The sequence below is a fragment of the Pseudomonas sp. PDM05 genome, from assembly GCF_014851685.1.
Classification (GTDB): domain Bacteria; phylum Pseudomonadota; class Gammaproteobacteria; order Pseudomonadales; family Pseudomonadaceae; genus Aquipseudomonas.
Window position 1 is genome coordinate 1 of the sequence record NZ_JACVAC010000021.1, and the last position, 54,931, is coordinate 54,931.

The window sequence follows — 54,931 nt, forward strand, 5'->3', positions numbered from 1 at the left end:
TGTTTGGGATCTGTACCTGTGTGACTATCCCCTAGGGAGGCTTGGACGAGGCATGGGCCGCGTCCAAGCCTAAAATGTGTAAACGATGTCCCCGGTTTCAGATGTAAAGGATGTCTACGGTTCTACAATCCCCTCACCGAATAAGTGGCGGCTGACGCTGTGAGAGTTCCTCGTGGGGTTTGCGCTAACCATGAAAAAGCCCGGCAATTCAGGCTGTGTGAAAACCTAGCAATCTGCCGCCCGGTTCCTGCTTCGCCAACTCGACGGTACACGAACGGAAATGGCGCTAGCGATGCAGGTGTACAACCTGAAAAGAGCCATAAACGTTTCGGGGGTGCGAAAAATGATGGAGTTGATGGGCTGAAAAGCCCTTTTTTGCTATCCGAAACCGCAAAAGCAAATGCCCCGACAAGTCGGGGCATTTGCTTTAGACCGGCGTGGGCTGCGTTTTCACACAGCCTGCATTGCCGGGCTTTTTTTACTGCAAGTGTTGCTTAGGCAGTGAAGGTCTTGCCTTCGAACTGCTCAGCCACGAACTTCCAGTTGACCAGGTTCCAGAACGCTTCCACATACTTTGGACGCGCGTTGCGGTAGTCGATGTAGTAGGCGTGTTCCCACACGTCGCAGGTCAGCAGCGGGGTGTCGCCGCTGGTCAGCGGGTTGCCGGCGCCGATGGTGCTGGCCAGGGCCAGGGAACCGTCAGCCTTTTTCACCAGCCAGCCCCAACCGGAACCGAAGGTGCCGACGGAGGTCTTGGTGAACTCTTCCTTGAACTTGTCGAACGAACCGAACGCAGCGTTGATGGCTTCAGCCAGCGCGCCGGTTGGTTGACCGCCGGCGTTTGGCGCCAGGCAGTTCCAGTAGAAGGTGTGGTTCCAGACCTGGGCAGCGTTGTTGAAGATGCCGCCCGAAGAGGACTTGACGATCTCTTCCAGGGTCTTGCCTTCGAACTCGGTGCCTGGCACCAGGTTGTTCAGGTTCACGACATAGGTGTTGTGGTGCTTGTCGTGGTGGAATTCCAAGGTTTCCTTGGAGATGTGCGGCTGCAGGGCATCGTGTGCGTAGGGCAGCGGCGGCAATTCGAAAGCCATGATGATTCTCCTAATCAGGTCAGTTGCGGTGAGCGCAAGGCCGATCACGGGCGGCCAAACAAGCGCCGGGGAGTTTGTACTCTTTGCGGCGCAGGGTCCGGATCATAGCACCGGGGGTGCGGCAAAACCACGCAACAACTGTGTGGGATAGAGGTTCCAGAGCGTTTTGGAATATTCGTCAGGCGGCGATCAATTGATAGGCCACGCTGAACATCATCACCGCCACCAACAGGTCCAGCAGGCGCCAGGTGGCCGGGCGTGCCAGCCACGGCGCCAACCATGCCGCACCGAGGGCCAGGGTGGCGAACCACAGGAAGGACGCACTGGCCGCCCCAGCCACGTAGGCACCGGGTTCGGTTTGTTGCGCGCCCAGTGAGCCGATCAGCAATACCGTGTCCAGATACACATGGGGATTGAGCAGCGTCACCGCCAAGGCACTGAGCATCACCGCGCGCAACGAACGCACCTTGAGTTTGCCGCCCTGCTCCAGGCTTTGGCTCGAAAATGCCCGACGCAGTGCCAGGGTGCCATACCACAACAGGAATGCCGCGCCGCCCCAGCGGGCAATCGCCAGCAGCAGCGGGTTTTGCGCCAGCACCGTGGCCAGGCCGAACACCCCCGCGGCCACCAACAACGCGTCGCATACCACGCACAACGCTGCGACGGGCAAATGGTGTTCGCGGCGCAGGCTTTGCGCCAGCACGAAGGCGTTCTGGGTGCCGATGGCCATGATCAAACCGAGGGCCACCAACAGGCCGTTCACATAGCTTTGCCACATAGGATTTACTCCGCGTCCGCCGCCAGTTGCCGTAGCACCTGCAAGGCACGCTCGGCATCGGCGCGGCCGACGAACAGGTGATCGTGGTAATAACCGGCAATCACATTGCAGCTGATTCCGGCCTGGCCCAGCGCGCTGGCAAAGGCGGCGGTGAGGCCGACAGCCTCCAGGGACGAATGCACGTTCAAGGTGATCCAGGCGGCCACGTAGTCGAATTGCAATCCTGCCTGTTCGGCTTGCTCGCGCTTAACAATCAGCGTCAGGCCTTCCTGTTCGCGAAAGCTGCCGATCACTTCACAGCCCGCCGGGATGCGGTGGTCGGGCAGGGTGCAGAACACATAGTCGCCGTCATTCAACTGCGGGCTCATGCTACTTAGCAGGGTCGCCAGGGCGGTTTCGCCAGTCATGTGAGAATTCCTTGAATAGGGAGAAGCAATGCTGGTCATTCTCACGGGCGAAGCTGTATAAGAAAAACCAATATTGCTGATCGCTCATTAGAGAAACTGATGTTCGACTATAAATTGCTTTCCGCCCTGGCAGCGGTGGTGGAACAGGCCGGCTTTGAACGCGGCGCCCAAGTGCTGGGGTTGTCGCAATCGGCGATTTCCCAGCGCATCAAGCTGCTTGAAGCACGCATCGGCCAGCCGGTGCTGGTGCGGGCCACGCCGCCGACGCCCACCGACATCGGCCGGCGCCTGCTTAACCATGTGCAACAGGTGCGCCTGCTGGAGCGCGACCTGCAAAGCCAGGTGCCGGCGCTGGACGCAGAGGGCATGCCCGAACGCCTGCGCATCGCCTTGAACGCCGACAGCCTTGCCACTTGGTGGGCCGAGGCGGTCAGCGCGTTTTGCGCCGAGCAGCATTTGCTGCTGGACCTGGTGGTGGAGGATCAGACCGTCGGCCTCAAACGCATGCGCGCCGGTGAGGTGGCGGCCTGTATCTGCGCCAGCGAGCGCCCGGTGGCCGGGGCCCGCAGCCTGTTGCTCGGCGCCATGCGCTATCGTGCGCTGGCCAGTCCGGCGTTTATCGCCCGGCACTTTCCCGGAGGGGTACGTGCCGATCAACTGGCGCGCACTCCGGCGCTGGTGTTCGGTCCGGATGATTTCCTGCAACACCGTTACCTGGCTTCGCTTGGTGTGGACGGTGGTTTCGAACACCATTTATGCCCATCTTCCGAAGGCTTCATTCGCCTGACGGAGGCCGGGCTCGGTTGGGGCCTGGTGCCGGAATTACAGGTGCGCGACCAGTTGGAAAAGGGCGTGCTGGTGGAGTTATTGCCAGATAAGCCCATCGATGTGCCGCTGTACTGGCATCATTGGCGCAGTGGCGGGCAACTGCTGGGCTTGTTGACCGACCATCTGGCCCAGGCGTGTGGCCAATGGCTGGTGCCGTTGGACTGACAGCGGGCGTCAAGGCAACAGCGATGAAAAATGAAAGAACATGGGGTAATACATGAAAATTCTGGTCACCGGCGCAAGCGGCTTCATCGGCGGACGCTTTGCGCGTTTCGCCCTGGAGCAGGGCCTCGACGTGCGGGTCAACGGGCGACGCGCCGAAGGTGTGGAGCACCTGGTCAGGCGCGGTGCCGAGTTTATCCAGGGTGATTTGAATGATGCCGACCTGGTACGCGAACTGTGCCGCGACGTTGAAGCCGTGGTGCATTGCGCGGGCGCCGTCGGGTTGTGGGGCAAGTATCAGGACTTCTACCAGGGCAATGTGCTGGTGACTGAAAACGTCGTCGAGGCCTGCCTTAAACAGCGTGTCGGCCGGTTGGTGCACCTGTCGTCGCCGTCGATCTACTTTGATGGGCGCGACCACCTCGGGTTGACCGAAGAGCAAGTCCCCAAGCGTTTCAAGCATCCTTACGCCGCGACCAAATACCTGGCCGAGCAGAAGGTGTTCGGCGCCCAGGAGTTTGGCCTCGAAGTGCTGGCGCTGCGCCCGCGTTTCGTGACGGGCGCCGGCGACATGAGCATCTTCCCGCGCCTGTTGAAAATGCAGCGCAAGAACCGCCTGGCCATCGTCGGCGACGGTTTGAACAAAGTTGATTTCACCAGCGTGCACAACCTCAACGAAGCGCTGCTCAGCAGTTTGCTCGCCACAGGTTCGGCGTTGGGCAAGGCCTACAACATCAGCAACGGTGCCCCGGTGCCGGTGTGGGATGTGGTGAACTATGTGATGCGTCAAATGGAACTGCCGCAGGTGAAGCGTTACCGGTCCTACGGTTTGTCCTACGGCGTTGCGGCGTTGAACGAAGCGTTCTGCGCGATGTGGCCCGGCCGCCCGGAACCGGCGCTGTCGCGCCTGGGCATGCAAGTGATGAACAAAGATTTCACCCTCGACATCAGCCGTGCCAGGCATTATCTGGACTACGAGCCCAAGGTCAGCCTGTGGACCGCCCTTGACGAGTTCTGCGGCTGGTGGAAGGCCCAGGATTCGGGGCTCAAGTAAGGTCACAACAGGCAACATATCGGGAACCGAATTCGTGGTTCCGGGTCGATCAGAGCGACAGGACTGCGGTTTATACTCCCGTCGCTCGCCACCTCACCGATTCAGGGTTGATTCATGCGTAACGATGCCAAAGACGATTTCGACGACGTTCCCAGCCTGCGGGCCGATGTAGGGGATGACGATGATTTCGAACCGACTCCCGCCACCTCGGTGCGTTCGCGCAACACGAAGGTGGTCAAGGTCAAGAGCGCTAGCACCGGGCCATTGTGGGCCCTGATCGGCGCGCTGCTCTTCGCCTTCGCCGGGCTGGCCTGGTGGAGCTTCCAGCAGATTTCCCTGATGGGTCAGCAACTGGTCGCCACCCAGGAAAGCTTTGCGCGCATCAGCGAAGAAGCGGCGGGGCGCCTGCAGGATATTTCCGGCAAGGTCGTCGCCAGTGAGGCCAGTGTGAACAACGGCAGTGAAGCGTTGAAGTTGCAGATCCGCCAGTTGGAGACCCAGTTGCTGGAGCAGGGCAAGCAGCAGGTCGGCGTGGCCGGTCAGGCCACCGAGCTCGACAAGCGCCTGGCGACCATGACCGCCAGCACCACCGAACTGTCGAGCGCCAACAGCAAGCTGCAAGGCCAGGTGCAGGCCTTGACCGACGCCGTGGCAGGCTTGAAGGCGGCACAAGGTGAGGCGGCCAAGCGCGATGCCGAGTTCAAGGAGCTGGCTGCCGATGTAGCCGCACTGAAGAAACAAGGTAATCCGAGTGCGGCCATTGCCCGTTTGGAGCAGGACCTGGTGGTGCTCAAGAGCGCCCAGGAAAACCAGCCGGCCAGCAGCGATGCGCCGACCAATAAAGAGTTTGATGTGTTCCGCATCCAGACCACCCGCAACATCACCACCTTGCAGAGCCAGGTGCAGAACCTGCAGCAACAGCTTAATGCGCCGGCGAGGGTCACACCGTTGGGGCAGTGATTCCACCGGCGTGTAAAACGATTTAAATGTGGGAGCAAGCCCGCTCCCACATTTTGTACTGGGGCCAAGAGTTAAGTAGTACTCTTGGCTGCATTGTCACCGCTTGGTGACATTTCCCATCCCCTTCGTTACTTGCCCCCATCCTGCCCTTGTTTAGACTCCGGTCACCCCATAAACAATAATAAGGGCCACCCATGACCACCCAACCACTGCCTGCCAGCAGTTGGCTGAACGCGCCTGCCCATCACGCCTGGCTTGCCGCCGAAGGCCAGCGTCTGTTGGCATTCGCCAAGGCCGCGCGCCTGCCCGACGGTTTCGGCAACCTGGACGACAGAGGCCAACTGCCGGCCGATGCCCACGCCGAAACCATGAACACTGCCCGCATGACCCACAGCTTTGCCATGGCCTACGCCCTTGGCCTGCCGGGTTACGCCGAGTGGGTGGCCCACGGTGTCGCGGCCCTCAGTGGTTCGCTGAAGGATGCGCAGCACGGTGGCTGGTTCGCCACGCCCCGCGCCCTCGATGGCAACCGTGGCAAGGCTGCTTACCTGCACGCCTTTGTCGCCCTGGCCGCCAGCTCCGCGGTGGTGGCCGGTGTTCCCGGTGCCCAGGCCCTGCTAAACGACGCGATCCACATCATCGACCAGTGCTTCTGGAACGAGGAGGAGGGCGTCATGCTCGAAACCTTTGCCCAGGATTGGAGTGGCGTCGAAGCCTATCGCGGCGCCAACAGCAACATGCACGCCACCGAGGCCTTCCTCGCCCTGGCCGATGTAACCGGTGACACGCGTTGGCTGGACCGCGCGCTGCGGATCGTCGAGCGGGTGATCCACACCCACGCCGCCGGCAACCAGTACATGGTGATCGAACATTTCGACGCCCACTGGCAGCCCCTGCTGGATTACAACGAAGACAATCGCGCCGACGGCTTCCGCCCCTACGGCATCACTCCTGGCCATGGGTTCGAGTGGGCGCGGCTGGTGCTGCACCTGGAGGCCTCGCGCCTGCGCGCTGGGCTGGTCACGCCGGACTGGTTGTTGACCGACGCCAAAGGCCTGTTCGCCAGCGCCTGCGAATACGCTTGGGCGGTCGATGGTGCGCCCGGCATTGTCTACACCCTGGACTGGAACCAGCGCCCGGTGGTGCGTGAGCGCCTGCACTGGACCCACGCCGAAGCCAGCGCCGCAGCCCAGGCCTTGCTCAAACGCACCGGTGAGTTGCACTACGAAACCTGGTATCGGCGTTTCTGGGAGTTCTGCGAAACCCATTTCATCGACCGCATCCACGGCAGCTGGCACCACGAGCTCAGCCCGCACAACCAACCTAGCAGCACGATCTGGGCTGGCAAGCCGGACCTGTACCATGCCTGGCAAGCGGTGCTGCTGCCTGCGCTACCGTTGGCGCCAAGCATGGCCAGTGCATTGGGGGCGGGGTCTTATGTCACCAGCTGGTGACATTTGTACGTCCCTTTGTTACCTGCGCCCTAAATATCCATGTTTAAACTCCGTGCAGCGCAAGCTCTAGACTTGCATGCATAACAACAAAAAAAGGTACTCAGATGAACGCGATTAATCGCCTCGCCGTCGCTATTTCCATTGCCTCGTTGTTTCCCCTCAGTGCATTTGCCGCCGACTCCAAAGGTACGGTTGAAGTGGTGCATTGGTGGACCTCTGGCGGTGAGAAAGCGGCAGTGGATGTCCTGAAGGCCCAAGTTGAGAAAGACGGTTTCACCTGGAAAGACGGTGCCGTCGCCGGTGGCGGTGGTGCCACGGCCATGACTGTGCTGAAAAGCCGCGCAGTTGCGGGCAACCCACCCGGCGTTGCCCAGATCAAAGGTCCCGACATCCAGGAATGGGCGTCCACTGGCCTGCTCGACACCGACGTCTTGAAAGGCGTGGCCAAAGACGAAAAATGGGATTCCCTGCTCGACAAAAAAGTCTCCGATACCGTGAAGTTCGACGGTGACTACGTCGCCGTGCCTGTGAACATCCACCGCGTCAACTGGCTGTGGATCAACCCGGAAGTCTTCAAGAAAGCCGGCATCACCAAGAACCCGACCACCCTCGAAGAATTCTACGCAGCCGGCGACAAGCTCAAGGCTGCCGGTTTCATTGCGCTCGCCCACGGCGGCCAGCCTTGGCAGGACAGCACGGTGTTCGAAGCCGTCGTCCTGTCGGTGATGGGAGCCGACGGCTACAAGAAAGCCCTGGTCGACCTGGACAACGCTGCGCTGACGGGCCCGGAAATGGTCAAGTCGCTCACCGAGCTGAAAAAAGTCGCGACCTATATGGACGTCGACGGCAAAGGCCAGGACTGGAACCTCGAAGCCGGCAAAGTCATCAACGGCAAGGCCGGCATGCAGATCATGGGTGACTGGGCCAAGTCCGAGTGGACCGCCGCCAAGAAAGTCGCGGGCAAGGACTACGAGTGCGTCGCCTTCCCGGGCACCGAGAAAGCCTTCACCTACAACATCGACTCCCTGGCGGTGTTCAAGCAGAAAGACAAAGGCACTGCCGCTGGCCAGCAGGACATTGCCAAAGTCGTGCTGGGTGAAAACTTCCAGAAGGTCTTCAGCATCAACAAAGGCTCGATCCCGGTGCGTAACGACATGTTGAACAACATGGACAAGCTCGGCTTCGACTCCTGCGCCCAGACCGCTGCCAAGGACTTCCTGGCCGACGCCAAGACCGGCGGCCTGCAGCCAAGCATGGCGCACAACATGGCCACCAACCTGGCGGTGCAAGGCGCGTTCTTTGATGTCGTGACCAACTTCCTCAACGACCCGAAAGCCGACCCGGCCGACACCGCCAAGAAACTGGGCGCTGCGATCAAGTCGGCCAAGTAAGCGACAAGCTGCAAGTTATTAGCTGCAAGTGGTCTGCAACCTCTCTTGCCGCTTATAGCTTGTAACTTGCAGCTGCCCTCACTCTTTCATTGGATTTCCCCATGAGTTCTGTTGCTGTGTTCAGCAAAGCCTCGCCGTTCGATGCACTGCAGCGCTGGCTACCGAAACTGGTGCTGGCGCCGAGCATGTTCATCGTACTGGTGGGCTTCTACGGCTACATCCTGTGGACGTTTGTGCTGTCGTTCACCACATCCACTTTCCTGCCCAGCTACAAGTGGGCGGGGTTGGCGCAATATGAGCGCCTGTTCGACAACGACCGCTGGTGGGTCGCAAGCAAAAACCTGGCGCTGTTTGGCGGCATGTTTATCGGCATCACCCTGGTGATTGGTGTTCTGCTGGCGGTGTTTCTCGACCAGCGTATCCGTCGTGAAGGTTTTATCCGCACCATTTACCTGTACCCGATGGCGCTCTCGATGATCGTTACGGGTACGGCCTGGAAGTGGCTGCTCAACCCGGGCATGGGCCTGGACAAACTCCTGCGGGACTGGGGCTGGGAAGGCTTCCGTCTCGACTGGCTGATCGACCCGGATCGCGTGGTCTATTGCCTGGTAATCGCTGCGGTGTGGCAAGCCTCGGGTTTCATCATGGCGATGTTCCTCGCGGGCCTGCGTGGGGTTGATCAATCGATCATCCGCGCCGCGCAGATCGATGGCGCCAGCCTGCCGCGCATCTACTGGAGCGTGGTGCTGCCCAGCCTGCGTCCGGTGTTCTTCAGTGCCGTGATGATCCTGGCGCACATTGCGATCAAGAGCTTCGACCTGGTGGCGGCGATGACCGCAGGTGGGCCGGGCTACTCATCCGACCTGCCGGCGATGTTCATGTACTCGTTCACCTTCAGCCGTGGCCAGATGGGCATGGGCTCGGCCAGTGCCATCCTGATGCTCGGTGCGATCCTTGCGATCATCGTGCCTTACCTCTACTCCGAGCTGAGGACCAAACGCCATGACTAGTCTCGCCTCCAAACCTGCCATCAGCTTGAGTCGCGTCGCGATCTACGCGGTGCTGATCCTCGCGGTGCTGCTGTACCTGGTGCCGCTGGTGGTGATGTTGCTCACCAGCTTCAAGACCCCGGATGACATCAGCAACGGCAACCTGCTGAGCTGGCCGACCGTGGTCACCGGCATCGGCTGGGTCAAGGCCTGGGCCACGGTAGACGGTTACTTCTGGAACTCGATCAAGATCACTGTGCCGGCCGTGCTGATTTCCACTGCCATCGGTGCGTTGAACGGCTATGTGCTGTCGTTCTGGCGCTTCAAAGGTTCGCAGTTATTCTTCGGCTTGCTGTTGTTCGGCTGCTTCCTGCCGTTCCAGACCGTGCTGCTGCCCGCGTCGTTCACCCTTGGCAAGATGGGCCTGGCCAGCACCACCACCGGCCTGGTGTTTATTCATGTGGTCTACGGGCTGGCGTTCACCACGCTGTTCTTCCGTAACTACTACGTGAGCATTCCGGATGCGCTGGTCAAGGCCGCACGCCTGGACGGTGCAGGTTTCTTCACCATCTTCCGTCGGATCATTCTGCCGATGTCGACCCCGATCATCATGGTCTGCCTGATCTGGCAATTTACCCAGATCTGGAACGACTTCCTGTTCGGCGTGGTGTTCTCCAGCGGCGACTCCCAGCCCATCACGGTGGCGCTGAACAACCTGGTCAACACCAGCACCGGGGCCAAGGAATATAACGTGGATATGGCGGCGGCGATGATCGCCGGGCTGCCGACCCTGCTGGTCTATGTGATCGCAGGCAAGTATTTCGTGCGCGGCCTCACGGCCGGCGCGGTCAAGGGGTAATCATGGCTACGCTTGAACTTCGCAATGTAAACAAGACCTATGGCCCCGGCCTGCCCGACACCTTGAAGAACATCGAACTGTCGATCAAGGAAGGCGAATTCCTCATCCTGGTCGGCCCTTCGGGTTGCGGTAAATCCACGCTGATGAACTGCATCGCCGGCCTGGAAACCATCACTGGCGGCGCGATCATGATCGGCGACCAGGACGTCAGCGGCATGAGCCCCAAGGATCGCGACATCGCCATGGTGTTTCAGTCCTACGCGCTGTACCCGACCATGAGCGTGCGCGAGAACATCGAATTCGGCCTGAAGATCCGCAAGATGCCCCAGGCCGACATCGACGCCGAAGTGGCACGCGTGGCCAAGCTGTTGCAGATCGAACACCTACTCAACCGCAAGCCGGGCCAACTCTCCGGTGGTCAGCAACAACGTGTGGCCATGGGCCGTGCCCTGGCGCGGCGGCCGAAGATCTACCTGTTCGACGAACCGCTGTCCAACCTCGACGCCAAGCTGCGCGTCGAGATGCGCACCGAAATGAAGCTGATGCACCAGCGCCTGAAAACCACCACCGTCTACGTCACCCACGACCAGATCGAAGCGATGACCCTGGGCGACAAAGTGGCGGTGATGAAGGACGGCATCATTCAGCAGTTCGGCACGCCGAAAGACATCTACAACAACCCGGCCAACCAGTTCGTGGCGAGCTTTATCGGTTCGCCGCCGATGAACTTCGTGCCCCTGCGCCTGCAACGCAAGGACGGTCGTCTGGTGGCCCTGCTCGACAGCGGCCAGGCCCGTTGCGAGCTGGTGCTGAACGTGACCGACGCCGGTCTTGAAGACCGTGACGTGATCCTTGGCCTGCGCCCCGAGCAGATCCTGCTGGCGGCGGGCGAGGGCAACGGTTCGAGCATCCGCGCCGAAGTGCAGGTCACCGAACCGACCGGCCCGGACACCCTGGTATTCGTGCAACTCAATGACACCAAGGTCTGCTGCCGCCTGGCGCCCGACGTGGCCCCGCAGGTGGGCGAGACCCTGACCCTGCAATTTGATCCATCCAAGGTATTGCTGTTCGACGCCAATACCGGCGAGCGTCTGGGCACTGCTTCTTCATTGCCCGCACAGGGGCATGCCGACAATGTGGCCCAATTCAAAGGCCGCTGAAGCAGTTAAGTTGTTGTTTTTGATAAAAAAGTAACCCGCGTTAGATAAAAACAGTTTAATAACAATAAAGACGAGGATGTAGGGATGAAAAAGCAACACAACACTACCCGGCTGATCTGCCAACTGTCAGCGGCAGCAGCCCTGGTTTTGTCCGCCAATGCGATGGCGGACGAAGCATTCAGCGCCGATTCCAAGTGGATGACCGGCGATTGGGGCGGCGAACGGACCAAGCTGATCGAGCAAGGTATCGACATCAAGGCTGACTACGTAGGCGAAATGGGCTACAACGCCCACGGCGGCTACAACACCGACAAGACCGGTCGCTACTCCGACCAGTTCGGCCTGGGCGTCGCGCTGGACCTGCAAAAACTGTGGGGCTGGGACAACACCCAGGCCAAGATCCAGTTGACCAACCGTAATGGCCAGAACATCTCCAACGATCGCATCGGCGACCCGCGTGCCGGCACGCTGAGTTCGTCGATGGAAGTCTACGGCCGTGGCCACATGGTGCGTCTGACCCAGTTCTGGATCCAGCACCAGATGTTCGACAACAAGTTGGACGTGAAGCTCGGTTACTTCGGTGAAGGCGAAGACTTCAACACCTTCCCGTGCGACTTCCAGAACCTGTCGTTCTGCGGTTCCCAGGTCGGTAACTATGTGAGCACCTGGTACAACTGGCCGGTCAGCCAGGCTGCGATCCGCGTGAAGTACCACATCAATCCTGAGCTGTACGCGCAAATCGGTGCGTACAACCAGAACCCGTCGCAGCTGGAGCACGGCAACGGCTTCAAGCTCAGCGGCAGCGGCACCAAAGGCACTGTTATCCCGGTGGAATTGGTCTGGTCGCCGAAGGTCAATAACCTGCCGGGCGAATACCGTGTGGGTTACTACAAGAGCGCGGCTGATGCCTCCGACGTGCGTGAAGACGTGAACGGTAACGATGCGGCTACCACGCGCGCGGCCTACCGTACCCACAGCAGCAAAAAAGGCTACTGGTTCGTTGCTCAACAGCAGCTCACCACCCACAACGGTGACGCTTCCCGTGGTCTGAACATCGCGGCCAACGCCACGTTCCACGACAAGGAAACCAACACCGTCGACAACTACCAGTCGTTGATGCTGGTGTACAAAGGTCCGTTCGACGCGCGTCCAAAAGATGACGTCGGCATCGGTGCGGCGCGTCTGCACGTCAACAATGACGTGAAGAAAAACGCCGAGCTGCTCAACGCCTCCAATGGCGTGAGCGACTACGACAACCCGCTGTACACGCCGATCCGCGAGACCGAGTACAACTTTGAAATCAACTACGGTTTCCACGTCACCAACTGGCTGACCGTGCGTCCCAACCTGCAATACGTCGTGCAACCTGGCGGCGTGGACAAAGTCGACAACGCGTTGGTGGCTGGCCTGAAAATTCAGTCTACGTTCTAACGTTGTTGCGATAAGCTCCTTCTCTCTGTGCGCATTTTGCGGGTAGCCATGGCTATCCGCTTTTTTTTGCGCAGCACTGTGAAGACCTTCAGGACAGTGGCAAATGCATGAGCAACCGCTGCAACGCTTTTTCAAATCCCTGCGCGAACGTCCAGTGTTCGCCTGGGAGCGCTTTCAGATGCGCGACGTATTGGTGATCGACCACCCGTTGTGCCAGGCGGTGTTCAGTCGTCAGGGCGCGCAACTGTTGCACTTTCAACCCACGGGGCAAAAACCCTGGCTGTGGTGTGCGGCGAAGTGGCCGCAAGTCGGCGCGATCCGTGGTGGCGTGCCGGTGTGCTGGCCGTGGTATGGCCGTCATCCCAGCGAGAACGCGTGGCCATCCCACGGCTGGGCGCGGCTGATCGACTGGAAACTGCTCGACAGCAGCACCGACGACGACGGTGTGCGTCTGCATTGGCAACTGCAGTTGTGCGATTGGCAGGTCGACCTGCACGCACACCTGGGCGACACCCTGGAACTGCGCCTGAGCACCGAGCATCAGGACGAACTGCCGTGTCAGTTGAGCCATGCTTTGCACGCCTACTGGCGTATTGGTCACGTTGATGAGGTAGCGCTGTCTGGGCTCGACGGCGCGCAAGGTTATGACCAGCTCAGTCGCCAGGCTTGCCAGCAGGAAGGTGAGTTGCGGGTGGACGGCGGCTGCCAGCGGGTGTTCCAGCATGACGGTGAATTGCAGCTCAAGGACCACGCCTGGCAGCGCGAACTGTGCATCGATACCGGCGACAGCGCCGACACCGTGGTGTGGCATCCGGGCAGTCGTCCGCTGTTGGGCGTGAGCTTCAACGAGGCGTCGGGGTTTGTGTGCGTGGAGTCGGCAATGGCCGCTGCCAGTTTGGCGCCGGGGGAGCGGGCGCATTTGAGTCTGCAGGCCAGGGCTAGGGTGTAGCGGTGTGGCTGCGGGCCCCTTCGCGAGCAAGCCCGCTCCCACATTTGAATGTGTTCACAAATCAAAATGTGGGAGCGGGCTTGCTCGCGAAGAGGCCGGTACAGCTGGTAGAGATTCCAGCCTTAGTTGAACTCATCTCCAACCGGATACCGGCTGTCATTCAAGCTCTCTTTGATCTTGCGCAGATGGGGCTGGAAATCCACCCCACGGCGCAGCGTCATGCCTGTCGCCAGCACATCCAGCACCGTCAACTGAATGATCCGCGAGGTCATCGGCATATAGATGTCCGTATCTTCCGGCAGCGGAATATTCAGGCTCACCGTACTGGCCTTGGCCAATGGTGAGTTCTCGGCGGTCACGCCCAGCACCGAGGCGCCGTTGCTGCGGGCGATACGTGCCACTTCCACCAGCTCACGGGTACGCCCGGTGTAGGAAATGATCACGAACAGCTCGCCCGTATGCGCCACCGACGCGATCATGCGCTGCATCAGCACGTCCGCGTGGGCGGTGACCGACAGGTTGAAGCGGAAGAACTTGTGCAGCGCGTCCATCGCCACCGGTGCCGAAGCGCCGAGGCCGAAGAAGTGGATCTGCCGCGCCTGGATCAGCAGGTCCACGGCCTTGCTGATCAAGTTCGGGTCCAGGGCCTGGCAGGCGCTGTCCAGGGACGCGATGGCGCTGCCAAAGATCTTCTGGGTGTAGGCCTCGGGGTTATCATCGGCCTCCACGGCGCGGCTGACATACGCAGCACCGCTGGCCAGGCTTTGCGCCAGTTGCAATTTCAGTTCAGGGTAGCCGCTGACGCCGAACGAACGGCAGAAACGGTTGACCGTCGGTTCACTGACCGAGGCGGCTTGGGCGAGGGCGGCGATAGAGAAGCGGGTCGCCTGCTGCGGGTTGAGCAGGATGACCTCGGCGACTTTTTTCTCGGCCTTGTTCAATTCTTCGAGGCGGTTCTGGATCTGTTCCAGAAGATTTCGCACGCGGTCCATTCAGTCTTTCCTTCGGGCGACGATGCAAATAAGGGTGGCAACCAATCGACCAGTGGTCTTTTGCGGTGGCCTATCCTACTGAGGGTAGCTGAACACCACCACTCGCAATGCGTATTTCGGGAAAATGTTGTGGTTATTACTACATTTTTCCTTGAGTGATGCCTTGAAAAAAGGTATTTGTAGCTTAACTTGATAAAAGAACAAACATCATGCCTTCGATAACCGTAGAACCCTGCACCTTTGCCCTGTTTGGCGCCTTGGGTGATCTGGCGCTGCGCAAGTTATTTCCTGCCCTCTATCAACTCGATGGCGCCGGGCTCTTGCACGACGACACCCGCATCCTGGCCCTGGCCCGTGAAGCCGGGACCGAGCAACAGCACCTGGCCCATATCGAAAAAGAACTGCGCAGCTACGTCGGCAAGGAACTGGACGAAACCATCGCCCAACGTTTCCTGGCCCGCCTGACCTACGTCCACGTCGACTTCAAGAACGCCGATGACTACGTCGCCCTGGCGGAAAAAGTCGGCCACGAACAACGTCTGATCGCCTACTTCGCCACCCCGGCGGCGGTGTACGGTGCGATCTGCGAAAACCTGGCCAAGGCCGGCCTGGCGGAAAACACCCGCGTGGTGCTGGAAAAACCCATCGGCTCGGACCTGGAATCCTCGCGCAAGGTCAACGATGCCGTGGCGCAGTTCTTCCCGGAAAACCGCACCTACCGCATCGACCACTACCTGGGCAAAGAAACCGTCCAGAACCTGATCGCCCTGCGTTTCGCCAACAGCCTGTTCGAAACCCAGTGGAACCAGAACTACATTTCCCACGTGGAAATCACCGTCGCCGAGCAGGTTGGCATCGAAGGCCGTTGGGGCTACTTCGACAAGGCCGGCCAGCTGCGCGACATGATCCAGAACCACTTGCTGCAACTGCTTTGCCTGATCGCCATGGACCCGCCGGCTGACCTGTCCGCCGACAGTATCCGTGACGAGAAGGTCAAGGTGCTCAAGGCCCTGGCGCCGATCAGCCCGGAAGGCTTGACCACCCAGGTTGTGCGTGGCCAGTACATCGCCGGCTACAGCGCTGGCAAGCCGGTGCCGGGTTACCTCGAAGAAGAGAATTCCAACACCCAGAGCGACACCGAGACCTTCGTCGCCCTGCGTGCCGACATCCGCAACTGGCGTTGGGCCGGGGTGCCGTTCTACTTGCGCACCGGCAAGCGCATGCCGCAAAAGCTGTCGCAGATCGTTATCCACTTCAAGGAACCGTCCCACTACATCTTCGCCCCCGAGCAGCGCTTGCAGATCAGTAACAAGCTGATCATCCGCCTGCAACCGGACGAAGGTATTTCCTTGCGTGTAATGACCAAGGAGCAGGGCCTGGACAAGGGCATGCAACTGCGCAGCGGGCCGCTGCAACTGAATTTTTCCGACACCTATCGCAGCGTACGGATTCCCGATGCCTACGAGCGGTTGTTGCTCGAAGTGATGCGCGGCAATCAGAACCTGTTTGTGCGTAAAGATGAAATCGAAGCCGCGTGGAAGTGGTGTGACCAGTTGATCGCCGGGTGGAAAAAATCCGGTGATGCGCCCAAGCCGTACGCGGCGGGTTCCTGGGGGCCGATGAGCTCCATTGCACTGATCACGCGGGATGGGAGGTCGTGGTATGGCGATATCTGATTTGAAACTGCCCCAGGGCGTCACGCCGCACGAGTACCGTACGCCGGTGCTGTTGGCGCAAGGCCTGGCCAATGACGTGGCGGAGCAATTGCGTGCGGCCATCAGCGCCCGTGGCGAAGCCACGTTGGTGGTGTCCGGTGGCCGTAGCCCCGTGGCGTTTTTCCAGAACCTGGCCAAGCAAGGCCTGGACTGGTCCAAGGTGACGATCACCCTGGCCGACGAACGCTGGGTGCCGGTGGAACACGCCGACAGCAACGCCGGTCTGCTCAAGCAGTACTTGCTGCAAGGCCCGGCGGCCAAGGCCAAATTCCTGAGCCTGTACAGCGCCGCGGCCAATCTTGAAGACGCTGCCGAGCAGGCCGATCGCCTGCTGGCGGAATTGCCGGCGATTGACGTGTTGGTGCTGGGCATGGGCGATGACGGTCACACCGCGTCGCTGTTTCCCAACAGCCCGAACCTGAGCGAAGCCTTGCAGCCGGACGGCACGCGCCGTTGCTGGCCGATGCTGGCGCCGACCGTACCCCACCAGCGCCTGACCATGAGTCGCGCGCTGCTGGCTTCGGCGAACTACACCGTACTGTCGATTTCCGGCAGTTCGAAATTGACGACCTTGAGCGCTGCACTGGCCGGTGACGACATCGCTGCCATGCCGATTCGCGCGTTTTTGCAACCCACATTAGAGATTTACTGGTGCCCATGAGCCAAGGATCAGCCGCTATGAAAAGCCCTCAACCGACCGTGTCCATGGCGGATAAAGTTGCCCTGATCGACAGCCTCTGCGCCAAGGCGCGGATCCTGCCGGTGATCACCATCGCCCGCGAACAGGACATCCTGCCGCTGGCCGATGCTCTGGCCGCCGGTGGTTTGACCGCGCTGGAAGTGACCCTGCGTTCGCAGTTCGGCCTCAAGGCCATTCAGGTGCTGCGCGAGCAACGCCCGGAACTGTGCACCGGTGCTGGCACCGTGCTGGATCGCCATATGCTCGAAGCGGCCGAAGTCGCCGGCTCGCAATTTATCGTCACCCCAGGCATCACCCGCGACCTGCTGGAAGCCTCGGTGCACAGCGCAATCCCGCTGCTGCCGGGCATCAGCAACGCCTCCGGGATCATGGAAGGCTATGCGCTGGGTTATCGCCGCTTCAAGCTGTTCCCGGCTGAAGTCAGCGGCGGCGTCGCGGCAATCAAGGCCCTGGGCGGCCCGTTTGGCGAAGTGAAATTCTGCCCGACCGGCGGCGTTGGTCCGGCCAACATCAAAAGCTACATGGCGTTGAAAAATGTGATGTGCGTGGGCGGCAGCTGGATGCTTGATCCTGAGTGGATCAAGAACGGCGACTGGGCCCGCATTCAGGAAGTCACCGCCGAGGCGCTGGCGCTGCTGGATTGATCTGATTCATCGAATCGTTGTTGCTGTGCTTGACGGCATTTTTGCGGTGCACTTGGTCGGTGTACCGCTTTTTTTTGCCTGCAGAAACCCTTTCAGGCCAGCGTAAATCCTTGGGTTGGAATGGGCTTGTGTGGGAGCGGGCTTGCTCGCGAATGCGGTGGTTCAGCTTGCAGATGTATTGCTGACACACCGCATTCGCGAGCAAGCCCGCTCCCACAGTTTTAATCGGCGTTGAGTTCGGCGATGGCGGTGACCAAGACATTGATATCCGCAGCCGACGTCACCAACCCCGGCGTCACCCGAATGCAGGTCCCAAACGCCGCGCCCACCCGTGTGGTGGTAAACAGGTTGTAGTCCTTGAGTAAACGATCTGCCATCGCCTGCTGGTCCCTTCCGACAAACTTGAACGCCGTAATCCCGCAATACAGGCGCGGATCATCCGACGTCAGCACCTCAACCCCCGCCAGCGGCCGCACCTTGCTCACCCACAGGTCACGCAGGTAATTCACCCGCGCGCCCTTGGCCGCCGAGCCTCCCAGGCTTCGATGCTCCTCAAACACCGAGGGCAAGGTCATCAGTGCCGGAAAATTCGGTGTGCTGTAGGACGTGCGTGCGCGCACGTCGCTGGGCGGGTAGTGAAACTCGCCCATGTCCGGGTCGATGTCGGCCAGGCGCTCGGGCGCGATGTACAGAAAACCCAGGGTCAGCGGCGCGCCGATCCATTTGTGCAGATTGAAACCGGCGAACTGAATGCCCAGTTCGGCGAGGTTGAAGTCGATCTGGCCCAGGGCGTGAGCGCCGTCGAGGATCACATCCACATCATATTCACGCGCCGCCTTGGCGATCGCCTCGACCGGCATCACCAGGCCAGTGCGATGGGTGACGTGGATCAGCGCCATCAGCTTTAAACGTGGGTATTGCGCGAACGCATCGCGATATGTCCGCAGCAGGCTGTCGAAACTCGCCGGGTGCGCGTGGGACAGTTCGATCACCTCCACGCCGCGAACCCCGGCCAACCAGCGCATGGCGCCTTTGACCGTGTCGTACTCCAGGTCACTGATCAACACCTGATCCCCCGGCTCCAGGCGGTTGTAGTTACGGATCAGCGACTGCAAGGCCTCGGTGGCGTTGCGGGTGAAGGCGACCGACTCGGGGTCGACGTTGATCAGCTCAGCCAGTTGGCGGCGGATCTCGACGTTTTCGCCCTGCTCGAAACGCTGGCGCACATGCAGGGAATTGCTGCGGTTGATAAACGCCACGTGTTCCAGATACTGCGCGCGCACGACGCGGCTCATGCGTCCGAAATAGCCGTTTTCCAGATTGATCGGGCCAGGCTCCAGCTCATAGCGCCTGGCAATGGCGGTCCAGTGTTGCTCGTTATCGGCATTCCTTGGCATGGCGGGGTTCTTTCTTAATGGCGGGGGGCGGGCTTGCCGTGTTTTACACGCAACGGTTCGAGCAATTCGGCCAGGCCGTTGCTGTCGATTTCCTGCATCAATGCCAGCAGCCCGCCCAGTTCGCCGTGGGGGAAACCTTCTCGGGCAAACCAGTTCAGGTAGGGGCCGGGCAGGTCGGCGATGATCCGGCCCTTGTACTTGCCGAAGGGCATTTGGCGGGTGATCAGCAGTTCGAGTTTTTCGGGGTTCATGGGGCTTCAGACGAATGAGTCGAGAGCCCTGAAAATACAGGCATTCTGCATGAAGGCCAATTGACAGATCATGCAAATAACGTACATACAGATGGTTCAAATATTTTTAAGTTATTGAAAACAAAGGAAAAGTTGTTATTGAAAAAACTGGCACGGGCGCTGCAATCATTAAGACAACCTCTTAACCCGTACAAGGAATTGGAAAATGACTGACATCACCAAAGAATCGATCTCCGTACTGAACGACCTGATTGAAACCAGCATCGACGGTCAAAAGGGTTTCAAAGAGTGCGCTGAAGACATCAAGCACCCAGAGCTCAAAGCGTTGTTCGCCAAGCGTTCCGCCGACTGCGCCACTGCTGCTGCCGAGCTGAAGACTGCCGTGCGTGCCTTGGGTGGCGATCCGGAAGATTCCGGCAGCGTTGCCGGCGCACTGCACCGTGGCTGGGTCGACGTGAAGTCGATGCTCACCGGCAAGGATGAAGAGGCGGTACTGAACGAAGCCGAGCGCGGTGAAGACCACGCACTGAAGGCTTACAAAGAAGCGATCGAGAAGATCAACAAGCACAACCTGTTGGGCATTCGTGACCTGGTTGAGCGTCAGTACCACGGGGTGCAACGTAACCACGACCAGGTGAAGGCGCTGCGTAACCAGGCTCGCGCCCAGTCGTAAGCCTTACGTTGTAACGAATGTGGGAGCGGGCTTGCTCGCGAATGCGGTCTCTCAGTCACAGTGTTGGTGACTGATCCACCGCTTTCGCGGGCAAGCCCGCTCCCACATTTGTATTGTGTAGATTTCAGCCAATGCTGATCGGCGGCAATTCGGTCAGCGTCACCACCTGCTGCTTACGCGGTGCCAGAATCTCCGCTTCACCATCCACCACCAACTCATCGCGCTGGTTGAACACCCGCGTGGCGATGCGTACGCGGAATTTCGGCAGTTTTTCGAGAATTTCCAGGCGCACGGTCAGGGTGTCGCCGATCTTCACCGGCTTCTGAAAGCTCATCTGCTGGCCGATATAGATAGTGCCCGGCCCAGGCAATTCGCAGGCTACCGCCGCGCTGATCAGGGCACCGCTGAACATGCCGTGGGCGATACGCTCCTTGAACATGGTCGCCTTGGCGTATTCGGCGTCCAGGTGCACCGGGTTGTGGTCACCGGACATCGCGGCGAACAGCTGGATGTCGCGCTCTTCCACCAATTTGCTGTAGCTGGCGGTCTGGCCGACTTCAAGGGCTTCGTACGGGGTGTTGGTTACCTGGGTCATCTAAAGGTGCATCCTGTGGCTAATCGGTAATTTAATCGGCTGATTCTAAAGCAAACATTATTCGCAGCGGGCCGGCCTGTGCAGGGTCAGGGCCTGGTCGAGCCACGTCAGCAGGTCGGCGGTGACTTGGTCACGGTTGGTTTCGTTGAACACTTCATGGCGCGCCTGCGGGTAGATCGTCAGTTGCACGTGGCGGCAGCCGGCTTCACGCAGGGCGTTGGCCAGATGGGTGAGACGCTTGCCCTCACTCACCGGATCACATTCGCCGCCGGTCACCAGGATCGGCAGGCCCGGATCGATCTGCGCGAGATTGGACGCTTTGCTGATTTGCTGCAAGCCGCCGAGCAGGTCGACCCACAGCTGGTTGGTGCAGCGGAAACCGCAGAGCGGGTCGTTGATGTACTTGTCGACTTCCGCCGGGTCGCGGCTGAGCCAGTCGAAGGCCGTACGGTTGGGTTTGAACGCTTTGTTGAATGAGCCGAACGACAGGAAGTCGATCAACGCACTGCGCCCGCGCAGGCCCTGGCGGGCCCGCTCGATGCGCGCGATCACCCGGGCGGCGCGGTACAGCGCCACGGGTTGGAAATTCGAGCCGCTCAGAGCCGCGCCGCTCAGGCTGGCGCTGTGATGCAGCAGATAGGCCTGGGCGATGTAGCTGCCCATGCTGTGGCCCAGCAGAATGATCGGCAGCCCCGGATGCTGCTGGCCGATATGCTGGTTGAGGCTGGCGAGGTCGCCCACCACTTTGTTCCAGCCGTCGTGCTCGGCGTACAGGCCCAGGGTGCCTTCGTCGGCGGTGCGGCCGTGGCCACGCTGGTCCGGTGCATACAGGCCGTAGCCCGCCGCACACAGTGCCTGTGCCAGGCGCGCATAGCGCCCGCTGTGCTCGGCCATGCCGTGGGACAGCATGATCATCGCCTTGGCGGGGCCGTCCGGCAGCCATTGATTGACGTACAGGCGGCTGTGGTCATTCGCGGTCAGCCAGAAGGTGCTGTGGTTCATGGCGGTTCCTTTGCTCGGGGTCGTTGCAGTGTATAGCTCATCCCACGGGAAGCGTCTGATCAGTGCAGGGCCTTGTAGGAAGATTCACGCAATTAATGACGCTCTTTCCTGTATTTGCCTGTTTGGCCATAGCTGCTAACGTCCCCAAAGCTCCGCTTTGTATGCAGTGCAAAAGCGGCCGGACACACTCAGGTAAGAGGACAAGAATAATGCAACCTGATTTCTGGAATGACAAACGCGCCGCGGGCGTTCCCAATGCCATCGACCTCACCTCTTACAAGTCGGTGATCGAAGTCTTCGAGCGTTCCTGCAAGACCTTTGCCGACCGTCCGGCGTTCAGCAACATGGGTATCACCCTGACCTACGCCGAGCTGGAGCGCCAAAGTGCGGCGTTCGCCGGCTACCTGCAACAGCACACCGACCTCAAGCCCGGCGAGCGCATTGCGGTGCAGATGCCCAACGTGCTGCATTATCCGATTGCCGTGTTCGGCGCCCTGCGCGCCGGGCTGATCGTGGTCAACACCAACCCGCTGTACACCCCACGCGAGATGCGCCACCAGTTCAAGGACGCCGGCGTGCGTGCGCTGGTCTACCTCAACCTGTTCGGTTCGCGGGTGCAGGAAGTGTGCGCCGATACCGAGATCGACTACCTGATCGAAGCCAAGATGGGCGATTTCATGCCCGCTGCCAAAGGCTGGCTGGTCAACACCGTGGTCGACAAGGTCAAGAAAATGGTCCCGGCCTATAGCCTGCCGCGCGCCGTTTCCTTCAAGCGTGCGTTGCGCATGGGCGCAGGCCTGGGCGTGATCCGCCATCCCGTGACCCTGGACGACATCGCAGTGCTGCAATACACCGGCGGCACCACCGGCCTGGCCAAGGGCGCGATGCTCACCCACGGCAACCTTGTGGCGAACATGCAGCAGGCGCGGGCGTGCATGTCCCAGGTCAACGACGACGGTCAGCCGCTGGTGCGCGAGGGGCAGGAAGTGATGATCGCGCCGCTGCCGCTGTACCACATCTATGCATTCACGGCGAACTGCATGTGCATGATGGTGACCGGCAACCACAACGTGCTGATCACCAATCCGCGCGACATCGGCGGCTTTATCAAGGAGTTGAAGAAGTGGCGCTTCTCCTGCCTGCTGGGGTTGAACACGCTGTTTGTGGCATTGATGGATCATCCGGACTTCAAGACCCTGGATTTCTCCCACCTCAAGATCACCAACTCCGGTGGCACCGCGCTGGTCAAGGCCACTGCGGAGCGCTGGAAAGCGCTGACCGGCTGCACTATCGGCGAGGGCTACGGGCTGACGGAAACGTCGCCGGTCGCCAGCACCAACCCCTACGGCAGCCAATCGCGGTTGGGCACCGTGGGCATTCCGGTGCCGGGCACGGCGATGAAAGTCATTGATGACGAAGGCCGCGAATTGCCCTTGGGCGAGCGCGGCGAGTTGTGCATCAAGGGTCCGCAGGTCATGAAGGGCTACTGGCAGCAGCCGGTGGCCACCGCCGAGACGCTCGACGCCGAAGGCTGGCTCAAGACCGGCGACATTGCGGTGATCGACACCGATGGCTTTGTCAGCATCGTCGACCGCAAGAAAGACCTGATCATTGTCTCGGGCTTCAATGTGTACCCCAACGAGATCGAAGATGTGGTGATGGCGCACCCGGCGGTGGCCAACTGCGCGGTGATCGGCGTGCCGGACGAGCGCACGGGGGAGGCGGTGAAGCTGTTCGTGGTCGCCCGCGCCCAGGGTGTGAGCCTTGAGGAATTGAAGACGTACTGCAAGACCAACTTCACCGGCTACAAGGTGCCCAAGCATATTGTGTTGCGTGAGTCGTTGCCGATGACTCCTGTAGGGAAAATCTTGCGGCGGGAACTGCGCGACATCGCCTGACCCCGAATTGAAATGCAATCAAAAAATGTGGGAGCGGGCTTGCCCGCGAATGCGGTGTACCAGTCACCAGATATGTAGACTGATGCACCGCATTCGCGGGCAAGCCCGCTCCCACATTTGCTGTTCGGTGTCCTCAAAGCCTTATTCCAGAGCCTTTCCCGAGGCAAATTAAGTGCTGTTTATAGTGTGACCAAATATTGTAGGACAGTCGCGAATATGACTGTAGGGCCCGCGTTTGGCTCTAGTCGGCCCTTGGCAAAGCTGCTACTCTCGGCGCGCTTTGTGACGTCTCGGCCTGCTTGAAAGCGCCAGATTCACCTTAAAAAAACATACACCAATAATAATCGCATCAAATGCGATGATGAATTCGCGTCGCTGAGGAGTGGGCTTCCATGAACGAAGACTTTTGGAAGGATAAGTACCCCGCCGGGATTGCTGCAGAAATCAATCCAGACGAGTATCCGAATATTCAGGCGGTACTGAAGCAGTCCTGCCAGCGCTTCGCCAACAAACCGGCTTTCAGCAACCTGGGCAAGACAATCACCTACGGTGAGTTGTACGAATTGTCCGGTGCTTTCGCCGCGTACCTGCAACAGCACACCGACTTGAAGCCCGGCGACCGCATCGCCGTGCAACTGCCCAACGTCCTCCAGTACCCGGTCGCCGTGTTCGGTGCCATCCGGGCCGGCTTGATCGTGGTCAACACCAACCCGCTGTACACCGCGCGGGAAATGGAACACCAATTCAACGACTCCGGTGCCAAGGCCTTGGTCTGCCTGGCCAACATGGCGCACCTGGCGGAAAAGGTCGTGCCCAAGACCGCCGTCCAGCATGTGATCGTCACCGAAGTCGCCGACCTGTTGCCGCCGCTCAAGCGTCTGCTGATCAACAGCGTCATCAAGTACGTGAAAAAAATGGTCCCGGCTTATCACTTGCCCAAGGCGATCAAGTTCAACGATGTGCTGGCCAAGGGGCAGGGCCAGCCGGTAAGCGACGCCAACCCCGCCAGCAGTGATGTGGCCGTGCTGCAATACACCGGCGGCACCACCGGCGTGGCCAAGGGCGCGATGCTCACCCACCGCAACCTTGTCGCCAACATGCTGCAATGCAAGGCGCTGATGGGCTCGAACCTCAATGAGGGCTGCGAGATCCTGATCACGCCGCTGCCGCTCTACCACATCTATGCGTTCACCTTTCATTGCATGGCGATGATGCTGATCGGCAACCACAACATCCTGATCAGCAACCCGCGCGACCTGCCGGCGATGGTCAAGGAATTGTCCAAGTGGAAGTTCAGCGGTTTTGTCGGCCTGAACACGCTGTTCGTGGCGCTGTGCAACAACGAAGCGTTCCGCAAGCTGGACTTCTCTGCGCTGAAGGTCACCCTGTCGGGCGGCATGGCCCTGCAACTGGCCGCCGCCGAGCGTTGGAAAGCCGTGACCGGTTGTGGCATCTGCGAAGGCTACGGCATGACCGAAACCAGCCCCGTCGCGACCGTGAACCCGATCCAGCATATCCAGATCGGCACCATCGGCATTCCCGTGCCGTCCACCGTGTGCAAGGTCATCGCCGATGATGGCACCGAGTTGCCGCTGGGCGAAACCGGCGAGCTGTGCGTGAAGGGCCCACAGGTGATGAAGGGCTACTGGCAGCGTCAGGACGCCACCGACGAGATGCTCGACAGCGAAGGCTGGTTGAAGACCGGCGACATCGCGATCATCCAGCCGGATGGCTACATGCGCATTGTCGACCGCAAGAAGGACATGATCCTGGTCTCGGGTTTCAACGTGTACCCCAACGAGCTGGAAGACGTGCTGGCAGGCCTGCCGGGTGTGCTGCAATGCGCGGCCATCGGTGTGCCGGACGAGAAGTCCGGGGAGATCATCAAGATCTTCATCGTGGTCAAGCCGGGCGCCACCCTGACCAAGGACCAGGTGATGGAGCATATGCGCGCCAACGTTACGGCCTACAAGGTGCCGAAGGTCATTGAGTTCCGCGATGCGTTGCCGACGACCAACGTGGGCAAGATCCTGCGGCGTGAGTTGCGTGATGAAGAGCTGAAAAAGCTCGGTCTCAAGAAGTAACGCATAAAAAAACCCCGCGAACGCGGGGTTTTTTTATGCCTGCTGATTTCCCGGGCTGGATTGGAACGCAATCCAATGTGGGAGCAGGCAAGCCAGCTTCCACCGTTTTTGATCCGGTTTTTACAGGGCGAACTGGGCGAAGCCGACGCCTGCACCCGCTGGCCGCACGTCCTTCAAGAACGAATCCTTATCTGCGCTCAGCTCCAGGGTGATCTCCGGCTTGCGCTTGCCCGCATTGCGCACCACCAGGCCTTCGATGTGTTCGCGCAAAAACGCCGTCGGCACCTTCAGGTGCAGCAACTGGTCGGTCTCGGCGTTGTGCATCAACAGGTGAATCCACTCGTACTGGCCCACCGCAATACGGCCCACCGGCAGATCGAACCACCAGATGTTGCGTTTGCGGTCCAGGTCGGTGAAGTGGCAGTTGTTGACGCCGAGTACGGCACCGCCCAGTTCGGTGTTTCTGCGGGCGATGGCCTGTGCTTTATTGAGTTTCATAACCTTCCTACGGGATCTGTTATTCAGCGTTATAGCCTGAATGTGCCGGGCATTCTCGTGGGTTGGCCACAAAACATAAAGCCAAACCTGCGCCCGGCGATGAAATGTCCATGGAAAATAATTGAAACTCTGCCGGACAGCCCCGGGTCAATTTCTACGTAATGACCAAAACCCTTGATTGTTCTTCTGGAGAAATACCATGGGCAGCACAGCGGATAAGGCAAAAGGTTTGAAAGACGAAGCCGTCGGCAACATCAAGCAAGGCATCGGCAAAGTTACCGGAAACGACAAGCTGCGCGCTGAAGGCGTGGTGCAGGAAAAGAAAGGCCAGGTTGAAAAGGCCATTGGTGACACCAAGGACGCGGTCAAGAAAGCCGTCAAATAAGGCAGCACTTGAGCAGTCGGAGCGGCCATCCACGGATGGCCGTTTTTTTGTCAGCGGATGCGGTTAAAGTTTCGAAATTGTTTCAAGGTCGCCAAATAAGCTACCTTGATGTAGAAAACGGCCCCTGAGTCGCCCTTGAACTCACTTTTTGCGGCGAAAGGAGACGCTATGATTTTTCCGGTCCTTGATGGCCTCAAGCTACATAAAGTGTTGGTGCGCACCGTCAAAGAGTTCGTCGATGACGAGATGTCCACCTACGCCTCGGCGCTGGCCTACCAGATGCTGTTTTCGCTGTTTCCCTTCCTGCTGTTTCTCATCGCCCTGATTGGTTTCCTGCACCTGCCCGATTTCTTCACCTGGCTGCGCCTGCAGTCGGAGCTGGTATTGCCGCCCCAAGCCCTGGAGCAGGTCAACCCGGTGATCGACCAGCTGCAGCAATCCAAGGGTGGGCTGCTGTCGGTGGGTATCGTGATTGCGCTGTGGACCGCTTCGGCGGGTGTGCGCCTGATGATGAGCGCAATGAACGCCGCCTACGACGTGGTCGAAGGCCGGCCGATCTGGAAGCGTTTTCCGCTGTCGATTTTCTACACCGTCGGCATTGCCGGCATGCTGCTGGCCGCTGCGGCGCTGATGGTGCTCGGCCCACAAGTGATGGAATGGGTGGCGGGGCAGATCGGCATGCAGGAGTTCGTGGTCACCCTGTGGACCATCCTGCGCTGGCCGCTGATCGTGATCCTGCTGATGTTCGCCGTGGCCCTCATGTACTACGTGATGCCCGACGTAAAACAGAAATTCCGCTTCATCACCCCAGGCTCGGTATTGGCGGTGGTAGTGTGGATTGTCGCGTCCCTGGGCTTTGGCTACTACGTCAAGACGTTTGCCGATTACAACGCCATGTACGGCAGCATCGGTGCGATCATCGTGCTGCTCCTGTATTTCTACATTTCCGCCGCCGTGCTGCTGCTGGGGGCAGAGATGAATGCCGTGATCGAACACATGTCGGCTCAAGGCAAGGAGCCTGGCGCGAAGGATTTCGACGAGCCAGCCCATGAAAAACAGCATGTCTCCGGCCTCGGCCGGGACCATTCCAAGCCCACTACTGATGAAGTCTGATCGATGATCCGTGAAATCCTGAAAATGGGCGACGAGCGCCTGCTGCGTATCGCGCCACCGGTGCCGCCGGAGATGTTCGACAGCCCCGAGCTGTGGCAATTGATCGACGACATGTTCCAGACCATGGAGCACGTCGGTGGTGTCGGCCTGGCCGCCCCGCAGATCGGCGTTGACCTGCAACTGGTGATCTTTGGTTTCGAGGCCAGCGAACGCTACCCGGAAGCGCCGCCGGTGCCGCAGACCATCCTGATCAACCCGTTGATCACGCCGCTCAGTCCGGTGTTGGAGGAGGGGTATGAAGGCTGCCTGTCCGTGCCTGGCTTGCGTGGTGCGGTGAACCGTTACCAGCAGATTCGCTACGAGGGTTTCGACCCCAAGGGCGAGCCGATCGTACGGGTTGCCGACGGGTTCCATGCGCGGGTGGTGCAGCATGAATGCGACCACTTGATCGGCCGGTTGTACCCTTCGCGGATTACCGATTTCAGCAAGTTCGGATTTATCGAAGTGATGTTCCCCGACATGGACCCCACGGCTGACGATTAGCTTTCAAGCCCAATGAGGCAAAACTGTGGGAGCGGGCTTGCTCGCGAATGCGGTGTTTCAGTCGACATATCAGGTGACTGGTACACCGCATTCGCGAGCAAGCCCGCTCCCACAGTTGGAATGCACTTCAAATAGGTTTATTTGGCTGGCTTGACGAACCGCAACGTCAGCCGATCCGACTCGCCAATTGCCACATACCTGGCCTTGTCCTGTTCGCCCAACTTCAACGTCGGCGGCAATGTCCACACTCCCGCCGGATAATCCTTGGTGTCCTTGGGGTTGGCGTTCACTTCACTCTGCGCCGCCAGCTTGAACCCGGCATCGGTGGCCAGTTTCACCACCTGGGCGGTGGTCAGGTAGCCGCTGTCCTTGATTGCTTCCAGGTCTGCTCCGTCCTTGGCCCGGTGATCTTCCACGCCCAGTACGCCACCGGGCTTGAGCACCTTGTAAAACGCGCTGAAGGTCGCGTCGGCGGTGCCCGCCAACACCCAGTTATGCACATTGCGAAAGGTCAGCACCGCATCCGCCGAGCCCGGCTTGCCGAACACCGGCGCCTTGGGATCGAACTCGACGACTTCGGCCTTGCCATACCGCGTCGGGTCTGCGGCGAATTTCTTCTTCAGGTTCTCTTTGGACGTACGCGCGTAGGCGCTGCTGCTCGCGGCCTGTACGGCAGCGATGTAATGCCCGTGGTCCTTGAGCAGCGGTGCCAGCAGCTCGCTGTACCAACCGCCGCCCGGGGTGATTTCGATCACGCTCTGTTTGGCGCCCAGGCCAAAGAATTCCAGGGTCTGTTGTGGATGGCGATAACCGTCGCGGGCGCTGTTGGCCGGGTCACGCCAGCTGCCGGCGAGTACGCTTTGGTACTGCTTGGCGCTGATCGGCGCGTCGGCGGCCTGGCTGAGGGGCGGGACGAGGAGGGCGGTGAGGCAGAAAGCTGCAAGCGTCGTTTTCATGATCATCCTCTGAGGGGGCCACTGTGTCGCCGAGGCTAGCATGGGCCCTGTACCCACGGATCACACATTATCCGAGGTCAACCTCACTAACGGTTCTAAGCCCATGGCGATCATCGGCTTGTTGCGTTTGTAGCGCACCAGACGTTCGCTGAGGGATTGCGGTAGCAGTGTGTCCTGAGTGAATCCCATGCGTTGATACAACCCTTCCAGGTCCGGATGGCACAGCAGCCATACGGTGCCTTCGCACGCGGCCACCGCCTGCAGAATCAGGGTTGCCGCCAACCCCCGGCCGCGATAGGCCGGGTCTACAAACACCCCGGTCAACCACTGCCCGCCCACCACCGGCGTGAGGCACAGGCCCGCGACAATCTCGCCGTCGCGTGCGACCCACAAACGCCCGCCCTTGAGCGCTTTCATCGAGCAATTGTGGCTGCGATAGAACTTGTTCAGCAGCGGCCACAGGGGTTCTGCCAGTAGATCGATGGTCAACTCGGGCATGGTGTTCAGACGACGTGATGAAGGGGGCGCGATTATAAGCGCCTTCTGTCGGGCAATAGGTGGTATACCCAGTGTTACGTTCCCTGACAGTGGAGTACGCATCATGGCCAAAGGTATGGATTCAAAGAAAGCCGCGAAGAAAAAACCGGCAAAAACCGCCGATGAAAAACGCGCCGACAAGAAAGCCAAGAAATCCGAGGGTGGTTTGTTCGGCCATTGAGTTTCAAGCCTGATGTGGGAGCTGCCTGGCTCCCACATGCTCATCCCATTTCAGCTCATTGAGCTTCTGCCGCCAGTGCCGCAATCACTGCCGGCCGCTGCCCGACCCTTTGTTCAAACGCCTGCAGCGCCGGCCATTCGCGCAGATCAATAGCGTGGAACGCCGCCCAGCGCAGCACCACGAACAGATAAGCATCCGCCACCGAATACTGCGAACCCAGCAGATAGTCCTGGCGCTCCAACGTCTGCACCAGAATCGCAAAGCGCTTGAACAGTGTGGCCTGGAACATCGCCCGCACTTCGCCCTGGATCGCGCCGTTGAAGAACACCGCCAGCCCGCCATGGATCTCGGTGGCAATAAAATTCAGCCATTCCTGCAAGCGCACCCGCTCCCAGCTGCCATTGGCCGGGGCCAGTCCGGCGGCGGGTTTCAGGTCTGCCAGGTATTGCAGGATCGCGCTGGCTTCGGTCAACACCTGGCCGTTGTCCAGTTGCAGTGCCGCCACGTAGCCCTTGGGGTTGATCTGTAGGAAGTCCTCACCGTTGGCCGTGGTTTTTGCCTGGTTATCCACCTTCACCAACTCAAATGGCAGCGCCAACTCCCGCAGCACGATGTGTGGGGCGAGGGAACAGGCGTGAGGGAAGTAATACAGTTTCATCGAGGGCAGCTCCGTTGGATTTGCGTCAGTCTCGCGGGCATGACACCGTGCGTAAAATTAAACCTTCAGAGCCCTGCCATAAGGACAGCTACTGCCATGATGAACCTGATGCACTGGCGCCTGCTGGTGGCCGTTGCCGACCACGGCAGCATCACCGCCGCCGCCGAGCACGTGGGCATGACCCAGTCCGCCGCCAGCCAGGCCATGGCAGGCATGGAGTCGACCCTGGGGGCGCAACTGTTTACCCGCGCGCCGCGCCAGACCTTGCCCACCGCCCTGGGCCTGAGTGTGATCGAGCAGGCGCGGGTGATGCTCGGCGCCTTGCAGGCGATTCGCAGCACCGTCGACGAAGCCAGGCCGATGTTGCGTGGAAGTCTTCGCATCGCCAGTTTCCCCATGGTGCTGGCGACGTTTCTGACGCCGCTGTTGCAGCGTTTCGCTCAACTGTACCCAGGCATCGACGTCACCACCCTGGAAGTCACCGACAACGAAGTGAACACCTTGCTCGACGCCGGCCTGATCGATCTGGGCGTGGTGCTCAACCCCAAGCCGGAGCGCAATGCCACGGTGTTGGGGCGCGACAACTGGCTGGCGGTGTTGCCGCAGGCGCATGCGCTGGCCCAGCGTCCGGCGGATGCCACGCTGACGCTGGAGGAGTTGTTGCAACAGCCGTTTGTACTGGCCACTGGCGGCTGCACTGCCAATGCCCGCAGCCTGGCCGCCGAGGCGGGGCTGACTTTGGCTGATATTCGCGTGCAAGTGCGCGAATGGAGCAGCGCCTTCAGCCTGGTGCGTGATGGCATCGGCGTGACCCTGGTGCCCGAAGTGACACTGCCTGTCCAGCGCCAGGGCCTGCGGGTGATGCCACTGGCCGTGCCCCTGCACCGTGAGTTCTCTTTGGTGGCCTCGCAAACCTGCCCGCCCTCCGTCGCTGCCCGCGCGTTGTTGAAAACGCTGGCTGACTAGTGGCCTTGCGTAGCGCCGAGCCCTGTCTATGCTCATCCAAAACCGATGATGACACTTGGCATATATAGCGTTTCGGATGGTTTGTTCCCCATGAAAAGCGTGCCAGCAGTATCCAACTGATGAATGGAATGCGCCTTCCAGGCGCCGGGACTCAAGGGTGATCTGACCATGTTCAACCGCCATCACAAAGCCGATCTGCGCGAAATCGAACGTTTCTCCTGCGCCCTGACCGAAGCCAACGCCAAACTCGCCGCCATCAGCCGTTCGATGGCGATGATCGAGTTCGATCGCAATGGAGTGATCCTGGATGCCAACGACAACTTCTGCAAAACCATGGGTTACAGCGCCGAGGAAATTCGCGGCAAGCATCACCGGATTTTTTGCGACGAGGCCTACACCCAAACCGAGCCCTACGCCAAGCTCTGGCGCGACCTGGCGCGGGGGGAGGCCATCAGTGGCACCTTCATGCGCTTGAACAAGCACGGTGAGGAGGTCTGGCTTGAAGCCAGCTACATGCCGGTGCTGGACAGTGACAATCAGGTACAGAGTGTCATCAAGGTGGCGTCGGACATTTCCGCGCGGGTCCACCATGAACACGAAAACCAGAGCCTGATCGATGCCATCGGCCGCTCCATGGCGGTGATCGAGTTTACCCCGCAAGGGCAGATCCTCAACGCCAACGACAACTTCCTGCGCACTGTGCAGTACTCCTTGGACGAAATCATCGGCCAGCATCACAGCATGTTCTGCCACCGCAGCGAGGTCGAATCGCCCGCCTATAAGGCGTTCTGGGCCTCGCTGAACCGCGGCGAATATCACTCTCACCGCTTTGAACGCAAAAGCAAATACGGCAAGACGCTGTTTCTGGAAGCGTCCTACAACCCGATCTTCGACACCAATGGGCGCCTGTACAAAGTGGTGAAGTTCGCCAGCGACATCACCGACCAGGTCTCGACCCTACGCAACGCTGCCGATTCGGCCCACGCCACATCGGTACAAAACGACGCCTGCGCGCGCAAAGGTTCGGAGGTGGTGCAGCAAACCGTGCAGATCATCGAAGAAATTTCCCAGGACTTGAACCAGGCCGCCGTGAGTATCGACGCGGTGAGCAAGCAGTCGGACATCATCGGCGCCATCGTGCAGACCATCCGCAGCATTGCCGAGCAGACCAACATGCTCGCGCTCAATGCCGCCATTGAAGCCGCACGGGCAGGTGAGCATGGGCGCGGCTTTGCGGTGGTGGCCGATGAAGTGCGCAGCCTCGCGGGGCGCACCAGCCAGGCGACGGTGGAGATTGTCGACGTTGTACGCAAGAACCACGACCTTTCGCTGAGCGCGGTGTCGAGCATGCAATCGAGCCTGAGCCGCACGGGGCTGGGTGTGGAACTGGCGAATGAGGCAGGGCAGGTGATCCTGGAAATTCAGGAAGGGTCACGGCACGTGGTGGATGCGATCAGTCAGTTCAATTCGACCCTGCAACTGCAATAACACCCGTAGTGAGCGGGCTTGCCCGCGCTGGGCGGCGCAGCCGCCCCAAATCCAGGCACCTCGGTCTTCCTGATCCACCGCGGCGATCTGTTTGGGGTGGCTTCGCCGCCCGGCGCGGGCAAGCCCGCTCACTACGGGTTGCGTTTTAGATTGCGGCGAGGGTTTCTTTTACGCTTTGAGCCGGGTCAGTGGCCTTGGCGGCAACCTGCTGCTCTTGCTGCTGCTTCAAGCGCTCGGCCACTTGCTTGGAAATCGCGTCCTGCTTTTCCTGCGTCATGTTCTGCACATCCGCTTCGGTCAAACCCTGTTCCTTGAGCAATTGTTCACGGATACGCTCGGCCGGAGTCTTGCTCATGTAATCGGTGAATTCCGAACGTGCCGCCGACGTGGCATTGACCGCTGGAACATCCGTGGTTGCCGCCTGCAACTGCACGCGGGTCTTGGCGAAGGCTTCGTCGATACGGTCGGCGGCCTTGTCCAGTTCCCTCTGCGCGGCCGGCACGGTAATGCTCTGCTGCGCCGCTTGCACCGCACCGCTGTACAGCGCGCTGGCGGCGGCGTTGGCGGGGTCCATATCGGAGCGCTTGAGCTGCTGGAGGGTCGTCACAGCTTGGGTGTTGTTGTTAACCAGCATGATCGGTCACCTGGGGAAATGTTCGTGTGCCACAGGTAGAGCAAATAGCGTGCCGATGATGAAGTGCCTATCAACGTGGCGGCTGGCCAATGAAAGCGGCAAAAAATGGCGGGTACGGGCCAATTTTTGCCGCAGCGCTGCCAGATCTTGCCTTCTTCATACGGTGCGAATGTCAAAGTCTCCTTTGAACGAATGGTCGGTGCCATCAACTTGCGCCACTACGTCGAATGTACCCGATGCGCAGCCCTTGGTCTGGTCGTAAGTGGTCAGATTGAGCATGCCACTTTTTGCCGGATAAGAGGTTCGTTGGCCGCTGCTTGTCTGGCGAAAGTAGCTCACCCGGACAGTGTCTGGAAACGGTTGCGGTACTGGAATAGGGCCTGGAACTACGTTACCGGGGAAGTCGATCTGGATGCCGGTAAAGCTATTGTTCTGGGTTGGTTGCAGGCCACTCAGCGTGACGCCTCTGGTTCCCGTGGGCGATTGGCGATAGCTGACATCGGTGGTGTTGATCTCGCCTTCGAAGGCAGTGGAATTCAGCCAACCCTCAGAGGCGTTAGGGGTGCTTTGTGTCATGTTCCTCTCCTTTTTTTGACGCCGCCGCTGCCCGATATGGACTAGCGGGCTCAGCAGTAAAGCGTCGTAAAAAGGCGGGGTCTACTGTCAGAACTGACAGTTGTTTCATCTGGCTGACGAAGGGTACCCCACGGGTCTGCAAGGACCTCGTCAGTCAAATGCCATGGGCGATCCAGCGTTTCGAGCGTCTCGAAAAGCCCTTTCCCGGTGCTGTCCTTCGCTCAGTTATGCCCGTCGAGGGCAAACGCCTGGAAACCCGGCCGTTGGCTGAGGCGTTGGTAATACGCCTCGACGGCCGGGTAGCGCGGATGCTCCAGCGGCGCGTTGCGCCAGCGGTGCACCGACAGGCCGACGAGGATGTCGGCCAGGGTGAACTCATCTCCAGCCACGTAGGCACCGGTCTTGAGCAACTGTTGTTCGAGCAGGCCCATCTTGCTGTTCCAGGCTTGCACACCGGCCTGGATGCGCTGCGGGTCCTGGTAATCGGGGTGCTGGCGTACCAGTGCATGGAACGCGTAGCCCCAGGACGGGTTGAGTTCGGTGGCTTGCCAATCCATCCATTGCTCGACGCGCGCCCGTGGCGCGGGTTCGGCGGGCAGCAGGTCATGGCGTTCGTAGAGGCCCACGAGGTAACGGCAGATGGTGTTGGATTCCCACAGCACACCGTGATCGTCGATCAGCACGGGCACCTGGGCGTTGGGGTTCAGGGCGAGGAACTTGGGGGATTGGGTGGGGGTGTAGCCGATGCCCCAGTCTTCGCGCTTGTAGTCGATGCCGAGTTCCTGGCAGGTCCACAGCACTTTGCGCACGTTGATGGAGGAAGTGCGGCCCAAGATTTTCAGAGAATGTCCCATGGTGCTTTCCTTGCGGTGGAGAGCAGCCAATCTAGCAGTGGACAGCAGCGACGGCGAGTGCGCACTGTCTATTTCTTTCTCACTGGAACCCAGATCCTTCAACTATTGTTGACGGATCTGCTCGCGATGGATGTTCTCATGCAGTCTGTTAATTCGGAGTGCATCGATGGAACTGGCGCGATGATTTCGGCAAGGCGTGGCCTGTCGTAGGCCACGTCTTATTGCGAGCAGTTATATAATGCAGCGAAGTTGCGACGTGCTTGATAAGCTGAGTGTCGGTATTCTCATCTGATAAAATCTTTGTTGAAAAGGTGGTTGTGTTTCTATCTTTGCGTAATATTGAACTCGATTGCAAACTTTTCATTAGCCCCGTCGCGGTTTGATATGAAGTTGGATTTTCCCGTTAGGTGCGATATTTTTTCGATGTAAGTCATCTCGAAAGTACCAGTGTCTGCGTTATAGAACTCACCACTGCCATTGCTGGGGTTATAAAGGCCAAAGGCCCAGGGCCTGCCATCGAAATCGGTCACTTGGAAGTCTCCCTTAGACGTACCATCCACGAGTGCGACATTGAGTTCAATCAGGATCCTATCGCCAGATGGAGATGATACTAACCCCGCCACGATCATGACCCCATTGGCCAAGAAATAAAAATCTGTAGCGTGATAAGCGCCGAAGGGCGATTCAGTTACCCTAAAGTAACCTGTGAACTTAGGGTTTTTGTTGGGTGTGGGGTTCATGGTGGATTCCTCTCGCGTTTTTTATGCGGTGTATCTCTATTTGGAGATGGGTCGAGTATGGGCGGCGAGAGTGGTGTGTCTACTGTCATACTTGACAGTGGTAGCCACGTATCTGTTGACGTATGGTTTAAGGTTTTTATATTCGAGTGGGGGGTGGTGTTTTTTATTTCGCTATAGCAAGTTTCGACGTGTCGCTTTTAGTGCTTGGAAATGAATTGAGTGGTTGATGCAAGCCGCACCAGCGCAGCCGAAGGTGCACTCAGCGGTGGGTCAATTATCGGGTGCAGTGGTGGCTACTCAGCAATCGGCGCCAAGTACCCTCCCACAGGTTTAGTGTGCTCGGCTTTTGAGCGTCAGGTACTTTCGCGCACCTGCAACTCAAAGCCCATATCCACCACCGGCTTGGCCACCTTGTTGCCCGCCATGATCGTCAACAGATGCTCTGCTGAACGCCGACCAATTGCTTCACGCGGCGTGCTGATGCTGCTCAGGCGCGGCACCATGAACGATGACGACGGCAAGTCGTTGAAACCCAGCACCGCCACGCGTTCCGGCACCTTGATGCCGTGGCGCAGGGCTTCGAGCAGCGCGCCCTGGGCCAGGTCGTCATTGCCGAAGAAGATCGCGTCCACATCGGGATGGGCGGCCAGCAACTGCAGGAACAGTTCGCCTCCCAGGCCCACGGAGGACGGGCGTGGCGTCAGCACTTCCAGTGCCGGGTCGTACAGGCCGGCCTGTTGCAGCGCCCGGCGGAAACCTTCGCCACGCAGCAGGGTGCGTTGGTCCAGTTGCGCGCCGATATACGCCAGGCGCTTGCGCCCACGGGCCAGCAGGTGCGCCGCCGCCGTTTCACCGGCTGCCAGTTGCGAGAAGCCTACGCAGTTCACGCCGGCGTTGGGGTCCAGGTCCATCATGTAGACGCAGGGAACATTGCTGCTCTCGACCATCCGTCGGGCGCTCTCGGTCCGGTCGAAGCCGGTCAGCAGCAAACCCCGTGGCTGGTAGGCCATGTAGTTGCGCAGCAGGTTTTCTTCTTCATCGCGCGAATAGTGGGAGTTGCCGATCAGCACTTCAAAACCCTTGGGCCGCAGCACTTGGTGGATGGCTTCGAGGGTTTCGATAAACAGCAGGTTGGACAGCGACGGCACGATCACCACCACCGAATGGCTCTGGGCCGAAGCCAGGGCGCGGGCGGCGGGGTTGACCACGTAATTCAACTCGGCAGCGGCGTGCTGGACTTTTTCGACCAGCTCTGTCGCTACGGTGCTGATGCCGCGCAGGGCGCGGGAGGCGGTAATCGGGCTGACGCCAGCGAGGCGGGCGACTTCGTTGAGGGTCGGGCGACCCGTGGTGCGCAATTTTTTATCGTTCTTGGAGGTCATCAGGCGGCTTGCCAAACAAAAATCGAGGCACTAAGGTAGCGCTGTCTCCAAAAGGCTGCAAATTCTTGAACAAAGGGTTGCCTGATCCTGTTCAAACGCTTGGAGCGGATGCACGCGTCACTCCATAAAAAAAGACAAGACGGCGCGGGAAAAGCCTGTTTTTGCACTAGCCTTACAGCGTGCAAAGGTAGCGCTATCTGCGTCCTGAGGTGTTTCATGAGTCAACCTGTTACTGCCCTGGTCATCATGGGTGTTGCTGGCTGTGGCAAGACCAGCGTCAGCGAAGCCGTGTGCCGTCTGAACGGCGCTACCGCCATCGAAGGCGACAGCTTCCACCCTGCCGCCAACATCGAAAAGATGAGCGCCGGCCACCCCCTCAACGACGACGACCGCGCCGGCTGGCTCGACATCCTTTGCGATGAACTGCGCCGTTCGCTAAAAGCCGGCGAACACCCGGTGCTCACCTGCTCGGCCCTCAAGAAGAAATACCGCGACCACCTGCGCGAAGCCGCGCCGGGCCTGGGTTTCGTGTTTCTGGAGTTGAGCCGTGAAGTGGCGTCCGACCGCGTGTCCCATCGACCCGGCCATTTCATGCCGGCAAGCCTGATCGACAGCCAGTTCGCCACCCTTGAATCGCCCGTGGGCGAGCCGCTGACCCTGGCCCTCAACGCCAGCGTCGACAGCGTCGAGCAATTGGCCGAGCAGACCCATGCCTGGTGGCTGCAACACGGCTTCGAACCTTCCAAGTGATTTTTTGCCGGAAAAGATAGCGCTATCTACGGCAGGAAATTCAACACCCGCTTTAATAACAACAACAAACAGGAGAGACCCCCCATGTTTGGCATGTCCCACGAGTCCTACCTGCTGCTAGATGCAGTGGTCACTATCATCGGGTTGATCGTTCTGATCACCAAGTTCAAGGTTCATCCGTTCATTGCACTGATCATCGCGGCCGGCTTCCTCGGCCTGACCTCGGGCATGCCCGTGGACAAGATCATCAAGGCGTTCCAGGACGGCTTCGGCGGTGTGCTCGGCTTTGTCGGCATTATCCTCGCGCTGGGTACGATGCTCGGCAAGATGATGGCTGAATCCGGCGGTGCCGATCAGATCGCCCAGACCCTGATCCGTGCCTTCGGCAAGGAAAAGGTCCAGTGGGCCATGATGTTCGCCGCGTTCCTGGTGGGCATCCCGCTGTTCTTCGAGATCGGTTTTGTACTGCTGATCCCGCTGGTATTCATCGTCGCGCGCCGCACCGGCGTGTCGCTGATCAAGATCGGCATCCCGCTGCTCGCCGGCCTCTCGGCGGTGCACGGCCTGGTGCCACCGCACCCGGGCCCGCTGCTGGCCATCGGCGTGTTTGGCGCGGACATCGGCAAGACCATCCTGTACGGCCTGATCGTGGCACTGCCGACCGCCATCATTGCCGGCCCGATCTTCGGTACGTTTATCGCCAAGTACATCCCGGGCAATCCGTCCCAGGAACTGGTCGATCAACTGGCCCGCGAGTCGCAACACAAGTCGCTGCCGAGCTTCAGCATCACCCTGATCACCGTGCTGCTGCCGGTGTTCCTGATGCTGCTGAAAACCTTTGCCGACATCGGTCTGCCGGACGGCCATATCGTGCGCAACTGGATGGACATGATCGGTCACCCGATCTCCGCCCTGTTGCTGGCATTGTTGCTGTCGCTGTACACCTTTGGCCATCGCCAGGGCATCCACTCCAAGCAGATCCTCAAATTGCTCGACGCCAGCCTTGCGCCGACCGCCGCGATCATCCTGATCATCGGTGCCGGTGGTGGCTTCAAGCAGATGCTGGTGACCAGTGGTGTGGGCGATGTGATCGGCCATATGGCGGTGAACGCACAGATCAACCCGATCCTGCTGGCGTGGCTGGTGGCGGCGGTGATCCGCGTGGCGACCGGTTCGGCGACCGTGGCGACCATTACTGGCGCGGGCATCGTGGTGCCGGTGGTGGGCATGATTCCAGGGGTTAACCGCGAGCTGCTGGTGCTGGCGACGGGGGCGGGGTCGTTGATCCTGTCGCACGTCAACGATGCGGGCTTCTGGCTGGTGAAGCAGTACTTCAACATGACCGTGGCGGAAACGTTCAAGACGTGGACGGCGATGGAGACGATTCTGTCTGTGGTCGCGCTGATCTTCATCATGCTGTTGTCGCTGGTGGTGTAACAGGTACACCACAAAGGTAGGGTTCAAACCCAACCCAAATGTGGGAGCGGGCTTGCTCGCGAATGCGGTGGATCAGTCACCCAATACATTAACTGATCCACCGCATTCGCGAGCAAGCCCGCTCCCACAGTTTTGACCATATTCCTACAGGTTGATCGGGTCAGGCTTTAGGGCCTAGGCCATCAGCCCTGAACATCCCGCGAATCCCCCGCACCGCCTGCCGTATCCGGTCCTGGTTCTCGATCAGCGCAAAGCGCACATGATCGTCGCCATACTCACCAAAGCCGATGCCCGGCGACACACACACCTTCGCCTCCAGCAGCAGCTTCTTGGCAAATTCCAGCGAGCCCATTTCGGCGTACGCCTCGGGAATTTTCGCCCAGACGTACATCGACGCCTTCGGATTTTCCACCATCCAGCCCAGTTCATGCAGGCCCTTGACCAGCACGTTGCGGCGCTGGCGATACTGCTCGGCAATGTCCTTCACGCACTGTTGGTCGCCTTCCAGCGCGGCAATCGCCGCCACTTGCAGCGGGGTGAAGGTGCCGTAGTCGTGGTAGCTCTTGATGCGCGCCAGGGCGTTGACCAGTTCCGGGTTACCCACCATGAAACCGATGCGCCAGCCGGCCATGTTGTAGCTCTTGGACAGGGTGAAGAACTCCACCGCAATGTCCTTGGCACCGGGCACTTGCATGATCGACGGGGCTTTCCAGCCGTCGTAGACGATGTCGGCGTAGGCCAGGTCGTGGATTACCAGCACGTCATATTGCTTGGCCAGGGCGATCACGCGCTCGAAGAAGTCCAGCTCCACGCACTGCGCGGTGGGGTTGGACGGAAAGCCCAGGATCATCATCTTTGGCTTGGGGATCGAGCCGCGAATCGCCCGTTCCAGCTCGGCGAAGAAGTCCACGCCAGGCACCAGCGGTACCGAGCGCACCTGGGCGCCGGCAATCACGGCACCGTAGATGTGGATCGGGTAGCTGGGGTTGGGCACCAGCACGGTGTCGCCCTGGTCCAGGGTGGCCAGCATCAAGTGCGCCAGGCCTTCCTTGGAACCGATGGTCACGATGGCTTCCGACTCGGGGTCGATGTCCACTTCATAACGGTCCTTGTACCAGCGCGAAATCGCCCGGCGCAGACGCGGAATGCCTTTGGAGGTGGAGTAGCCGTGGGTGTCTTCACGCTGGGCCACTTGTACGAGTTTCTCGACAATGTGCGGCGGCGTGGGGCCGTCGGGGTTGCCCATGCTCAAGTCGATGATGTCTTCGCCGCGCCGACGCGCAGCCATCTTCAGCTCGGCAGTGATATTGAAAACGTAAGGGGGGAGTCGATCTATGCGCGCAAAGCGGCGCGGCGAACCTTGGTCGGCCATTGTTGCCTCGAGAGTACGTAAGCGCCCGGAACCGTCCGAGCGACGTTGGCCACTGCGGTGGCCTGCGGGGCAGACAATACGGTCGATGATGGCCAGTTGTCCAGATGCGTAGGAAAATTTTCTGCTTGGAGTGCAGCGTCGATATAGCCCTATACTCGATGCGGGTTTGTTCCCCTATAAGAAGGAGACTGTTCCAATGGATCAGCAGACAACACAACCGTTAGAGCCACGCATGGAAGAGGGTAAAGCCCTGGTGATCGCCGGTGTACAAGGGCGTTATTCGAAGGCCACCGTGGGTGATATTCCCAAATTGTGGGAGTTGTTCGACACCTGCATCAAAGACATCAAGCAACGCGTCGGCGGCGTGACTTACGGGGTGTGCCATAACCCCAACCACGGCGAGTTCGACTACATGGCCGGGGTTGAAGTGCCGCGTAAAAGCGATGTGCCCGGTAACTTCGAAACCGTTGAAATCCCGGCCCATCGCTACGCCGTGTTCCCGCATTACGGGCCGGTACAGGCGCTGGAGCAGACCTATGAACGCATCATGTTCGAGTGGTTGCCGCACTCGGGCTTCAAGGTGGCGGGGCCGGATTTCGAGCGTTACAGCGCGGATTTTGATGTGACGAAGGGCACGGGGACGGTGGAGGTCTGGCTGCCGGTGGAGCCCAAGTAAACCCATCGATCTCTGTGGCGAGGGCGCCTGCTGGCGCTGGACTGCGCAGCAGGCCCCTCGCTGGGGGACGCTTCGTGCCCCAACGGGAGCAAGCGCCCTCGCTACAGGTCTAGCGTCGTTGACTCGGCAATGGCGCATTTCAACCTGCGCTCATACCCCGCCCGCGCCTTGTACGCCTCCCCGCAATCCACCCATCCAGCTCCAAGATACAAGCCCATTGCCGCCACATTTTCGGTGTCCACCGACAACTCGATCCCCTTGATCTGCGGCCACGCCAGCAACGCCGCAGCGGGCAGCGCCTGCAAGCACGCCTTGCCGAACCCGCGCCCTTGTTGGCCACGATCGACTTGCAGCGCATGCAGCGTGGCGCTGTGCTCGTCGGCCCAATGGGGCAGGCACGGCGGGCGTTTGAGCAGCAGGAAAGCCACGGGCTGGTCGTCTGCGAGGAGGGCGAAGCCTTTGATGCCAGGGTTGGGGTTGACCCGCAGGCTGTTCAGCGCGCAGTAGATGTCGCCGCAAAACGGCAGCTGTTCGGGGTGCACTTGCAGGCTGTCGAGCTGCTGTTTTTGCAACATGCTCAACGTCTCATAGGGGACGAGGCGGGTTTCCATCGGGGCTGCATCCCAAATACTACAAAGAGGCGCGGATTCTAGCGGGTTTGGCGCCGGTCTGGTCGAGTGCCACCTCCCGGCGCTGCGAACTATAGTGAATGCCGTGCACCGTTGACTCTCTGAACACAACAAACATAAGACTCAGGAGGTTTATTCCATGTCTACCCAACCTGCCGAATTTGAGTTGTCCATCAGCCGTGTGATCGACGCGCCCCGCAGCCGAATGTTCCGCGCCTGGACCGAGCCGGCTCTGCTGCAACAATGGTGGGGCCCCCACGGCATGACCACCCCTGAGTGCGAAATGAACCTGTGGGTCGGTGGGCTGTTTCGCACCCTGATGCGCGCGCCCGACGGCAGCGAATACCCGACCGAGGGCGTGTTCCTGGAAATCGTCGCGCCCCAGCGGCTGGTGTTTACCGATGCGTTCAGGCCGGGGTGGATGCCCTCGGGCAAGGCGTTCATGACGGCAGAAGTGACGTTGCAGGAGGTCGAGGGCAACAAGACGCTCTATACCGCGCGGGCGATGCACTGGAGTGCTGAGGATAAACAGGCCCACGAAGCGATGGGCTTTCATGACGGCTGGGGCCAGAGCCTGGATCGCTTGGTGACGCTGGTCACAACCGGCATGCGCGATTGACCAGGCGGTAGGCGATCAACACTGTGGGAGATTCTATGGGTGAGGGGCAGCATATCCGCCAGCAGTACCGCCGCCTTCGCAGCCTCGCCAAAGCTCGACAACTGCCACAGGGAATTGGCAGTGCCTGGGCGATCTCCTGCCGAGCGCCTACTGCCCATCAACACCGATCACCTGTGGGAGCGGGCTTGCCCGCGAAAGCGGCGGTTCAGCCAACACCTCCACCAACAGTGCCGCCGCCTTCGCAGCCTCGCTAAAGCTCGACACATTTGCTCTGCATTGTTGCGCCCAGCATATTCGGGCATCACTCCAACATCTTGCCCAGTAACCAGCTCCCCGCCGGCCCCGGCGGGTGGTGGCGGGACCACAGGGCATCCACCGCCACCGACCGTGGCCAACTGCGGGCCTTGAGCTCCACCAGGCGGCCGCCGTCAAAACGCTCCACCAGCCAGCGCGGCAGCGGTGCCCAGCCAAAGCCGAGCTGGGCCATCTCCATCAACATCAAGTAACTGGGCGCCGACCACACCCGCCCGCTGGCACGGGTTTCAGTCGGGTTGATGATACTCGCCAGGCGCAGTTCGCGGTGTTGGCGCAGGGTGTCGACGGGGATGCTTTTCAGCCTGGCCAGCGGATGTTCGGGCGCGGCAAACAGGGCGATTTCCGTGCGCTCTTGCACTGGCGCGCCGGTGAGGTCGGGCGGGTAAGTCTCCTGTTGTTCGATAAACGCGATCTGCGCCCGGCCGCTCTGTACCAGGGCGATCAAGTCTTCGCACTCGGCGATCAAGCATTCCAGTTCAAGGTCCGGATAACGCTGTTCAAACGCACTGAGGGCCACTTCAAAGCGGTCGGACTGGTAGGTGTCGGACATCGCAATCGTCAGCTTCGGCTCCAGGCCCTGGGACAACTGGCTCGCCGCCAATTCCAGGCGGCTGCTGGCTTCCAGCACCTGTTCGGCGCGTTGCAGCAACACATGCCCGGCCGGGGTCAGCGTTGGCTTGCGGCTGCTGCGATCAAACAGCACCACGTCCAGGTCGATCTCCAGGCTCGCCACCGCCGCGCTGACTGTGGATTGGCTCTTGCCCAGCTTGCGCGCCGCCGCCGAAAACGAGCCCTGGGTCGCCGCCTGGACAAACGCCTGGAGCACTTCATGTGAGGCCATGACTATCGCCTTGATCGATGGTTATTGGTTATGAAGTATCGGCACAAGGGGTAATGATGGCAACCTCTTCACTCACGGAGCCGGGCCATGACCCCTACCAAATCGATGACTGAACGTGTGTGCCAAGCCCTCGGCTTTGAAGGCCTGGCCTTGTTGATCTGCACCCCGTTGCTGGTGTGGATCACCGGCCGGCCGGCGTTGCAGATGGGCGCTGTCACGCTGGGGATCAGCCTGCTGGCGCTGACCTGGAACATCATTTTCAACAGCCTGTTCGACCGCCTCAAGGCGCGTCTGCAACTGGCCAACAACAGCGGCACGCGGGTGCTGCATGCGCTGATGTTCGAAGGCGGGCTGATCCTGGTGTGTGTGCCGTTGATCGCGGCGTGGCTGAACATCAGCTTGATGGACGCGTTTATCCTCGATATCGGTGTACTGCTGTTCTTCCTGCCGTACACCTATGTCTATCACTGGGTCTATGACGTGCTGCGTGACAAGTTCCTACAGAAACATGCCGCCCGAGGCCTCGATGCGCTGCCCGGTGATCCAGTGGCTGCCGTCGGCCAGCAAGAGGGAAATGGCCCCGCCAATGTCGTCCGGTAAACCGGCGCGGCCCAGGGCGGTATTGTTGGCGACCATCGTGTTCAATGCGGCGTTGTCACGCACGGCGCCGCCGCCGAAATCGGTCTCGATGGCACCCGGTGCAAGGATGTTCACGCTGATGCCGCGACCGCCCAACTCCTTGGCCTGATAGCGCGTGAGCACTTCCATTGCGCCTTTCATCGCGGCATACGCGGCATAACCCGGCAGGCTGAAGCGCGCCAGGCCGCTGGAAATATTGAGAATGCGACCACCGTCGCGGATCAGCGGCAGCAGCTTCTGGGTCAGGAAAAATGGACCTTTGAATTGGATCGCCAGCAGTTGGTCGAACTGCGCCTCGGTGGTCTCGGCAAAGCTGGCATGGGCGCCGATGCCAGCGTTATTGATCAGAAAATCGAAGCGCTCCTGTGCGAAAACATCCTTGAGCAAAGTGCCGACGTCGCCAACAAAATCATTGAAGGTCGCGCTTTGGCCCACATCCAGTTGCAGCATCGCGGCACGGCCGCCCAGCGCCTGGATCTGCTCGGCCACCGCCTGGGCTTCGGCCGCAGCACTGTGGTAGGTGCCGATGATGTCGACGCCTTGTGCTGCCAGGTGCAGCGCGGTGCTTTTGCCCAGGCCACGGCTGGCGCCGGTGATCAATGCGATTTTACGGGTCATGGTGCAATCCTCTCGGGTGGTCAGTGGGATTGAGTGTATTTGTCCGGTCATTACGTGATAAACAGCGCTATACCGGAATCACTGGCCGGATAAAGCGAACAATCCCATGAACAAACTTGAGCTGTTGCGCACCTTTGTGCGCGTTACCGAACTGTCGAGTTTTACCGGCGCGGGCGAGAGCCTGGGGCTGCCGCGCTCCACCGTGTCCGAGCATGTGCAGGCGCTGGAAGAACTGCTCGGCACGCGCCTGCTGCAGCGCACCACGCGCAAGGTCCAGGCGACCCAGGATGGTCGCGTGTTGTATGAGCGCAGCAAGGACTTGCTGGCGCACATGGACGAGCTGGAAGGGCTGTTCCGCCAGGATGAAGCGCAATTGAGCGGGCGCATTCGCGTGGACATGCCCAACGTGATGGCACGGGAATTGATCCTGCCGCGCCTGCCCGAATTCATGGATGCGCACCCGTTGATCGAGCTGGAAATCAGCAGCACCGACCGCCAGGTCGACCTGCTCGCCGAAGGCTTCGATTGCGTACTGCGCGTCGGCGCGCAGCCGGACCAGACCGTCGTCGCGCGGCTGCTGTGCCGCCTGCCGATGATCAACTGCGCCAGCGCGGCGTACTTGCAACGGTATGGCGTGCCCCAGACGCTGGCCGACCTCGCGCATCATCACCTGGTGCATTATGTGCGCCCGTTGGGCTCACGTTCGGCGGGGTTCGAGTACCAACAGGGCAACAAGGTGCAGCGCATTCCCATGGCCGGGCGGGTCACGGTCAACAGCACCGACGCGTACCGTGTGGCGTGCCTGGGCGGGTTTGGGATTACCCAGGTGCCGGCCCTGGGGATTCGCGAGTTGCTGGCCAGTGGGGAACTGGTGGCGGTGTTGCCCGACTACCCGGCGCCGCCGTTGGATGTGTCGTTGCTGTACGCCGGTCAGCGGCACTTGCCGCAGCGAGTGCGGGTATTCATGGATTGGTTGGCCACTCTTTTACAGTCGCAGTTGTAGCAAATGTGGGAGGTGGCTTGCCCCTCCCACATTTTTTTACCCTCTGCCGGGTCAGAAGAGTTTGGTGAATAGCCAGTAGAGGCTGCCCGACAACACAATCGCCGCCGGCAACGTCAACACCCACGCCATCAACAGATTGCGGATGGTCTTCATCTGCAACCCGCCGCCATTGGCCACCATGGTTCCCGCCACACCGGACGACAGCACATGGGTGGTCGACACCGGCAAGCCAAACATATCCGCCGCGCCGATGGTCAGCATCGCCACGGTTTCCGCCGAAGCCCCTTGGGCATAGGTCATGTGGGTCTTGCCGATCTTCTCGCCCACCGTCACCACGATGCGTTTCCAGCCGACCATGGTGCCCAGGCCGAGGGCGATGGCCACGGCGATCTTCACCCACAGCGGGATAAAGCGCGTGGAGTTGTCGATCTGTTGCTTGAACAGTTGCAGCTTGCTTTGGGTATCGGCGTCGAAATTGCCGACCTTGCCCTTGTCCATCAAGCGAATGGTTTCGCTGGTCAGGTACATGTCGTTACGCACGTTGCCCACCGCTTCGGCGGGGACTTTGGCCAGGGAGCCGTAGCCTTTGACCTGCTCGCCGATCTGCCCGGCGAGGGCGGCGAGGGCCGGGATCAGTTGCGGAGTGACTTCCTTGGTACTGACGTACGCCGACAGAATCGGCCGTGGGTTGCCCGGCAATGCCTGCGGCGCGCTTTTCGCCAGCGCCACTTGGGTCACTTCGGCCACGGCGGCAAATTGCAAGGATTGCTCGGCGGGCATGGTGCGGTTCAGCGCGTAGGCCATTGGCAACGTGCCCACCAGGATCAGCATGATCAGGCCCATGCCTTTTTGCCCATCGTTGGAGCCGTGGGCGAACGACACGCCGGTGCAGGTGGCGATCAGCATGCCGCGAATCCACCACGGCGGCGGGGTGTCGCCTTTCGGCGCCTTGTACAGCGAGCGGTTCTTCACAAACGCGCGCAGCGCCAGCAACAGCAGGGCGGCAAAGCCAAAGCCGATCAGCGGCGACAGCAGCAGCGCGTAACCGATCTTGGTGGCCTGGGCCCAATCCACTCCGCTGGTGCCGTCACGCCCGTGCATCAAGGCATTCGCCACGCCGACGCCGATGATCGAGCCGATCAGGGTGTGGGACGACGAGGCCGGCAAACCCAGCCACCAGGTGCCCAGGTTCCACAGGATCGCGGCGATCAGCAGGGCGAAGATCATCGCGAAACCGGCCGACGAGCCGACCTGCAAAATCAGCTCCACCGGCAGCAGGGCAATGATGCCGAACGCCACGGCACCGCTGGAGAGCAGCACGCCGAGGAAGTTGAAAAAGCCCGACCACACCACCGCAAAATGCGGCGGCAGCGAGTTGGTGTAGATCACCGTCGCCACCGCGTTGGCGGTGTCGTGGAAGCCGTTGACGAACTCGAAGCCCAGGGCGATCAACAGCGCCACGCCGAGCAGCAGGAAGGGGGTCCAGGTGGTGACCACCGTGCCCAGTTCGTGCATGTCGTGCATCAGGCTGTAGGCGGTGAACAGCAGGCCCATGGCGAGCACGGCGAAGAAAATGATCACCGTGAGCAGGTTGGGCTTCTTGTCCAGCCGGGGTTTGGGGTCTGCGGGGGAGGCGTGCGTGGAGGCAGTCAGGGAAGGGGTGGCCATGCCGGAGCATCCAGTGTGAGAGGGATGCTGCCCATGATCATTGCAGAATGTTACAGAGATGCTGCCATATGTCAGTGTTTCAATGATTGAAGATGCCGCTGGTCGAGATCACACCGCAGGGCCAAATGTGGGAGCGACCACATTTTCAATGGCGTTCCAGTTCAGTAATCCTTGCGTTTGCGGAACGCCCAGCGCCCTGCAATCAGGGTAAAGGTCGCGACCAAGGCCACCAATATCCAGAAGCCTTCCGGGTCCTGGGAAAGCGGCACGCCCCCCACGTTCATGCCGAAAAAACCGGCAATGATGTTGATCGGCAATGCCAGCACCGTCACCACCGTCAGGGTGAACAGCGTGCGGTTGCTTTGCTCGTTGAGGTTGGCGGCGATCTCTTCCTGCAACAGCTTGATACGCTCTCCGAGCGCCGTGAGGTCGTTGATGATCAGCGCAAACTCCTCGGTGGATTTGCGCAACTCCTTCACGTCTTCCTTTTGCAGCCACTGCGGTGGGCGGTTGAGCAGGCGCAGCAGCGAGCCCGGTTCCAGCGCCAGCAGGCGTTGCAGGCGCACCAGCACCCGCCGCGCGGCACCGAGTTCGGCGCGGTTGGTGGACAGGCGCGAAGACAGCAACTGGTCTTCGATATGGTCGACGCTGATGCTGGTCTTGCGCACGATCTGCGTCAGCACCTCGCCCTGATCGCGCAGCAGATGCACGAGCAACTCCAGCGGCGAACGGAAGCGTTCCCCGGCCTTTACCGACGAGCGCAGTTTGTCCACCGAGTGCAACGGTTGCAGGCGTGCACTGATCAGCAGGCGGCTGCGGGCGCACACCCACAGCGTGGAAATATCCGACGAGACCATGCTGCTGAAGTTGAACACCACGTCGTTGACCACCGCCAGCAAGGCCGAGTCAACGTGTTCGATACGGGTGGAGCGTGAGCCTTCGTGCAGGGCTTCGAAGAACTCATCCGGCAATTCCAGATGCTTCTGCATCCAGCGTTCGCACGCGGCATGGGCCAGGTTCAGGTGCAGCCACAGGAATTCTTCCGGGTCTTGTGGGGCCTGTAGCGCAGCCAGTGCGGTGGCCGAGTCGATCTGTTCACCCTTTTCGCCTGGGCGAAAACGAAAACCGTAGAGCAAGCCGAACAGGTCGGAGTCCTGGTGGCTGTGGTCAATGCTGTGATTCATGGAGGCTCGCAGGGAAAGGGCCTGTAGGACGTTTCACAGGTCGCGTAGCTGAATCATTGCAAGGAGATTTGACATTTTTGTGACGGTTTTCTGTTTATTTCGCCGGCATGACGTTTATTTGACCATTTGTCAGGAAGCGTTCAAGAACCCTCTAGCCCGGCCGATTCAAGCGGTATGAACCGCCGTGGATGGACGGTGCCTTTGATGACAAGGATGTTGTGGCGTGCATGCACGAACTTCTTGTATCGAGGCTTTACCCCGATGAACGTTTTGCGTACCTCCTTGAGAGCACAAATCCTGTCGCTACTCGGTGGCAGCCTGCTGGCGATGCTGTTGATCGCCCTGGCCTGTTTCAACTTCCTGTCCAATGGGGTGCAGAGTTATCGCAGTTTGATCGATGGGCCGTTGCAAACCTCGCAGTTGATCGACGAGGCCAACCTGCAATTCAAGGTGCAAGTGCAGGAATGGAAAAACGTTTTGCTGCGCGGCAAGCAACCCCAGGACATGGACAAATACTGGGGCCAGTTCCAGGACCGCCAGCGCGATGTACAAGGCATCCTCGCCCGGCTGGTCACCCAGACCCATGACGATGCGGCCTTGAGCCGACGTATCGAGACCCTGCGCCAGGAACATCAGCAACTCGGTGTGGCCTACCAGAAAGGCCGCGACGCCTACGTGGCAGCTGGCAGCGATGCCGCGGCCGGCGATGCCGCCGTCAAAGGCGTGGACCGCGCCGCCAGCGACCAGATGAGCGCGCTGGTCAGTGACCTGCGTGAGCAAGGCGCGAAACAATCCCTTGCCATCAGCGCCTATGCCGAACGCACGGTGATCGTCGGTCTGGCGATCATGCTGCTGTCTGGCGTATTGATCGGGCTGTTCAGCCTGTGGTTGATCAACCGCAACTTGATCCTGCCGATCCGTGGCTTGATCGACTACGTGACCCAACTGAGCCACGGCCGCTTTGCCGAGCGCGTCGCCAGCCGTCGCCAGGACGAACTCGGCCACCTGGCCGCTGCCGCCAACACCTTGCGCGACTTCCTCGCCGAAACTTTCAGCCGCTTGCAGCGCAGCGCCACTGATCTGGTCAGCGCCAGCGGCGAGTTGAATTCGATTGCCGGGCAGATGAGCGCCGGCACCCATGAACAATTCAACCGCACCGACCAAGTCGCTACGGCGATGACCGAAATGTCGGCCACCGCTCAGGAAGTCGCACGCCACGCCGCTAGCGCTTCACGCGCTGCCGATGAGGCGGATCACTCGGCCCGTGAAGGCGGTGAAGTGATGCAAGTCACCATTGCCACCATCGGCCAGATGCGCAACGAAATCCTCAACACCGGCACCATCATCCGCCAGTTGGAAACCGACAGCGTGCGTATCGGCAAGGTGCTCGAAGTGATTCGCGCAATTGCCGAGCAGACCAACCTGCTGGCGCTCAACGCCGCGATCGAAGCGGCACGTGCAGGCGAGGCCGGGCGTGGTTTTGCGGTGGTGGCCGATGAGGTGCGCAGCCTGGCACAACGCACGGCGGCGTCGATCATCGAGATCAACCAGATTATTCACGCGGTGCAAACCGGCGCGGTGGATGCGGCCGAGGCGATTGTCAGTGGCCAGGCGAGCAGCGATGCGAGTGTGGAAAAAGTCGCCCAGGCCGGCGCCATGTTGACGCACATCACCCAAGCGGTGGAGGCGATTCGTGACATGAACCGGCAGATTGCGACGGCGGCCGAAGAGCAGACATCGGTGGCCGAGGATATTTCGCGCAACATCACGCAGATCACGACGGTGGCGACGGCGAATATGGATAACGTGCAGCGTACCGAAGCGGCGAGTCTGAACTTGCGGGGCTTGTCGGGGGAGTTGAATGAGGTGACAGCGCGTTTGGGCGCTTGATCACAGTGTGGGAGCGGGCTTGCCCGCGAATGCGGTGTATCAGCGATGAATGAGTCAACTGACACTCCGCCTTCGCGAGCAAGCCCGCTCCCACATGGGGTTCTGCGTTTTGATCAAGTATCCAGTTTGTTTTCCAGCACTTCGCCGGTCTTGGCGTCGAGCTTCACGTCCCACTTCTTGCCGGTGGTGTCGGTCAGTTCAACTTCGTAGACCAGGCGACCGGCCTTGTCCTCCAGCTCGGTGTCGTGGATAACGGCGCCAGGGTGTTTGGCGAGGGCGTCTTTGTTGAGTTGTTCAAAAGGCTTCACCGCGCCGGATTGCAACAGGCTTGGAATCTGGTCAGGGCGAACGTCGGCTTGAGCCAGGCCGGCGGTCAGGGTCAAGGCGGTGGCGGCGAACAAAGCGGTCAGGGTTTTCATCGTGTGGGTCCTTTTGGGGTGAGCTGTTTAAGTGGCCTCAGGTTAGTCAGCGCAACTTAACTCACCCTTAATTATTTCAAGCAGTTGCGCAGTTTGTTCAATTCGTCGGGCGCGGCGGGTTTCATGCCGGGGGCTGTGGCAATCGCACCTGCTGTTGCTGGTGTTCGCGGGCACTGCGTTTTATCGCGATGCCTAGCGCACGGCCTCCAAGGACAGGTCTGCGTGCAACAACGGGGCGAGATCGAACACGGCAGGCTCGGCACATAGCACCGATACCTCACCCTGGCTCTCAAGAATGGCGTGGGGCTGACGCGAAGGGATAAACAGACGATGGGCTCTGGTGACCTGGCCATCGAGGTTGACCGTGATCGGCGAACCGTTGGAGCACATCACCTGATGCGCATGGGGCGCGGTACGCCCCAGCTCGCCGATGATCAGGCCGTAGTCACGCCCCAACCACAGGCGGCCTGACCAATGGGCCTTCACTCAGTACTTATAGTCGTTCAGCAAGTCCTGCACGCTGGACGACGGCCAGCGCTTGTAGAACTTCAGCAGTTCGGCCGCGCGGTTGGTGAAGATGCCGTCCACGCCAGCCTTCATCACCTTGTCGAAGTCCACCGGCTCATCGACGGTGTAGACGTGCACCAGCAGGCCTTTGTCGTGGGTCAGCTTGTTCATTTCAGGCTTGACCAGGTTCGAATAACTTTGATCGCCATGGGCGGTCAGCTCAGCCGACGGGCCAGTGCCGATGGCGCCGAGGCTCTTGGCTTCGTCGACCCACTTTTCGAACTCGGCGGCGTCTTTCGGCTCTTGCTTGGCATAGTAGGCGGCCTTGGTGGTTTCGCCGGACTCGGCGAACGTCTGCTTGGATTTTGGCTCGATGCTGCCTTCACCGACCCACAACAGCAGGATTTTCGGGGTGTTCGGCATCTCTTTTTGCAGCTCGACCAGGCTCGACTTCTCGAAGGTTTGCAGCACCACGCGGCCCTTGCCCTGGCCGACACCGGTGTTGCTCTTGCCCAGCTTGGAGCCGGCGGAACTCAACCAGCCTTTATCCAGCAGCTTGTTTTTCAGGTCGGCCTCGATGCCCGGGAATTGCTTGGGCTCCTTGGTCTCGATGTACAGGCCGGGTTTGTGCTGTGGGTTGCCTTCGGCGATCTTGATGATGTCGTCCAGGCTCTGGATTTTCAGGCCGACGAAACCCGGGCGGGCGCGGTCCGGGTAAGCGGCGTTGAACCAGCTGCCGGCGTCGAGGCTTTGCAGTTCTTTCCAGGTGAATTCGTTGGCCGGTGCGTCTTTGCGCTCGGGGAACTTGGTGGCCACGTCGGTGGTGCGCTGCAGGTTGTTGTCGTGCAGGGCGAACAGCACGCCGTCCTTGCTGCGTTGCAGGTCCATTTCCAGGTAGTCGGCACCCAGGTCGCGTGCAACTTTGTAGGCGGCGGCGGTGGATTCGGGAGCGTCGTACGAGGCGCCACGGTGAGCGATGACGGCGGGATACGGAATGCCTTCGTTTGTCGCCAATTCAGCCGGGCTGATCGGATCGGCAGCCTGTGCCTGGCCGAGGCCAAGCGTCAGGGCGAGCAGCAGGGCGCTCTTGGTGAACGTGACAGGCATATGCGAAGTCCTTTCGTGGAGGTAGCTTTGAGAAGGCCTCCTTTTTAACAATTGATTGCGAACGGCGCCATCACCAAACCGACATTAACGTGCGCATGCGCCAATTTTCTGGGTTTTTTTGCGGTGCATTGCAGTACTCTTGCCCGAAGCTTCCCCGACAGAGGGCGGCAATTTCTGCCACGCGTGTAAACCATCTTTCCAGTCCCTGTGGGACTTTTCAGTGAGGTTTACCATGCGCATCACTTCCGAGCTTATCTGCCAGGCTGCCGACAGACTCCACGGTTTTGTCGGACTGAACCGCAAGACCGGGCAGTACATCGTGCGTTTCAGCGAAGACTCCTTCGGCATGGATGTGGCCGATGACGGCATCATCCCCACCGCCGAATTTGTCTGGCTGCCCGCCGAGGATGACACCATGACGTTGTCCCGCGAGCGCATCCAATTGCTGCTGGACCAGAACATCGACGACCGCATCAACATCAGTGAGCCGCTGCGGGTGTACATGCGCCGGGTCGAGATCCCGCAGATTGCTGCGTTGCGCAGTCTGGTCAGCTAGCTACCTGTTTGCGAGGTTATAGAGAGCCAAATGTGGCAGCGGGCAAGCCCGCTCCCACAGGGGGGCAGCATTTCAGTTCTGGAACGCATAGTCCCGTTCGACTTTGCATACCCGTGTCTGAAACGCCGAGTACCAAAGGGCCCGTCCTTGCTCGCGCACGGCACTGTGCTCGGCCTGCCGCTTCCACGCCAGGATCGCCGCCTCGCTTTGCCAGTACGACACGGTGATCCCCAGGCCATCCTCCCGCGCCGATTCCACCCCGAGAAACCCCGGTTGCCCACGCGCCAGTTCCAGCATGTGCGTGGCGGCCGCGCCGTAGCCGTGATCGCCCTCGGTGCGCAGCGAGCTGAAAATCACTGCGTAGTAGGGCGGGGTTGGTGTGACGGCGATCATGCGGACACCTCCCGGCAGGCGTTGAGCAAGGCCATCGCCAGCGGCGGCGTGATGCCGTTGAGGGCGGCGCGTTCGGGTTGGAACAAGGTGGCGACGAAAAACGGGCGATCGAGCAACTCCACCGCGCGCAGATCGCCCGCCGAGTCGTGGCCGCAGGCAATCAAGTCGCCTTCGAGCAGGGCATCGAGAAACTCGCGATTGACCCCGTAACGGCAGCGATAGCCCTCTTCAAGGTCCAGCGTGCCGTAGGCCTCGGCGATGCGGGTGTAGGGCGCCAGACGCACGCGGTCGGTGGCTTCCACCAGGGCGCAGCTCAGCGGCGCGATCACCGCGCGTTTGGCCTCGGGGTTCAGTTCGCCATGTTGCGCATCCGCCCAGCCCAATACGTGGCGGGCATATTCCAGCACTGCGTGCTGAAAACCGCCGCAGGTGCCGAGGAACGGTCGCCGCTGCTCGCGGGCAAAACGGATGGCTTGCAGGGCGCCGTCGGTGTCGCGATAGGGGCTGGCGGGCACGCACCAAAAACCGTCAAAGCCGTGCAGCGATGGCAAGTTGTCGGTGTCGAGCCATTGCAGGTGAACGGTCAGGCCAAGCCTGTCGGCCGCCTGTTGCAGGGCCACGGGAATGGCTTGGTGCGCGGTGACAGCGGGGTGGTATTCGCCGATCAGGGCGAGGTGCAGCGTAGAGGCGTTCATCGTGTGCATCCCATGGCTTGTGGTGTCCTGGGGCGCACTATAAATTGGCGTTCACGCAATCAATATTGGCGTTTACCCATATGTTCAATGCGTCAACGCACTATCAGATTGACTACCCCGACTTGTCGCTGATCCTCGCGCTGGTGCGCGGTGGCTCCCTCGCGCGGGCGGCGGCGTTGTTGCGGGTGGACGTGTCCACGGTGTTTCGCGCAGTGCGGCGCCTGGAGGCGGCATTGGGCCAGACGCTGTTTGAAAAAAGCCGCGCCGGCTACTTGCCCACGGGCTTGGCGCGGGACCTGGCGCAACAGGCCGAACGTGCCGAACAAGCGCTGGAGGCGGCGCGCATTGGCGTGGAGCAGGGCGGTGAAGTGATCAGCGGCACGGTGCGCCTGACCTGTACCGACTCGGTGTTGCAAGGGTTGCTGCTGCCTGCCTTGGCGCAATTCATGCCGGATTATCCGGCGCTGACCCTGGAGCTGAGTACGTCCAACGACTTCGCCAACCTCAGCCGCCGCGATGCGGACATCGCCCTACGCTTGACCAAGACGCCGCCGGAGCACCTTGTAGGACGCTGCCTCGGCAACGTCGCCTACCAGGTGTGTGCGAGCCCGGGTTTTGCGCGTGAGCATGCCGGGCGC

The 54,931-nt window shown here is 60.4% G+C and carries 57 protein-coding genes and 2 pseudogenes (1 of these 59 cut by a window edge); 31 read left to right on the forward strand and 28 right to left on the reverse strand.

Annotated features, from left to right (window positions below):
* Positions 1-494 precede the first annotated feature (494 nt).
* From IB241_RS25820 to IB241_RS25830, 3 genes are all read right to left on the reverse strand, one after another.
* On the reverse strand, positions 495-1,091 hold the full coding sequence (locus IB241_RS25820; protein ID WP_192301010.1) for a superoxide dismutase: 597 nt from the start codon (positions 1,089-1,091) through the stop codon (positions 495-497).
* A gap of 178 nt (positions 1,092-1,269) precedes the next feature.
* A complete protein-coding gene (locus IB241_RS25825; protein ID WP_192301011.1) occupies positions 1,270-1,869 on the reverse strand; it encodes a LysE/ArgO family amino acid transporter in 600 nt (199 codons plus the stop codon).
* Between the two features lie 5 nt (positions 1,870-1,874).
* The gene (locus tag IB241_RS25830; protein WP_192301012.1) at positions 1,875-2,276 is read right to left on the reverse strand and encodes an ACT domain-containing protein; all 402 of its coding nucleotides are present in this window, start codon (positions 2,274-2,276) and stop codon (positions 1,875-1,877) included.
* A gap of 99 nt (positions 2,277-2,375) precedes the next feature.
* On the opposite strand from IB241_RS25830, the gene IB241_RS25835 reads away from it, so the two are divergent.
* From IB241_RS25835 to IB241_RS25880, 10 genes are all read left to right on the forward strand, one after another.
* A complete protein-coding gene (locus tag IB241_RS25835) occupies positions 2,376-3,269 on the forward strand; it encodes a LysR family transcriptional regulator ArgP (RefSeq protein ID WP_192301013.1) in 894 nt (297 codons plus the stop codon).
* 52 nt (positions 3,270-3,321) lie between these two features.
* Positions 3,322-4,320, forward strand: coding sequence for an NAD-dependent epimerase/dehydratase family protein (locus IB241_RS25840; RefSeq protein WP_192301014.1), 999 nt, complete (start codon positions 3,322-3,324; stop codon positions 4,318-4,320).
* Positions 4,321-4,434: 114 nt separating this feature from the next.
* Positions 4,435-5,280 (forward strand): ATPase, encoded by an 846-nt coding sequence (locus tag IB241_RS25845; protein ID WP_192301015.1) that lies wholly within the window; start codon positions 4,435-4,437, stop codon positions 5,278-5,280.
* Positions 5,281-5,474: 194 nt separating this feature from the next.
* Positions 5,475-6,734, forward strand: a complete 1,260-nt coding sequence (locus IB241_RS25850; RefSeq protein WP_192301016.1) for an AGE family epimerase/isomerase — start codon at positions 5,475-5,477, stop codon at positions 6,732-6,734.
* Positions 6,735-6,838: 104 nt separating this feature from the next.
* Positions 6,839-8,125, forward strand: coding sequence for an ABC transporter substrate-binding protein (locus tag IB241_RS25855; RefSeq protein WP_192301017.1), 1,287 nt, complete (start codon positions 6,839-6,841; stop codon positions 8,123-8,125).
* A 101-nt stretch (positions 8,126-8,226) separates the two neighbouring features.
* Positions 8,227-9,135 (forward strand): carbohydrate ABC transporter permease, encoded by a 909-nt coding sequence (locus tag IB241_RS25860; protein ID WP_192301018.1) that lies wholly within the window; start codon positions 8,227-8,229, stop codon positions 9,133-9,135.
* On the forward strand, positions 9,128-9,973 hold the full coding sequence (locus IB241_RS25865; protein WP_124524882.1) for a carbohydrate ABC transporter permease: 846 nt from the start codon (positions 9,128-9,130) through the stop codon (positions 9,971-9,973). The genes IB241_RS25860 and IB241_RS25865 overlap by 8 nt, the downstream gene beginning before the upstream one ends.
* 2 nt (positions 9,974-9,975) lie before the next feature.
* Positions 9,976-11,133, forward strand: coding sequence for an ABC transporter ATP-binding protein (locus IB241_RS25870; RefSeq protein ID WP_192301019.1), 1,158 nt, complete (start codon positions 9,976-9,978; stop codon positions 11,131-11,133).
* 84 nt (positions 11,134-11,217) lie between these two features.
* On the forward strand, positions 11,218-12,564 hold the full coding sequence (locus IB241_RS25875) for a carbohydrate porin (protein WP_192301020.1): 1,347 nt from the start codon (positions 11,218-11,220) through the stop codon (positions 12,562-12,564).
* Between the two features lie 103 nt (positions 12,565-12,667).
* The gene (locus tag IB241_RS25880; protein WP_192301021.1) at positions 12,668-13,513 is read left to right on the forward strand and encodes a D-hexose-6-phosphate mutarotase; all 846 of its coding nucleotides are present in this window, start codon (positions 12,668-12,670) and stop codon (positions 13,511-13,513) included.
* A 122-nt stretch (positions 13,514-13,635) separates the two neighbouring features.
* On the opposite strand, the gene IB241_RS25885 is transcribed toward IB241_RS25880, so the two are convergent.
* Positions 13,636-14,496 carry a MurR/RpiR family transcriptional regulator gene (locus IB241_RS25885; RefSeq protein WP_177413991.1) on the reverse strand — a complete coding sequence of 287 codons (861 nt, stop codon included), beginning with the start codon at positions 14,494-14,496 and terminating at the stop codon, positions 13,636-13,638.
* A 218-nt stretch (positions 14,497-14,714) separates the two neighbouring features.
* Here IB241_RS25885 and zwf point away from each other — a divergent pair, with 218 nt between their 5' ends.
* The 3 genes from zwf to IB241_RS25900 are packed head-to-tail and all read left to right on the forward strand — an operon-like array spanning position 14,715 to position 17,564.
* Positions 14,715-16,181, forward strand: a complete 1,467-nt coding sequence (gene zwf, locus IB241_RS25890; protein WP_192301022.1) for a glucose-6-phosphate dehydrogenase — start codon at positions 14,715-14,717, stop codon at positions 16,179-16,181.
* Positions 16,168-16,881 (forward strand): 6-phosphogluconolactonase, encoded by a 714-nt coding sequence (pgl, locus tag IB241_RS25895; RefSeq protein ID WP_192301023.1) that lies wholly within the window; start codon positions 16,168-16,170, stop codon positions 16,879-16,881. The genes zwf and pgl overlap by 14 nt, the downstream gene beginning before the upstream one ends.
* Before the next feature lie 17 nt (positions 16,882-16,898).
* Positions 16,899-17,564 (forward strand): bifunctional 4-hydroxy-2-oxoglutarate aldolase/2-dehydro-3-deoxy-phosphogluconate aldolase, encoded by a 666-nt coding sequence (locus IB241_RS25900; RefSeq protein ID WP_192301024.1) that lies wholly within the window; start codon positions 16,899-16,901, stop codon positions 17,562-17,564.
* Positions 17,565-17,785: 221 nt separating this feature from the next.
* On the opposite strand, the gene IB241_RS25905 is transcribed toward IB241_RS25900, so the two are convergent.
* The gene (locus tag IB241_RS25905) at positions 17,786-18,961 is read right to left on the reverse strand and encodes an aminotransferase class V-fold PLP-dependent enzyme (protein ID WP_192301025.1); all 1,176 of its coding nucleotides are present in this window, start codon (positions 18,959-18,961) and stop codon (positions 17,786-17,788) included.
* Positions 18,962-18,975: 14 nt separating this feature from the next.
* Positions 18,976-19,212 (reverse strand): DUF3820 family protein, encoded by a 237-nt coding sequence (locus IB241_RS25910; RefSeq protein ID WP_135289383.1) that lies wholly within the window; start codon positions 19,210-19,212, stop codon positions 18,976-18,978.
* 205 nt (positions 19,213-19,417) lie between these two features.
* Between IB241_RS25910 and IB241_RS25915 the strand changes: the two genes are divergently transcribed.
* On the forward strand, positions 19,418-19,885 hold the full coding sequence (locus IB241_RS25915; RefSeq protein ID WP_192301026.1) for a ferritin-like domain-containing protein: 468 nt from the start codon (positions 19,418-19,420) through the stop codon (positions 19,883-19,885).
* A gap of 124 nt (positions 19,886-20,009) precedes the next feature.
* Here the strand turns inward: IB241_RS25915 and IB241_RS25920 are convergent, their stop codons facing one another.
* Both IB241_RS25920 and IB241_RS25925 read right to left on the reverse strand, forming a co-directional pair.
* Positions 20,010-20,480 (reverse strand): MaoC family dehydratase, encoded by a 471-nt coding sequence (locus IB241_RS25920; RefSeq protein ID WP_010208208.1) that lies wholly within the window; start codon positions 20,478-20,480, stop codon positions 20,010-20,012.
* A gap of 57 nt (positions 20,481-20,537) precedes the next feature.
* Positions 20,538-21,482 carry an alpha/beta hydrolase gene (locus tag IB241_RS25925; protein ID WP_192301027.1) on the reverse strand — a complete coding sequence of 315 codons (945 nt, stop codon included), beginning with the start codon at positions 21,480-21,482 and terminating at the stop codon, positions 20,538-20,540.
* A gap of 209 nt (positions 21,483-21,691) precedes the next feature.
* On the opposite strand from IB241_RS25925, the gene fadD2 reads away from it, so the two are divergent.
* Both fadD2 and fadD1 read left to right on the forward strand, forming a co-directional pair.
* Complete coding sequence (gene fadD2 / locus IB241_RS25930; RefSeq protein WP_192301028.1) at positions 21,692-23,380, forward strand: long-chain-fatty-acid--CoA ligase FadD2; 1,689 nt, start codon at positions 21,692-21,694, stop codon at positions 23,378-23,380.
* 392 nt (positions 23,381-23,772) lie between these two features.
* A complete protein-coding gene (gene fadD1, locus IB241_RS25935) occupies positions 23,773-25,464 on the forward strand; it encodes a long-chain-fatty-acid--CoA ligase FadD1 (RefSeq protein WP_192301029.1) in 1,692 nt (563 codons plus the stop codon).
* 120 nt (positions 25,465-25,584) lie between these two features.
* Here fadD1 and IB241_RS25940 read toward each other — a convergent pair whose 3' ends face one another.
* Positions 25,585-25,962: a hypothetical protein gene (locus IB241_RS25940; protein ID WP_010208214.1), complete on the reverse strand. Its 378-nt coding sequence runs from the start codon at positions 25,960-25,962 to the stop codon at positions 25,585-25,587.
* A gap of 199 nt (positions 25,963-26,161) precedes the next feature.
* Between IB241_RS25940 and IB241_RS25945 the strand changes: the two genes are divergently transcribed.
* The 3 genes from IB241_RS25945 to def all read left to right on the forward strand — a co-directional run bounded on the left by IB241_RS25945 (position 26,162) and on the right by def (position 28,003).
* Positions 26,162-26,347, forward strand: coding sequence for a CsbD family protein (locus IB241_RS25945; protein ID WP_192301030.1), 186 nt, complete (start codon positions 26,162-26,164; stop codon positions 26,345-26,347).
* A 168-nt stretch (positions 26,348-26,515) separates the two neighbouring features.
* Positions 26,516-27,460: a YihY/virulence factor BrkB family protein gene (locus tag IB241_RS25950; RefSeq protein WP_192301031.1), complete on the forward strand. Its 945-nt coding sequence runs from the start codon at positions 26,516-26,518 to the stop codon at positions 27,458-27,460.
* Positions 27,461-27,463: 3 nt separating this feature from the next.
* Positions 27,464-28,003, forward strand: a complete 540-nt coding sequence (def, locus tag IB241_RS25955) for a peptide deformylase (RefSeq protein WP_192301032.1) — start codon at positions 27,464-27,466, stop codon at positions 28,001-28,003.
* 137 nt (positions 28,004-28,140) lie between these two features.
* Here the strand turns inward: def and IB241_RS25960 are convergent, their stop codons facing one another.
* The 3 genes from IB241_RS25960 to gstA all read right to left on the reverse strand — a co-directional run bounded on the left by IB241_RS25960 (position 28,141) and on the right by gstA (position 30,335).
* The gene (locus tag IB241_RS25960) at positions 28,141-28,959 is read right to left on the reverse strand and encodes a class I SAM-dependent methyltransferase (RefSeq protein WP_192301033.1); all 819 of its coding nucleotides are present in this window, start codon (positions 28,957-28,959) and stop codon (positions 28,141-28,143) included.
* Positions 28,960-29,019: 60 nt separating this feature from the next.
* Positions 29,020-29,457 carry a GNAT family N-acetyltransferase gene (locus tag IB241_RS25965; protein WP_192301034.1) on the reverse strand — a complete coding sequence of 146 codons (438 nt, stop codon included), beginning with the start codon at positions 29,455-29,457 and terminating at the stop codon, positions 29,020-29,022.
* 275 nt (positions 29,458-29,732) lie between these two features.
* Positions 29,733-30,335, reverse strand: coding sequence for a glutathione transferase GstA (gene gstA / locus IB241_RS25970; protein WP_192301035.1), 603 nt, complete (start codon positions 30,333-30,335; stop codon positions 29,733-29,735).
* A 96-nt stretch (positions 30,336-30,431) separates the two neighbouring features.
* Here gstA and IB241_RS25975 point away from each other — a divergent pair, with 96 nt between their 5' ends.
* From IB241_RS25975 to IB241_RS28070, 3 genes and pseudogenes are all read left to right on the forward strand, one after another.
* Positions 30,432-31,301: a LysR family transcriptional regulator gene (locus IB241_RS25975; RefSeq protein WP_192301036.1), complete on the forward strand. Its 870-nt coding sequence runs from the start codon at positions 30,432-30,434 to the stop codon at positions 31,299-31,301.
* 168 nt (positions 31,302-31,469) lie between these two features.
* A pseudogene (locus IB241_RS28065) lies at positions 31,470-32,243 on the forward strand (PAS domain-containing protein); the annotation flags it as partial.
* A gap of 120 nt (positions 32,244-32,363) precedes the next feature.
* Positions 32,364-32,789, forward strand: a pseudogene (locus tag IB241_RS28070) (methyl-accepting chemotaxis protein); the annotation flags it as partial.
* Positions 32,790-32,934: 145 nt separating this feature from the next.
* Here the strand turns inward: IB241_RS28070 and IB241_RS25985 are convergent.
* The 5 genes from IB241_RS25985 to IB241_RS26005 form a co-directional block, all read right to left on the reverse strand.
* Complete coding sequence (locus IB241_RS25985) at positions 32,935-33,423, reverse strand: hypothetical protein (protein WP_192301038.1); 489 nt, start codon at positions 33,421-33,423, stop codon at positions 32,935-32,937.
* Between the two features lie 156 nt (positions 33,424-33,579).
* On the reverse strand, positions 33,580-33,999 hold the full coding sequence (locus tag IB241_RS25990) for a hypothetical protein (protein WP_192301039.1): 420 nt from the start codon (positions 33,997-33,999) through the stop codon (positions 33,580-33,582).
* A gap of 221 nt (positions 34,000-34,220) precedes the next feature.
* The gene (locus IB241_RS25995; RefSeq protein WP_192301040.1) at positions 34,221-34,853 is read right to left on the reverse strand and encodes a glutathione S-transferase family protein; all 633 of its coding nucleotides are present in this window, start codon (positions 34,851-34,853) and stop codon (positions 34,221-34,223) included.
* Positions 34,854-35,176: 323 nt separating this feature from the next.
* On the reverse strand, positions 35,177-35,593 hold the full coding sequence (locus IB241_RS26000; protein ID WP_192301041.1) for a hypothetical protein: 417 nt from the start codon (positions 35,591-35,593) through the stop codon (positions 35,177-35,179).
* Between the two features lie 353 nt (positions 35,594-35,946).
* On the reverse strand, positions 35,947-36,978 hold the full coding sequence (locus tag IB241_RS26005; protein ID WP_192301070.1) for a LacI family DNA-binding transcriptional regulator: 1,032 nt from the start codon (positions 36,976-36,978) through the stop codon (positions 35,947-35,949).
* A 213-nt stretch (positions 36,979-37,191) separates the two neighbouring features.
* On the opposite strand from IB241_RS26005, the gene IB241_RS26010 reads away from it, so the two are divergent.
* On the forward strand, positions 37,192-37,725 hold the full coding sequence (locus IB241_RS26010) for a gluconokinase (RefSeq protein WP_192301042.1): 534 nt from the start codon (positions 37,192-37,194) through the stop codon (positions 37,723-37,725).
* An 84-nt stretch (positions 37,726-37,809) separates the two neighbouring features.
* Complete coding sequence (locus IB241_RS26015; RefSeq protein ID WP_192301043.1) at positions 37,810-39,162, forward strand: GntP family permease; 1,353 nt, start codon at positions 37,810-37,812, stop codon at positions 39,160-39,162.
* Between the two features lie 160 nt (positions 39,163-39,322).
* On the opposite strand, the gene alaC is transcribed toward IB241_RS26015, so the two are convergent.
* Complete coding sequence (gene alaC, locus IB241_RS26020) at positions 39,323-40,534, reverse strand: alanine transaminase (protein WP_192301044.1); 1,212 nt, start codon at positions 40,532-40,534, stop codon at positions 39,323-39,325.
* 196 nt (positions 40,535-40,730) lie between these two features.
* Between alaC and IB241_RS26025 the strand changes: the two genes are divergently transcribed.
* Positions 40,731-41,210: a GyrI-like domain-containing protein gene (locus tag IB241_RS26025; protein ID WP_192301045.1), complete on the forward strand. Its 480-nt coding sequence runs from the start codon at positions 40,731-40,733 to the stop codon at positions 41,208-41,210.
* 101 nt (positions 41,211-41,311) lie between these two features.
* On the opposite strand, the gene IB241_RS26030 is transcribed toward IB241_RS26025, so the two are convergent.
* Entirely contained in the window at positions 41,312-41,821 is a 510-nt protein-coding gene (locus tag IB241_RS26030) for a GNAT family N-acetyltransferase (RefSeq protein ID WP_192301046.1), read from the reverse strand.
* Positions 41,822-41,978: 157 nt separating this feature from the next.
* Between IB241_RS26030 and IB241_RS26035 the strand changes: the two genes are divergently transcribed.
* Positions 41,979-42,458, forward strand: coding sequence for an SRPBCC family protein (locus tag IB241_RS26035; RefSeq protein ID WP_192301047.1), 480 nt, complete (start codon positions 41,979-41,981; stop codon positions 42,456-42,458).
* Positions 42,459-42,759: 301 nt separating this feature from the next.
* On the opposite strand, the gene IB241_RS26040 is transcribed toward IB241_RS26035, so the two are convergent.
* Positions 42,760-43,614 carry a LysR family transcriptional regulator gene (locus IB241_RS26040; protein ID WP_192301048.1) on the reverse strand — a complete coding sequence of 285 codons (855 nt, stop codon included), beginning with the start codon at positions 43,612-43,614 and terminating at the stop codon, positions 42,760-42,762.
* Between the two features lie 87 nt (positions 43,615-43,701).
* Here IB241_RS26040 and IB241_RS26045 point away from each other — a divergent pair, with 87 nt between their 5' ends.
* The gene (locus IB241_RS26045) at positions 43,702-44,214 is read left to right on the forward strand and encodes a multidrug/biocide efflux PACE transporter (RefSeq protein WP_192301049.1); all 513 of its coding nucleotides are present in this window, start codon (positions 43,702-43,704) and stop codon (positions 44,212-44,214) included.
* Here the strand turns inward: IB241_RS26045 and IB241_RS26050 are convergent.
* The gene (locus IB241_RS26050; protein WP_192301050.1) at positions 44,113-44,871 is read right to left on the reverse strand and encodes an SDR family NAD(P)-dependent oxidoreductase; all 759 of its coding nucleotides are present in this window, start codon (positions 44,869-44,871) and stop codon (positions 44,113-44,115) included. The genes IB241_RS26045 and IB241_RS26050 overlap by 102 nt on opposite strands.
* A 106-nt stretch (positions 44,872-44,977) precedes the next feature.
* On the opposite strand from IB241_RS26050, the gene IB241_RS26055 reads away from it, so the two are divergent.
* Positions 44,978-45,874 (forward strand): LysR family transcriptional regulator, encoded by an 897-nt coding sequence (locus IB241_RS26055; protein WP_192301051.1) that lies wholly within the window; start codon positions 44,978-44,980, stop codon positions 45,872-45,874.
* Positions 45,875-45,925: 51 nt separating this feature from the next.
* Here IB241_RS26055 and IB241_RS26060 read toward each other — a convergent pair whose 3' ends face one another.
* On the reverse strand, positions 45,926-47,542 hold the full coding sequence (locus IB241_RS26060) for an inorganic phosphate transporter (protein WP_192301052.1): 1,617 nt from the start codon (positions 47,540-47,542) through the stop codon (positions 45,926-45,928).
* A 161-nt stretch (positions 47,543-47,703) separates the two neighbouring features.
* A complete protein-coding gene (locus IB241_RS26065) occupies positions 47,704-48,726 on the reverse strand; it encodes a transporter (protein WP_192301053.1) in 1,023 nt (340 codons plus the stop codon).
* A gap of 261 nt (positions 48,727-48,987) precedes the next feature.
* Here IB241_RS26065 and IB241_RS26070 point away from each other — a divergent pair, with 261 nt between their 5' ends.
* Entirely contained in the window at positions 48,988-50,616 is a 1,629-nt protein-coding gene (locus IB241_RS26070; protein WP_192301054.1) for a methyl-accepting chemotaxis protein, read from the forward strand.
* 113 nt (positions 50,617-50,729) lie between these two features.
* On the opposite strand, the gene IB241_RS26075 is transcribed toward IB241_RS26070, so the two are convergent.
* The 3 genes from IB241_RS26075 to IB241_RS26085 all read right to left on the reverse strand — a co-directional run bounded on the left by IB241_RS26075 (position 50,730) and on the right by IB241_RS26085 (position 52,649).
* Positions 50,730-51,035 (reverse strand): PepSY domain-containing protein, encoded by a 306-nt coding sequence (locus tag IB241_RS26075; RefSeq protein ID WP_192301055.1) that lies wholly within the window; start codon positions 51,033-51,035, stop codon positions 50,730-50,732.
* Between the two features lie 192 nt (positions 51,036-51,227).
* Entirely contained in the window at positions 51,228-51,521 is a 294-nt protein-coding gene (locus tag IB241_RS26080) for a hypothetical protein (protein ID WP_225595735.1), read from the reverse strand.
* Positions 51,522-52,649: a glycerophosphodiester phosphodiesterase family protein gene (locus IB241_RS26085; RefSeq protein ID WP_192301056.1), complete on the reverse strand. Its 1,128-nt coding sequence runs from the start codon at positions 52,647-52,649 to the stop codon at positions 51,522-51,524.
* 232 nt (positions 52,650-52,881) lie between these two features.
* Between IB241_RS26085 and IB241_RS26090 the strand changes: the two genes are divergently transcribed.
* On the forward strand, positions 52,882-53,205 hold the full coding sequence (locus IB241_RS26090; RefSeq protein WP_192301057.1) for a DUF2025 family protein: 324 nt from the start codon (positions 52,882-52,884) through the stop codon (positions 53,203-53,205).
* A gap of 72 nt (positions 53,206-53,277) precedes the next feature.
* On the opposite strand, the gene IB241_RS26095 is transcribed toward IB241_RS26090, so the two are convergent.
* Together IB241_RS26095 and IB241_RS26100 are read right to left on the reverse strand one after the other, a co-directional pair.
* The gene (locus tag IB241_RS26095) at positions 53,278-53,598 is read right to left on the reverse strand and encodes an antibiotic biosynthesis monooxygenase family protein (protein ID WP_192301058.1); all 321 of its coding nucleotides are present in this window, start codon (positions 53,596-53,598) and stop codon (positions 53,278-53,280) included.
* The gene (locus tag IB241_RS26100) at positions 53,595-54,293 is read right to left on the reverse strand and encodes a CTP synthase (protein WP_192301059.1); all 699 of its coding nucleotides are present in this window, start codon (positions 54,291-54,293) and stop codon (positions 53,595-53,597) included. Before IB241_RS26100 ends, IB241_RS26095 begins: the two co-directional genes overlap by 4 nt.
* Positions 54,294-54,373: 80 nt before the next feature.
* On the opposite strand from IB241_RS26100, the gene IB241_RS26105 reads away from it, so the two are divergent.
* Positions 54,374-54,931, forward strand: the 5' portion of a protein-coding gene (locus IB241_RS26105; RefSeq protein WP_192301060.1) for a LysR family transcriptional regulator. Its footprint extends 324 nt past the window's final position; only the first 558 of its 882 coding nucleotides appear in the window; the start codon lies at positions 54,374-54,376; its stop codon lies beyond the right edge, outside the window.

Coding starts and splice junctions, on each gene's coding strand:
- IB241_RS25820 (WP_192301010.1), bottom strand. CDS start 1,091: ATGGCTTTCGAATTGCCGCCGCTGCCCTACGCACACGATGCCCTGCAG.
- IB241_RS25825 (WP_192301011.1), bottom strand. CDS start 1,869: ATGTGGCAAAGCTATGTGAACGGCCTGTTGGTGGCCCTCGGTTTGATC.
- IB241_RS25830 (WP_192301012.1), bottom strand. CDS start 2,276: ATGACTGGCGAAACCGCCCTGGCGACCCTGCTAAGTAGCATGAGCCCG.
- IB241_RS25835 (WP_192301013.1), top strand. CDS start 2,376: ATGTTCGACTATAAATTGCTTTCCGCCCTGGCAGCGGTGGTGGAACAG.
- IB241_RS25840 (WP_192301014.1), top strand. CDS start 3,322: ATGAAAATTCTGGTCACCGGCGCAAGCGGCTTCATCGGCGGACGCTTT.
- IB241_RS25845 (WP_192301015.1), top strand. CDS start 4,435: ATGCGTAACGATGCCAAAGACGATTTCGACGACGTTCCCAGCCTGCGG.
- IB241_RS25850 (WP_192301016.1), top strand. CDS start 5,475: ATGACCACCCAACCACTGCCTGCCAGCAGTTGGCTGAACGCGCCTGCC.
- IB241_RS25855 (WP_192301017.1), top strand. CDS start 6,839: ATGAACGCGATTAATCGCCTCGCCGTCGCTATTTCCATTGCCTCGTTG.
- IB241_RS25860 (WP_192301018.1), top strand. CDS start 8,227: ATGAGTTCTGTTGCTGTGTTCAGCAAAGCCTCGCCGTTCGATGCACTG.
- IB241_RS25865 (WP_124524882.1), top strand. CDS start 9,128: ATGACTAGTCTCGCCTCCAAACCTGCCATCAGCTTGAGTCGCGTCGCG.
- IB241_RS25870 (WP_192301019.1), top strand. CDS start 9,976: ATGGCTACGCTTGAACTTCGCAATGTAAACAAGACCTATGGCCCCGGC.
- IB241_RS25875 (WP_192301020.1), top strand. CDS start 11,218: ATGAAAAAGCAACACAACACTACCCGGCTGATCTGCCAACTGTCAGCG.
- IB241_RS25880 (WP_192301021.1), top strand. CDS start 12,668: ATGCATGAGCAACCGCTGCAACGCTTTTTCAAATCCCTGCGCGAACGT.
- zwf (WP_192301022.1), top strand. CDS start 14,715: ATGCCTTCGATAACCGTAGAACCCTGCACCTTTGCCCTGTTTGGCGCC.
- pgl (WP_192301023.1), top strand. CDS start 16,168: ATGGCGATATCTGATTTGAAACTGCCCCAGGGCGTCACGCCGCACGAG.
- IB241_RS25900 (WP_192301024.1), top strand. CDS start 16,899: ATGAAAAGCCCTCAACCGACCGTGTCCATGGCGGATAAAGTTGCCCTG.
- IB241_RS25905 (WP_192301025.1), bottom strand. CDS start 18,961: ATGCCAAGGAATGCCGATAACGAGCAACACTGGACCGCCATTGCCAGG.
- IB241_RS25910 (WP_135289383.1), bottom strand. CDS start 19,212: ATGAACCCCGAAAAACTCGAACTGCTGATCACCCGCCAAATGCCCTTC.
- IB241_RS25915 (WP_192301026.1), top strand. CDS start 19,418: ATGACTGACATCACCAAAGAATCGATCTCCGTACTGAACGACCTGATT.
- IB241_RS25920 (WP_010208208.1), bottom strand. CDS start 20,480: ATGACCCAGGTAACCAACACCCCGTACGAAGCCCTTGAAGTCGGCCAG.
- IB241_RS25925 (WP_192301027.1), bottom strand. CDS start 21,482: ATGAACCACAGCACCTTCTGGCTGACCGCGAATGACCACAGCCGCCTG.
- fadD2 (WP_192301028.1), top strand. CDS start 21,692: ATGCAACCTGATTTCTGGAATGACAAACGCGCCGCGGGCGTTCCCAAT.
- fadD1 (WP_192301029.1), top strand. CDS start 23,773: ATGAACGAAGACTTTTGGAAGGATAAGTACCCCGCCGGGATTGCTGCA.
- IB241_RS25940 (WP_010208214.1), bottom strand. CDS start 25,962: ATGAAACTCAATAAAGCACAGGCCATCGCCCGCAGAAACACCGAACTG.
- IB241_RS25945 (WP_192301030.1), top strand. CDS start 26,162: ATGGGCAGCACAGCGGATAAGGCAAAAGGTTTGAAAGACGAAGCCGTC.
- IB241_RS25950 (WP_192301031.1), top strand. CDS start 26,516: ATGATTTTTCCGGTCCTTGATGGCCTCAAGCTACATAAAGTGTTGGTG.
- def (WP_192301032.1), top strand. CDS start 27,464: ATGATCCGTGAAATCCTGAAAATGGGCGACGAGCGCCTGCTGCGTATC.
- IB241_RS25960 (WP_192301033.1), bottom strand. CDS start 28,959: ATGAAAACGACGCTTGCAGCTTTCTGCCTCACCGCCCTCCTCGTCCCG.
- IB241_RS25965 (WP_192301034.1), bottom strand. CDS start 29,457: ATGCCCGAGTTGACCATCGATCTACTGGCAGAACCCCTGTGGCCGCTG.
- gstA (WP_192301035.1), bottom strand. CDS start 30,335: ATGAAACTGTATTACTTCCCTCACGCCTGTTCCCTCGCCCCACACATC.
- IB241_RS25975 (WP_192301036.1), top strand. CDS start 30,432: ATGATGAACCTGATGCACTGGCGCCTGCTGGTGGCCGTTGCCGACCAC.
- IB241_RS25985 (WP_192301038.1), bottom strand. CDS start 33,423: ATGCTGGTTAACAACAACACCCAAGCTGTGACGACCCTCCAGCAGCTC.
- IB241_RS25990 (WP_192301039.1), bottom strand. CDS start 33,999: ATGACACAAAGCACCCCTAACGCCTCTGAGGGTTGGCTGAATTCCACT.
- IB241_RS25995 (WP_192301040.1), bottom strand. CDS start 34,853: ATGGGACATTCTCTGAAAATCTTGGGCCGCACTTCCTCCATCAACGTG.
- IB241_RS26000 (WP_192301041.1), bottom strand. CDS start 35,593: ATGAACCCCACACCCAACAAAAACCCTAAGTTCACAGGTTACTTTAGG.
- IB241_RS26010 (WP_192301042.1), top strand. CDS start 37,192: ATGAGTCAACCTGTTACTGCCCTGGTCATCATGGGTGTTGCTGGCTGT.
- IB241_RS26015 (WP_192301043.1), top strand. CDS start 37,810: ATGTTTGGCATGTCCCACGAGTCCTACCTGCTGCTAGATGCAGTGGTC.
- alaC (WP_192301044.1), bottom strand. CDS start 40,534: ATGGCCGACCAAGGTTCGCCGCGCCGCTTTGCGCGCATAGATCGACTC.
- IB241_RS26025 (WP_192301045.1), top strand. CDS start 40,731: ATGGATCAGCAGACAACACAACCGTTAGAGCCACGCATGGAAGAGGGT.
- IB241_RS26030 (WP_192301046.1), bottom strand. CDS start 41,821: ATGGAAACCCGCCTCGTCCCCTATGAGACGTTGAGCATGTTGCAAAAA.
- IB241_RS26035 (WP_192301047.1), top strand. CDS start 41,979: ATGTCTACCCAACCTGCCGAATTTGAGTTGTCCATCAGCCGTGTGATC.
- IB241_RS26040 (WP_192301048.1), bottom strand. CDS start 43,614: ATGGCCTCACATGAAGTGCTCCAGGCGTTTGTCCAGGCGGCGACCCAG.
- IB241_RS26045 (WP_192301049.1), top strand. CDS start 43,702: ATGACCCCTACCAAATCGATGACTGAACGTGTGTGCCAAGCCCTCGGC.
- IB241_RS26050 (WP_192301050.1), bottom strand. CDS start 44,871: ATGACCCGTAAAATCGCATTGATCACCGGCGCCAGCCGTGGCCTGGGC.
- IB241_RS26055 (WP_192301051.1), top strand. CDS start 44,978: ATGAACAAACTTGAGCTGTTGCGCACCTTTGTGCGCGTTACCGAACTG.
- IB241_RS26060 (WP_192301052.1), bottom strand. CDS start 47,542: ATGGCCACCCCTTCCCTGACTGCCTCCACGCACGCCTCCCCCGCAGAC.
- IB241_RS26065 (WP_192301053.1), bottom strand. CDS start 48,726: ATGAATCACAGCATTGACCACAGCCACCAGGACTCCGACCTGTTCGGC.
- IB241_RS26070 (WP_192301054.1), top strand. CDS start 48,988: ATGAACGTTTTGCGTACCTCCTTGAGAGCACAAATCCTGTCGCTACTC.
- IB241_RS26075 (WP_192301055.1), bottom strand. CDS start 51,035: ATGAAAACCCTGACCGCTTTGTTCGCCGCCACCGCCTTGACCCTGACC.
- IB241_RS26085 (WP_192301056.1), bottom strand. CDS start 52,649: ATGCCTGTCACGTTCACCAAGAGCGCCCTGCTGCTCGCCCTGACGCTT.
- IB241_RS26090 (WP_192301057.1), top strand. CDS start 52,882: ATGCGCATCACTTCCGAGCTTATCTGCCAGGCTGCCGACAGACTCCAC.
- IB241_RS26095 (WP_192301058.1), bottom strand. CDS start 53,598: ATGATCGCCGTCACACCAACCCCGCCCTACTACGCAGTGATTTTCAGC.
- IB241_RS26100 (WP_192301059.1), bottom strand. CDS start 54,293: ATGAACGCCTCTACGCTGCACCTCGCCCTGATCGGCGAATACCACCCC.